This window comes from Serratia ureilytica (genome assembly GCF_013375155.1).
Taxonomy (GTDB): Bacteria; Pseudomonadota; Gammaproteobacteria; order Enterobacterales; family Enterobacteriaceae; genus Serratia; species Serratia ureilytica.
Genome location: NZ_JABXOF010000002.1, coordinates 619962 through 665168 on the forward strand (window position 1 = coordinate 619962; position 45207 = coordinate 665168).

Below are 45207 nucleotides of genomic sequence, written 5' to 3' on the forward strand. Positions count from 1 at the left end.
CTGAAGAAAACCACGGCGGTGAAAAAAGGCCAGGTGGTTTACCTGCCGGCGGCCGAGGTCTATCTGTCCGGCGGCATCGTCACCGCCCAGCACGTCGTCGAACGCGTGAGCGAAGCACTGAACCGCGCTGCGCGATAAAAAAAGCCCGGCGATGCCGTAATGCGTGTCAGTTAGCGTTTTTTTGAAGTACTCGTGACGCTTTCGGTCGATAAATGAGAGGTGCATCATGAGACTCCCGCACCTCGACCGAGCCAGGGGCCGAAGGCGCGGCCCCTGGCAACCCGCGCCTTTGCCCTGTCAGACGGTTGGCTTTGCCAACTTCCCTCCCTCCGCCATAGCGCATTGAGGCCGGTTGCGACAGGCGTCCCTGCCTGTCTCACCTGAAACCGCCGTCCATGGCGGTTTCGCCTAATGCGCTATGCCTGCGTTCGGCGTCTTCAAGGGCGCCCAACACCGCGCTCATCTCCAACTTCTCTACCACAACCTCATCAGCGGCAGATTTCCCAGTAGCTGCCAGCTCAGGTGTTGACCTTGAGCGCGCATCACTGGCTGCCGAGCAAGACGGCGTTGTCAGGGGCAACCGGCCAGGGAAGGCCGGTTGAGGCGAGACTAACAGGGACGTTTGTCGCAGCCGACCCGCCCGACAACGCAGACACGGCGAGGGTATCCGCGTAGCGGACAGACGGTGTTAAGCGAAGGCGCAGGTGGAGGGGCCGCGCCTTCGGCCCCTCCAATTGCCGTTCGCTACGGCATCAGAGAAATGAGAGATTTTTACGGCAATTCAGGCTGCACGAAACACACAAAGATGGGATAAAAAAATGCCAGTCAGGCTTAACTGACCGGCATTACCGGCGATGCCGGGCTTTTTCCTGGATTATATCGTCGGCTGGTTCACCAGACCGTCTATCAGCACCTGCGGCGTGCCCTGCGAGCAACGCTCGATGCGCCCGCGCACGCCATAGACCCGCGCCAGGCTCTGCGGCGTAATCACCTGATCCGGCGCGCCGTCGGCGATCAGATCGCCATCCTGCAGCATCAGCACGTGGTCGCCGTGACGCAGCGCAATGTTGATGTCATGCACCACCACCACCGTCACGATATCGCGCTTGCGGGTTTCGCGGCGCACCAAATCCATCACGTGGAACTGGTAGTTGAGATCGAGCGCGCTCAGCGGCTCATCCAGCAGCAGCAGCGACGGCTGACGGATCAGCGACTGCGCCAACCCCACCAGCTGTTTCTGGCCGCCGGACAGCTGATCGAGATAACTCAGCGCCAGGTGGGCGATGCCCAGCTGTTCCAGCAAAGCCATCACTTCCGCTTCGCTGCCGGCGTTGCTGCGGCCGCCCGAGGCGCGCTGCGCCACGATGATCGACTCCAGCACGTGCAGATGCACCCCGGCGGGCAGCGACTGCGGCAGGTACACCACTTTCTCCGCCCGACGGGCGAACGGCATCTGCATCAAATCGCCGTCGTCCAGCCACAGCTTGCCCTGCGCCGGGTTCAGCCCGGCCAGCGAGCGCAGCAATGTCGATTTGCCGCTGCCGTTCGGCCCCAGCAACACGGTGATTTGCCCGCGCGGCAGCATCGGCACCGAGAGATTGTCGATCACCTGGCGTTTCGGGTAACCCGCCGAGAAGTTTTCTATCCGTAAACCCTGGCTCATACGTTCCCCCGGTGGCGCAGAATAATGCTCAGGAAGAACGGCACCCCGACCAACGACGTCACGATCCCCACCGGGATGATTACCCCAGGCACCAGGTTTTTCGACGCCACCGAGGCCATCGACAGCACCAGCGCGCCAATCAGCGCACTGGCCGGCAGGTAGAAACGGTGATCTTCGCCGAAGATCATGCGGGCGATGTGCGGCGCCACCAGACCGATAAAGCCGATCGGCCCGACGAAAGCCACCGCCAGCGCCGAGAGCATGCTGATGCGCAGCAGCGTGGTCAAACGCAGCCGACGCACGTCGATGCCGAAGCTCACCGCCCGGTCTTCACCCAGACGCAGCGCGGTCAGTTTCCACGAGCTCATCATCGACAGCGGCAGCAGCACGGCGAACACCCCGAACAGAATGCCCAGTTTGTCCCACGAGGCGCGCGCCAGGCTGCCCATGGTCCAGAACACCAGCCCCTGCAGCGTATCCTCGCTGGCGATGAACTGCATCATCGAGACCAGCGCGTTGAAGGTAAACACCAGCGCGATGCCGAACAGCACCACGCCGGAGGTGGCGACCCGCGTCCAGCGCGTGATGCCGTCAAGCATCAGCGCGGCGAACAGCGCGAAGATAAAGGCGTTGGCGGAGATGAACCACTGATCGGGGATCCCCGGAATGCCGATGCCGAGCACGATCGCCAGCGCGGCGCCAAAGGCCGCGGCGGAAGACACCCCGAGGGTGAAGGGGCTGGCCAGCGGGTTATTCAGGATGGTCTGCATTTCCGCCCCGGCCAGGCCGAGCGCAAAGCCCACCACCACCGCCATCAACGCATAGGGCAAGCGGATGTCCCAGACGATCACCCGCGTGCCGGCATCGGCCGCGGCGGGATCAAGCAGCGTTTGCCATAAGGATGACAACGACAGGCCGGACGGCCCCATGGTGAAATCCAGCAGCAGCGAGCCCAGGATCGCCAATGCCAATACGCCCATCATCAACAGGCGATGGCGAAGAATATGCTGATAACGCCCCATCACGCCGGCGTCGGGCTGCCCCTTGGCTTCAGTCATGGGATCGGTGGATACGCTCATTAGTTAAGATACCTGTTGCAACCATCATGACAGCGGCGCGAAAGCGGCCGCCGTGAACCGAAAAGTGTGCGGCAGCAGCCTGCGCACAGCCGTTAACAATAAAACAAACGATAATACTTATCAATCATATCAATAGGTGAAAACGGCGTTGTCGAAATGTAATAATTTGTTTTTTATCGCCATTTTTCAAACCGCCACGCTTTCCCCCGCCAACGGCCAGTAGGTTAATTATTCTGAAAATTCTTCCTGATCCGACCAGACTCTGACAAATAACGGCAAAACCACATAGAATCCAAAATCACAGCACCGCGCGTGCAAAAAAACTTCAGGCCGCCGCAAGAGCGGCCTTATTGATTGACGAGGCTGTAATGAGAAGTCCATCTCCGGCGGTAACGCCCAAACGCCCGGCGCTGCTGAACTGGCTGTTATACAGCCCGCTGCACGCCGATGACGAGCCGTTTCAACGCCAGCTGCGTCTCACGCTGACGCCCTCTCCTCTCACGCCCTGGCTGAATGCCGCAGGGCCGGCCGCGCTGCTGGCGGGGTACGCCTGGCTGGTCCAGCGGCCGCTCGGCATCGGTTTGTTGCTGCTGCTGCTGTTGTTGACCGCCGGGCGAGCCTGGCTGGCGCGCCGGCGTCAACCGGCCTGGCCGAACGCCATGCTGGTGACGGTGCTGCTGTGGGCGCTGCTGGTCGGCGCCAGCGCCGCTCTGGCGATGCTCTCGGGCCGCTTCGTCTTAATGCTGTTCGCCGGCCTGACGATCACCGCCCTGGCCTGCTGGCTGATGCAACGCCACGCCGCCGTCCCGCGCTTCGCGCTGCTTGAGGTGATCGCGCTGACGCTGCCTTACCTGCTGGCGGCGCCGCTGTCGCGCGTGCAAAACCTGTTTGTCCTGGCGGACCTCGCGCCGCTGTGGCTGGTGCTGGCCCACGGCATGATCGCGCGCTACCACCGCCAGCTGGTGCAGCACGTCACGCTGGCGTGGGAGAAGCAGCAGGCGTCGCACCGCGATCGCCTGACCGGCTTTCTCAACCGCGCAGGCGGCGAGACGGTGATGCGCAGCATCTGCCGTCCCGGAACGGCGCAGCCGATCTCCCACCTGTTCATTCTTGAATTCGGCCCGCTGGCGGCGCTCTACCAAAGCCACGGCGTCCAGATCGGCGACGACGTGCTGCGCACCGTCGGCGAGCGCCTCAAGACGCTGATCCGCCCCAGCGACTATATCTGCCGCTATACCGGCGGCCAGTTTCTGATTCTGGTGCACGATCTGCCCTACGGCGCGGAAAGCGAGTTTCTGGCGCGCATTGTGCCGCCGCTGGAGGCGCCCTACGATTTTGGCGCGTTCGGCGAGGTGAACATGCAGCTTAACGCCGGCATTGTGGCGCTGACGCAGGATTACGCGACGGTAGAGAGTTTGATGAGCTCGGCGCAGCAGGCGCTGGCGGAAGCCAAAGGCGGGAAAAAGTAAAACAAAACGCGGCGGGAGCCCCCGCCGCGTGTCACTCACCGAAAATTACTTCACGTCCATCTTCGGGAATTCCATCTCGCTGTACTTCACGACACGGGTGCCTTGCGACAGCTTGTAACCAAACCAAATCAGCAGGAACAGCGGAATACCGATGTAGGTCGCGGTCACGCCGTACCAGTCGATCTTGTCTTGCAGGAAGGCCTGGTAGTTCTGCCCCAGGGTGATGATCAGACACAGCACGAAGGCGAAGATCGGCCCCAGCGGGAAGAAACCGGAACGGTACGGCAAATCGTTCAGATCGCGCCCCTGCAGCATGTAGCCGCGACGGAAACGGTAGTGGCTGATGGCGATGCCCAACCAGGCGATGAAACCGGTCATGCCCGAAGTGTTCAGCAGCCACAGGTAAACCGACTGGTTACCGAACATCGACGTCAGGAAGCACAGGCCGGCTACCACGCAGGTCGCGTACAGCGCGTTGCGCGGCACGCCGCCTTTCGACAGCTTGGCGAAGATGCGCGGCGCCTTGCCTTCCGAAGCCAGGGTGTACAGCATGCGGGTCGACGCATACATGCCCGAGTTACCGGCCGACAGCACCGCCGTCAGGATCACCGCGTTCATCACCGCCGCCGCCGACAGCAGGCCGGCATGTTGGAACACCAGCGTGAACGGGCTGACGCTGATGTCTTTCACGTCGTTGCGCAGCAGGCTCGGATCGGTGTACGGAATGATCAGGCTGATGATCAGAATGGCGAAGATATAGAACAGCAGGATACGCCAAAACACCTGACGCACCGCGCGCGGGATGTTTTTACCCGGGTTTTCCGATTCGCCGGCTGCGATGCCGATAAGTTCGGTGCCCTGGAACGAGAAGCCGACGATCATGGCCACGCCGATCATTGCCGAGAAGCCACCGGCAAACGGCGCGTCTCCTATTGTCCAGTTCTGCCAGCCGGCATGCTCGCCGCCCTTCAGAATGCCGACGATCATCATCACGCCGACGGCGATGAAGATAATCACGGTGCTGACCTTGATCAGCGCGAACCAGTATTCCGCCTCGCCGAACCCTTTCACCGAAATGTAGTTCAGCAGGAACATCAGGCCGAGGAACAGCGCGCTCCAGATCCAACCCGGGGTGTCCGGGAACCAGTAGCTCATCACCAACTGCGAGGCCACCAGGTCAACGGCGATGGTCACCGCCCAGTTGTACCAGTAGTTCCAGCCCAGCGCGAAGCCGAAGCCTTCTTCTACGTATTTGGCGCCGTAGGTGGAGAATGAACCGGAGACCGGCATAAAGGCCGCCAGTTCGCCCAGGCTGGTCATCAGGAAGTACACCATCAAACCGATCAGAGCGTAAGACAGCAGCGCCCCGCCGGGGCCTGCCTGAGAAACCGTGGCGCCCGAGGCGACGAAGAGGCCGGTGCCGATGGAGCCGCCGATGGCGATCATGGTCAAATGCCGGGCTTTCAATTCACGGCGCAATCCGGGTGCTTGCTGCCCCGATGTTTTTATATCCTGCTGAGCCATTCGTTCCCTATCTATCTGCTCTTCGAAAAATGAGGGCGGATTGTAACAAATACCCGCCGGTGAACTAGCAACATTGCACCGATATAAGATAGCTTCATAATTCAGAGGCAATTATTAGCTGCGGCCCTTATAGCCTTACTTACTCTCATTAATGTGAGCGCGCGCAGGTTTTTATGCTTTTTCCGGCCTGCGCGGCAGCAGAGGGCTTGACGTGCCGCCGGTTACAGCACGCAATAGCTGAGAAAACGTTGCAACGCGTTGGAGACGTGCTTTTGCCGATGGCGGATCAGGTACAGGGTGCGGCGCAGCGGCGGCAACGGCACCGGCAGTTCCACCAGCGCGCCGCTGGCCAGCTGTTCCGCCACCACCCGCCGCGACAGGCAGCTGATGCCGATGCCGTGCCGCACCGCATGCTTGATCGCCTCCGAGTTGCCCAGCTCCATCACCAGCTGGAAGTGCGGCAGATGCGCCAACAGCAGATGGTCCAACACCTCACGGGTGCCGGAACCGCGCTCGCGCAGGATCCACGGCGCATTGGCCAGCGCCTCCAGCGTCGGCGGTTGACGGGTCAGCGGGTTATCCGGCGCGGCGAACACCACCAGCTCGTCCTCCAGCCACGGCTGCGTCACCAGCTCCGGCATATGGCAAGGCCCTTCGATCAGCCCCAGATCGACGCGAAAATCCGCCACCGCCACGATTACGTCCTGGCTATTGCCGACGTTCAGCTCCAGCGGCGTGGCGGGAAAATCCCGGCGGTAGCGGGCGATCATCTCCGGCAGCATGTAGTTGCCGATGGTGCTGCTGGCGGCGATGCGCAACGCCCCGCCGTCATGGCGAAACAGCTGCTCTATCTCCCCCGCCTGTTCCAACAGCGCCAGCGCCTTGGGATACAGCAACCGGCCGTGCTCGTTGATCACCAGCCGTTTGCCGACGCGATCGAACAGCTGCACGCCCAGCTGCCCCTCCAGATCCGCCAGCGCCGCGCTGACCGCCGACTGCGACAGCGCCAGCACCACCGAGGCCTGCGTGGTCGAACCGCTTTTCAGCACTTCGGTAAAGACTTCCAGTTGACGCAACGTGATATGCATAGCTGTCCCGGTATTGAAAGAAGGTTCTGCCAGAGAACCCCAATATGGTGTGGTGGGCAGCCCGGCCAGGCTACCCTGTTTGCGGCCAGATCGGCGCGCTATTTGCCCAACGCGACCAGCTGCGCCGCCGCGGCCAGCACCGGCTCTCGCGGCGTGCCGGTTTCGTCCCGCAGTATCAATTGCAGCATCGCCGCGAGATGGTCGCGGTCGATCGCCTTGTTTTCTTCAATCAACCGCCGCACCGCGCGGCCCACTTCCTGATCTACCTGCTCTCTGCGTTGATCGTCGGTATCCATCACCTGCTCCTGTTAGTTGGAAAATTGACGGCGGCTCGCCGCTCCTCCACACCCTAGCCGCAATGCGGCGTTATGCCAATGGCTGACCCCATACCACTTATTCAGATAGGTTATAAATATATAATCAATTTCTCTTTTATTCAGCCCAAACGTACTCTTGACCGCAAGAAACAGACTGAAGGACTGACTTTATATGGCGACTGATACCACTCACACTTACCCCGAGCGACGCTTCCCGCTGTTCGGCCTGCCGCGGCTGGTGCCGGGGCTGGCGCTGACCGGCGCGCTCACCGCGCTGGCCGTCTGGGCCGGCGACATTCCCTGGGTGGCGGAGCTGGGGCTGGGGGCGCTGACGCTGGCGATCCTGCTCGGCATTCTGGTGGGCAACACGCTGTACCCCCGCTGGCAAACCGTTTGTCACAGCGGCGTACAGCTGGCCAAACAGCGCCTGCTGCGTCTGGGCATTATCCTTTACGGCTTCCGGCTGACCTTTCAGCAGATCGCCGACGTGGGCGCCAGCGGCATCATCATCGATGCGCTGACCCTGATCACCACTTTCCTGCTGGCCTGCTGGCTCGGCAAGAAAGTGTTCGGCATCGACAGCCAAACCGCGATACTGATCGGCGCCGGCAGCAGCATTTGCGGCGCGGCGGCGGTGATGGCCACCGAGCCGGTGCTGAAGGCCGACTCCAGCAAAGTGGCGGTCGCGGTCTCGACCGTGGTGGTGTTCGGCACCCTGGCGATCTTCGCCTATCCGTGGCTGTATCAGTTGAATGAACACTTCCAGTGGCTGCCGTTCAGCCAGGAAACCTTCGGCATCTACGCCGGCTCCACCATCCACGAAGTGGCTCAGGTGGTCGCCGCCGGGCACGCCATCGGGCCTGACGCCGAAAATGCGGCGGTGATCGCCAAGATGATCCGCGTGATGATGCTGGCGCCGTTCCTGCTGCTGCTGTCGGGCTACATCAGCCGAGGCAGCGCAGGCAAGGCGGAAAAATCCGCCATCACCATTCCGTGGTTCGCCGTGCTGTTTATCGCCGTCGCCGGGCTGAACTCCTTCAACCTGCTGCCGGCCACGCTGGTGCGGCACCTGATCACCGCCGACACCTGGATGCTGGCGATGGCGATGGCGGCGCTGGGGCTGACTACCCACATCAGCGCCGTGCGCCAGGCCGGGATGAAACCGATTCTGCTGGCAACGCTGCTGTTCGTCTGGCTGCTGGTCGGCGGCGGCGCGATAAACCAACTGGTGCAACACCTGCTGTAATCTCCCTCGGCGGCCCGCTTCGGCGGGCCGCCGCTTTTCGCCATTCAATCCGCCCGCCATCAATGCCATAATGTCACCGATAACACAGGAGAATGAAGATGAAGTTTGTCGGTGCACATGTCAGCGCGTCAGGCGGCGTGGATCAGGCGGTTATCCGCGCGCACGAATTGGAGGCGACCGCGTTCGCCCTGTTCACCAAAAATCAGCGTCAATGGAAGGCCGCCCCGCTGGCCGCCGACGTGATCGATAAGTTCAAGAGCGCCTGCGCCCAGTACGGTTACGGGCCGGGGCAAATCCTGCCGCACGACAGCTACCTGATCAATCTGGGGCACCCGGTAGCCGACGCGTTGGAAAAATCGCGCGAGGCGTTTATCGACGAGCTGCAGCGCTGCGAACAGCTGGGGCTGACGCTGCTGAACTTCCACCCCGGCAGCCACCTGCTGCAAATCGACGAAGATAAGTGCCTGGCGCGCATCGCCGAATCGATCAACATCGCGCTGGATAAAACCGCCGGCGTGACGGCCGTGATCGAGAACACCGCCGGCCAGGGCAGCAACCTGGGTTTCAAATTCGAGCACCTGGCGGCGATCATCGACGGCGTCGAAGACAAAAGCCGCGTCGGCGTTTGCATCGACACCTGCCACGCCTTCGCCGCCGGGTACGATCTGCGCACCGAAGAAGAGTGCGAGCGCACCTTCAAGCAGTTGGGCGACATCGTCGGTTTCAACTACCTGCGCGGCATGCACCTGAACGACGCCAAGAGCGAGTTCAACAGCCGCGTCGACCGCCATCACAGCCTGGGGGAAGGCAACATCGGCAAAACGGTGTTCAGCTACATCATGCGCGATCCGCGTTTCGACAACATCCCGCTGATTCTGGAAACGGTAAACCCGGATATCTGGGCCGAAGAGATCGCCTGGCTGAAGGCGCAGCAGTAACCCTCCCCTGGCCGCTCGCTTAAGCGCGAGCGGTTTCCCCCACCGCGTGCTCCGCCGCCAGCATGGCGCCGAACTGACGCAGCGTTTCTTCATCCAGGCCCGCAGCCCTGAACACCGCGGTGGTAAAACTGACCGGCGCCGATCCCGGTGACGTAATGACGCGGTCATCCACAACGGCGACGGCGCTCGCAACGTAATGGCGCTGCCCGCTGTAGCCCGCAACGTTGCGCGTCAAGAACTCGGCATCGTTGGAGGTATGCGCCCTGCCGTTCAACAGGCCGGCCCGCGCCAACGCCAACGTCCCGCCGCAAATGCCCGCCAGGGTCGCGCCGCGTTGATGCTGCTCGTTGAGCAACGCGCGGATATCCGGCGCCCGTTCGGTTTCCCACAGGGTGCCGCCGACCACCACCAGCACCTCGGGGCGCCAGTCCGCCAATTCGGCCACGCCGTGAGCAACGTCCACCGTCAACCCGCCCTGTGAACGAAGCGTTCCGGCCTGCGGCGCAAAAAACGCCACATCCAGCCCATAAAACGGGCCGCCAACGCCGGCAATCAGCGCGTATTCCCAATCGGCGAAACCGGATGTCAGTACGATCGCCACTTTTTTAGCCACTGATGAATCTCCTTGAATCATTCCTTGTTCGCAGGAACAAGGTCGCGCTATCAGCTTAGAAAGCCTTGTGGTTTCTGACCAGGGGTAAATCGTGCTAACTGCCTAAGACACAAATAAAAACGCGCAGCTCTGGGCTGCGCGTTTTGCGGTATCGGCGAGGCTTACGCCGCGGCGGCGACTGGCGTTTCAGCACGTTTCAGCAGGGCATAAGCCACCCCGGCCAACAGCGTGCCGGCGGCGATCGCCACCAGGTACAGCAACACCGGCGAAATCGCGCCCGGGATCAGCAGCACGAACAAGCCGCCGTGCGGCGCCATCAGCTTGGCGCCGAAGGCCATCGACAGCGCGCCGGTCAGCGCCCCGCCGGCGATGCAGCACGGCAACACGCGCATCGGATCGCGGGCGGCGAACGGAATCGCCCCTTCGGTGATGAAGCACAGCCCCAGCACCAACGCCGCCTTGCCGCCTTCCTGTTCGGATTTCGGGAACTTGCGGCGCGCCAGCAGCGTCGCCAGGCCCATCGCCAGCGGTGGCACCATGCCCGCCGCCATGATGGCCGCCATCGGCGCATACACCGAGGAGCTGAGCAGCGCCACGCCGAACGCGTAGGCCGCTTTGTTCACCGGGCCGCCCATGTCGGTGCACATCATGCCGCCCAGGATCGCCCCCAGCAGCACAGCGTTGGCGGTGCCCAGAGACTGCAGCCAATGGGTCAGGCCTTCCATGATTTTCGCCACCGGCGTGCCAACCACGTAAATCATGATGAGGCCGGTGATCAGGCTGGCCACCAGCGGAATGATCAAGATGGGCTTCAGCGCTTCCATACTTTGCGGCAGGCGCAGCTTGCTGCTGATCGCCCTGGCGACATAACCCGCCAGGAAACCGGCGATGATGCCGCCAAGGAACCCGGCGCCGGTGCTCACCGCCAGCATACCGCCGATCAGGCCCGGCGTCAGGCCCGGACGATCCGCGATGGAGAAGGCGATGAAACCGGCCAACACCGGCACCATCAGCGCGAAGGCGGAGCCGCCGCCGATCTGCATCAGCGCCGCCGCCAGGGTGCCCTTGACCTCAAAGGCCTTGATGCCGAACACGAACGACAGCGCGATGCACAAACCGCCCGCCACCACCATCGGCAGCATGTAGGACACGCCGGTCAGCAGGTGACGATACGGGCCGTTGCCCTCTTTCTTCTTCGCCGTCGGCGCCGCGCCGCTGCGCTGCTGCGGCTGGAACACTTCGGCTTCGGCCAGCGCCTTGTCCAGTTCCTGCGCGGTTTTCTTCAGCGCCAGACCGGTGGAAGTACGATACATCGGCTTACCGGCAAACTTGTCCAGATCCACTTCGATGTCCGCCGCGACGATCACCAGATCCGCCGCCGCCACTTCTTCCGGGGTGATGGCGTTGCCGGCGCCGACGGAGCCGCGCGTTTCCACCTTCACCCACCAGCCGCGTTTCTTGGCTTCACTTTCAATGGCTTCGGCCGCCATAAAGGTGTGCGCCACGCCGGTCGGGCAAGCGGTGATCGCCACGATGCGTTTTTGTCCATCGGCTTTCACCGCAGCCGCCTGCGGCGCCTGATAGGTTTCAGCTTCGGCCTGGGCGCGCGCCAGAAACGCGTCCGGTTCACGCACCGCCTGTTCTACCTCGCCCACATAGATCAATTTGCCGTTCAGCGCGGCGTCAGCAGGAGCAGCCTGCCCCGCCACCGCCACCAGTTCGGCGTCCTGCAGCGACTCGACCAGCGTCAGGCCGGCTTTGGCCGCGGCGGCCTCCAGCATGCGTTTCGCCAGGTGGCCACGGGCCTGTCCCTGCGAACTGTCTACCATCAGCAGCGTTTTCATTCTGCCTCCTGCTATTGATTGAAAGGTTTCAGATCGACGCGCGCCATCATCGCGGCCAACTGGGGACGATCGGTCACGCCGACGTTGCTCTGGCTGACCGCCAGCGCCGCTACCGCCGTGGCCAGACGCAGGGTGTGTTCGCTGGATTCGCGCATCAGCAGGCCGTAAATCAGGCCCCCGACCATCGAATCGCCGGCGCCCACGGTGCTGACCACCTCACAGGACGGCGGTTTGGCGATCCAGGCGCCGGACGCGTTAACCCACAGCGCGCCTTCCGCGCCAAGGGAGATGACCACGTGGGCGATGCCCTGTTCGCGCAGCGCATGCGCGGCGTCGACCACGTCCGCCAACGTCGGCAGCGGGCGGCCGGCCCAGATTTCCAGCTCGCGGCGGTTCGGCTTCACCAGCCACGGCGAGGCCTTCAGCCCGGCGACCAGCGCTTCGCGGCTGCTGTCGAAAATGATGCACGGGCACTTGGCGCGCAGCTGGGTCATCCAGTCGGTAAAGGCATCGGGATCGACGCCGGCCGGCAGGCTGCCGCTCACCGCCACCATGTCGAACTGGCCCAGCCAGCTCAGCGAGTCGCTGACGAAGCGATCCCAGTCCTGCGGCGTCACTTCGAAACCGGAGAAGTTGAAATCGGTCACTTCGCCGTCTTTTTCCGTCAGCTTGACGTTGATGCGGGTGCGGCCCGGTACCACCTGGAAGCGGTTGGCGATCCCCAGATCGCTGAACAGCAGCTGGAAACCGTCCTGATTGTCTTTGCCCAGGAAGCCGCCGACGGTGACGTCGATGCCTAAATCTTTCAACACCTTGGCGACGTTGATACCCTTACCGGCGGCGTGCAGGCCGGCGGTTTTTACCCGGTTGACTTCCCCGCGTTCAATCTGCGGGCAGAAACCCACCAGATCGTACGCCGGGTTCAGGGTGATTGTTGCTACTCTTCTGCTCATGCTGCGCCCTCGCCCAGTCCTTCATTAATCGCTTCGCCAATCGCCTTCAGCGCGGCTTCAGCATCTTCTCCATTGGCGGTAAAGCGCAGGTGATGCCCTTTCTTCACGCCCAACGCCACCACCTTCATCAGGCTGCGCCCGTTGGCCGGCTTGCCGCTGCCGTCCAGGTTGGTGACGGTGATGTCACTGTTGAAACTTTTGATCACGTTGACCAGCGCCGTGCCCGGCCGCGCGTGCAGACCGTGCTCGTTGCGGATCACGAACTCGGCGCTCAGCACGCTGCTCTCTTCCGCCACGTCGCTGGTCAGCAGCGCCAGCACGCCGGCGGCATCCGCCTTCAGCAAGCGTTCAGCTTTGTTGGCCAGCAGCAGATCGCTGAGGTAGTTGAGCACCGCCAGCGGCTGCGCGTCGGCGACCGACACCGTCAGCAGCAGCGCCACCGGCTCGCCGTCTTCCACGAAAGCCTGCGCCGGGCGGCTGACGGTGGCCGCGCTGGTCAGGTTGCCTTCAACGCTGTCGCTCAGCCAAATGCCCTGCCCCAGATTCAGCGGCTTGCGGGTGATGGCATCGCTGACGAACTGCGCGTTGACCGCCCCGATTTTTTGCAGACGGCCGGCGTTCAGCGCCTGTAGCGTCATCAGGCTGTCGGCGGCGACGTCGAGCGCAATCAGCGAAACGTCGAACTGGAATTCGGCGCTCTGCCGTTCGCCCATCAACAGGCTGCGCAGCTCTTCCGCGGAGGTGGTTTTCGCCAGCCGCTCCGCCACGCTGTCATCGCTCAGCACGTGGGTGAGCTGACGCAGCAGCGCCAAATGCTCGTCGGAACGGGCGGCGATGCCGATCGCCACATAGGCGGTCTGGCCCTCCCCCCACGCGATGCCCTGCGGGAACTGGAACACCTGCACGCCGGTTTTCAACACCAGATCGCGGGTATCGGTGGTGCCGTGCGGAATGGCGATGCCGTTGCCCAGGTAGGTGGACGTCTGCAGTTCGCGCTGCAGCATGCCGTCCACATAACCGGCGCTGACGCAGCCGGCGTCGGTCAGCGCGGCGGCCACCTGACGGATGGCCTCCTGCTTATCGGCGGCAGCGGCGCCCAGATGAATGTCTTGCGGTGACAACTGGAACATGATTCTCCTCTCCTGCTGAATTGAATCGTTTCAGCTTCATTGAGAAAAAGGAGCGTTACCCGCTGCCCACAAGCGGTCGGATAACGCTGAAACGTTTCAAGGAGTGTGTAAGCAGCGCAAGATGAAAGCAAGTTTTCTCCCTTTCGCCATTGCAGATTTTTGAGCTTACGCACACTTTCATCGGCGCATTGGTCAGCGCCGGGGCAAAATGACATACTGTGCTGAAACTTTGCTGACGGAGAAAAGCATGAATGTAGTGACGGGCGTCGGGGTGATCATCGTGAACCCGCAAGGCGAGATTTTGCTGGGCAAACGCTGCGGCTCCCACGCGCCCTTTTGGTCGATCCCCGGCGGGCATCTGGATGCCGGTGAAACCTTCGAGCAGTGCGCCCAGCGCGAAATTGCCGAAGAAACCGGGTTGATCATCGATCCGCCGCGCTTCGTTGGCGTCAGCAACAATCTGCAAACCTGGCGCGCCGAAGGCAAACACACGGTGTCCATCTGTCTGCAGGTGGCGCATCCCGGCGGCGAAGCCGAGCTGAAAGAACCCGAAAAATGCGCCGAGTGGCGCTGGTGCGCGCCGGACGCCCTGCCGGAACCGCATTTCGAAGCCAGCCTCACCGCCATCCGCCTGTGGTTGAGCGGCCAGGCCTATCTGCCCACGGCCTGACCCATCGCGAGCGCGTGCTGCGCTCGCTTTCCCTGCTGCACCGCCCCACCGCTATATAATTTAGAATATAACGCTATTTTTTGCGATATACGCCATTTTTTTGACTATGGATAACCCTATGGGGTTAACCCTCTTCTATTATTACCCCTGCAATCGACGTGGCATTCTGACCTTCGGTCGGTGGCCTTTTGGCAAGATTTTATTTTAAATTCATAATTATAAGCGGGTTTACCATGAGCAAAAAACTGACTGGCTTTGAAAAAAAGCGCCGGTGGGGATGGCTATGGCTTTTGCTGCTGGGGATTATCCTCGGCGCGGCGCTGTTGGCCGGGACCGCCACCGTATTCCATAAAACCAGCGATACCGCCTTCTGCGTTTCCTGCCACACCATGCAACAACCGCTGGCCGAATATCAGGGCAGCGTCCACTTCCAGAACACCAAAGGCATCCGCGCCGAGTGCGCCGACTGCCACGTCCCCCATCAGCCGATCGATTACCTGTGGACCAAAATCCGCGCGGTGAAAGACATTTACGGCGAAATGGTCGGTACCATCGACACACCGGAAAAATACGAAGCGCACAAGCTGGCGATGGCGCAATCGGTCTGGAAGACGCTGAAAGAGAACGACTCGGCCACCTGCCGCTCCTGCCACAGCTACGACGCCATGGACATCACCGCCCAGCGCCCTGAGGCGCGCCTGCAGCACCCGGTAGCGATCAAACAGGGCGAGACCTGCATCGACTGCCATAAGGGCGTGGCCCACATCCTGCCGGACATGAGCGGCGAAACCCAGGCCGGCGCCGCCGAGCTGGCGAAGGCCGCGGCGTTGACCGCCCCGGACGCCACCACCCTCTACACCATCGCCACCGAGCCGTTCTTCCTCAGCGCGGACGACAGCCATAACGCCGGCAACCTGATGCCATCCACCGAAGTGCAGGTGGTGAAGCAGGAGGGCGACAAGGTGCTGGCCACCGTGAGCGGCTGGCAGCAGGACGGGGTCAGCGAAGTGTTCTACGCCGCGCAGGGTAAACGCATCCTCAGCGTGCTGCTGGGTGAAGACGCGCGCAAACAGCTGAAGACCGCATCCACCCAGACCGATGCGGAAACCGGTCTGGTCTGGCATCAGGTCTCTTTGCAAGTGTGGCTGCCGCGTAAACAGTTGATCGACGACCAGCAAAAAATCTGGCGTTACGCCGCGGACATGATGTCGGCCAACTGTACCGGCTGCCACGGGCTGACCGCGCTCGATCGCTTCAACGCCAACCAATGGATCGGCGTCATCAAAGGCATGGCGCCGCGCACCTCGCTGACGCAGGAACAGCTGCGCGTGCTGACACAATACGTACAAAAACACGCCAGCGACATGCCACCTGCCGCACCGGCCAAGCTTTAAGGGAGAAGCGCAATGAGCAACCAACAACCGTTAACAATGAGCCGCCGCCGCTTCCTGACCGGCGCCGCCGCGCTGGCCACCGCCCCGCTGCTGGCAGGCTTATGGCCCAAAGCGGCGCTGGCGCAGGCCATCAGCGAAGCGCTGCCGCAGTTCATCGTCTTGCGTCAGGCGCAAAAAGGCATCCTGACCGGCGCCCACTGGGGCGCGTTTGAGGCCATCGTGCAGGACGGCAAGATGGTCGGCGTGCAGCCGGTGCAGGACGATCCGTATCCCAATGAGCTGATCACCATGGCGCCTTATCAGGTGCACGCCGAGAACCGCATCAAATACCCGATGGTGCGTAAAAGCTGGCTGGAAGGCGGCCCCGGCAGCCGCACCGAGCTGCGCGGCCGTGACGAGTGGGTGCGCGTCAGCTGGGACAAAGCGACCGAGCTGGTGTGCAATGAGATCACTCGCCTGCAAAAAGATCACGGGCCGCAGTCGATCTACGCCGGTTCCTACGGCTGGAAAAGCGTCGGCATGCTGCACAACAGCCGCACGCTGCTACAACGCCTGATGAACCTGACCGGCGGTTTCCTCGGCTACGCCGGCGACTACTCCACCGGCGCGGCGCAGGTGATCATGTCGCACGTGGTCGGCTCGATGGAGGTCTACGAACAGCAGACCGCCTGGCCGAACGTGATCGAGAACAGCGAACTGGTGCTCCTGTGGGGCTGCAACCCGATGGTCACGCTGAAAAACAGCTGGAACGTGCCGGATCACGTCGGCCAGACCGGCTTCGAGGCGCTGAAGAAGAAAGGCACCCGGGTGATCAGCATCGATCCGGTGCACAGCGACAGCGCCAAGTTCGTCAATGCGCAGTGGATCGCCCCGCGCCCATACACCGACGGCGCCATGCTGATCGGCATCGCCCACACGCTGCTGACCGAGAAGCTGCATAACCCGGACTTCCTGAAAACCTACACCGTCGGCTTCGACAAGTTCCAGGCCTACCTGCTGGGCGAGAGCGACGGCGTGGCGAAAACCGCCGAATGGGCGGCCGACATCAGCGGCGTCGATGCCGACACGCTGCGCGGTCTGGCGCGCGAGATGGCGAAGCATCGCACCATGATCATGGGCGGCTGGGGCATTCAGCGCCAGCACCACGGCGAACAGCAGCACTGGCTGCTGGTGACGGTGGCGGCGATGCTCGGCCAGATCGGCCTGCCGGGCGGCGGCTTCGGCTTCAGCTACCACTATTCCTCCGGCGGCAGCCCGACCGCCAAGGGCGGCATCATCGCCGGCATCTCCGCCGGCAACGCGCCGAAGAACTCCCCGGCGCCGATCCCGGTGGCGCGCATCGCCGAATGCCTGAGCAATCCGGGCAAAACCATCGACTTCAACGGTGCCAAGGTCACCTACCCCGAGGTGAAAATGGTGTATGTGGCGGGTGGCAACACCTTCCACCAGCATCAGGACACCAATAACCTGGTCAAAGCCTGGCAGCGGCCGGACACCATCGTGGTCAACGAGCCTTACTGGACCGCCACCGCCAAGCATGCCGATATCGTCCTGCCGGCCACCACCAGCTACGAGCGCAACGATCTGGAAATGGGCGGCGACTATTCGCAGCTCTACGTGTTCCCGATGCATCAATGCGTGCCGCCGCAGCACGAGTCGCGTAGCGACTTCGACATCTTCTCGGCGATGGCGGCCAAGCTGGGCGTGCAGGAGGCCTTTACCGAGGGCAAGGATGAAACCCAGTGGCTGAAAGGCATGTACGACGACATGAAAAACCAGGCACGCGCCGCGCGGGTGGCGCTGCCGCCGTTCGACATGTTCTGGCAATCCAATAACTACGTGCGTTTCCCGGTGCCGGAGGCCAATAAGCAGTGGGTGCGCTTCGCCGATTACCGCGACAACCCGCTGCTGAACCCGCTGGGCACGCCGTCGGGCAAGATCGAAATCTACTCCGACGCCATCGCCAAAATGCATTATGCGGATTGCCCCGGCATCCCGACCTGGATGCCGCCGCACGAGTGGTATCGCGGACCGGAAGCGGCCAAGTATCCGCTGTCGCTCAATACCGCGCACCCGACCAACCGGCTGCACTCCCAGCTCGACAATACGCCGCTGCGCAAGAAATACGCGGTGGCGGATCGTGAAGCGATCCTGATCCACCCGCAGGACGCGCAGCCGCGCGGCATTACCGGCGGCGATCTGGTGCGGGCGTTTAACGATCGAGGCCAGATCCTGGTGGGGGCGGTGGTCAGCGAAGACGTGCGGCCTGGCGTGGTGCGCATCAGCGAAGGCGCCTGGTTCGATCCGGCCGATCCGGCACAGCCCGGCTCGCTGTGCAAGAACGGCAACGTCAACTGCCTGACCTTCGACATCGGCTCCTCCAGCCTGGCGCAGGGCAACTGCGGGCAGATGGCGCAGCTGCAGATCGAGAAGTATCGGGGGCCGGTATTGAAAAATACCGCGCACGCGGTGCCGCAAGGCGCCTGATCCCGCGATAAACAGAGGGCGCAACGCGCCCTCTGTTTTCCTCGTCGCCGCACGACATATCCGTTTACCCTTCGCCGCAAGGGAGCGGTTTGCGTTTCATTTCAACGGGCGTATGATGCGCGCGACCTTCCTTTTTCGACGAATTATCAACCACCATGCCGACTTCATCCGCAATAACGCGACGCGCGCCCGATCTCACTTCGCTGGCCTTTTTGGCGGTGGCGTTTCTTACCGGCATCGCCGGTGCGTTGCAAACCCCGACGCTGAGCCTGTTTCTGGAAACCGAGGTCAAGGTGCGGCCGGCGCTGGTCGGGCTGTTCTTTACCGGCAGCGCGGTGATCGGCATTCTGGTCAGCCAGTTTCTCGCCGGCCGCTCGGATAAACAAGGCGACCGCAAATCGCTGATCTTCCTCTGCTGCATGCTGGGTGCGCTGGGGTTCACGCTGTTCGCCTGGAGCCGCAACTACTATCTGCTGCTGATCGTCGGCGTGGTGCTTACCAGCTTCGGCTCCACCGCCAACCCGCAGATGTTTGCGCTGGCGCGTGAGCATGCCGACCGTACCGGCCGCGAGGCGGTGATGTTCACCTCCATCATGCGCGCCCAGGTCTCCCTGGCCTGGGTCATTGGCCCGCCGATCGCCTTCGCGCTGGCGCTGAGTTTCGGCTTCAAAACCCTGTATCTGGCGGGCGCGGCGGCCTTTGTCCTGTGCGGCCTGCTGGTGTGGAAACGGCTGCCCTCCATGCCGAAAAGCGCCGTGGCGAGCGCGCCTCTGGCCGCACCGCGCCAGCATCGCCGCGACGCGCTGCTGCTGTTTGGCGCCAGCACCCTGATGTGGACCGCCAACAGCATGTACCTGATCAACATGCCGCTGTATATGGTGCACGAACTGCGGCTGCCGGAGCGGCTGGTCGGCGTGCTGATGGGCACCGCCGCCGGGCTGGAAATCCCGATCATGCTGATCGCCGGCATGGTGGCGAAACGCTGCGGCAAACGGTGTTTGATGCTCGGCGCCGCCGTCGCCGGCGTACTGTTCTACTGCGGCCTGCTGTTTATCACCGGCAATGGGCAACTCATCGCTCTGCAGCTGTTGAATGCGGCGTTTATCGGCGTGCTGGCGGGGATCGGCATGCTCTACTTCCAGGATTTGATGCCCGGTCAGCCCGGCACGGCCACCACGCTGTTCACCAACACCATTCGAGTCGGCTGGGTTATCGCCGGCGCCATCGCCGGCGCGGTGGCGGAAATCTGGAACTACCATGCGGTGTTTTACGCCGCGCTGGCGATGGCCGCAGGCGCGACGCTGTGTCTGTGGCGGTTGAAAGACGCTTAAGGCGCGGTGTCCGCTTCCAGTCTGGCGAGGTAGATCAGCGCCTGATCGCGGTGATCGTGGCACATGTCGCGGCTCGGCTGCAGGCTGCCGCACACCTTCGGCCGCAGCGGCGAATGAAACAGGCCGCAGCGTAGCTGTTCATCCAAATGAATGCAGCGGGTATTGGCGGGCTTGCCGTTCGGCATGCCGGGGATCGGGCTGGATATTGACGGCGCGATACAGCAAGCGCCGCAGTCGCTGCGACAGTCCATCAGCGCTACTCCTGGTGGGCTGGGGAAAAGAAGCGCGACAATAGCAGCCGCGTGCGGCGGCCGCCAGCAGAATCCCTGCGCCTTGGCGATCTTTACACTCGTCCCGCAACCGTCTTGCCCCGCCGGATTCGCCACCTGACGAATAAATGCCCAAAAAGCCGCAATTTAAAGACAAAAACGCGTGAAGCGTGCAATTCCCACGCTTTACATGCGCCATGCACCCATGTACCATTGAGCTAGTACAAAAGAACTTCTTCCCTCAGGAGCACACATGTCTACGGACACCATCCAGAAGCTGGCCCGCCCTTCCGTCCTCGGCGGCGCGATGATCATTGCCGGAACCGCCGTTGGCGCCGGCATGTTTTCCATTCCGATCGTCACTTCCGGTGTCTGGTTCAGCGGCTCCGTCGTGCTGCTGGTGTATACCTGGGCCTGCATGTTGCTTTCCGGCCTGATGATCCTTGAAGCCACGCTGCACTACCCGAGCGGCGCCAGCTTCAACACCATGGTCAAGGATCTGCTGGGCAAAGGCTGGAACGCCGTGAACGGCCTGTCGGTGGCGTTCGTGCTGTACATCCTGACCTACGCCTATATCTCCGCGGGCGGTTCGATCATCGCGCACACGCTGGAGGGCATCGTCGGCGTCGGCCAGACCACCGCCGGCCTGGTGTTCGCGCTGGTCGTGGCGTTTATCGTCTGGCTCTCCACCCGCGCGGTCGACCGCCTGAGCACCATTCTGATCGGCGGCATGGTGATCACCTTCGTGATGTCGGTGGGCGACATGTTCACCCACGTGCAGCCTGCGGTACTGTTCAATACCGGTGATGACCAGGCCAGCTATCTGCCTTACGCCCTGGCGGCGTTGCCTTACCTGCTGACCTCGTTCGGCTACCACGGCAACATTCCCGGGCTGGTGAAGTACTACCACAAGGACAGCGGCTCCGTGGTGCGCAGCCTGGTGTACGGCACCCTGTTGGCATTGGCTATCTACATCCTGTGGCAGTATGTGATTCAGGGCAATATCGCGCGCGACGCCTTTAAGCAGGTGATCGCCGAGGGCGGCAATATAGGCAGCCTGCTCAAGCAAATGGGCAACGTCTCCAGCAGCCAGACCGTCAGCCAACTGCTGAACGCCTTCTCCTATATGGCGCTGGCCAGCTCGTTCCTCGGCGTGTCGCTGGGCCTGTTCGACTACCTGGCGGACTTCTGCAAATTCAAGGACGACGCCGTCGGGCGCAGCAAGACCGCGCTGGTGACCTTTGTGCCGCCGACCCTGGCCGCGCTGCTGTTCCCGAACGGTTTCCTGTACGCCATCGGCTTCGCCGGGCTGGCGGCCACCATCTGGGCGGTGATCGTGCCGGCGCTGATGGCGCGCGCCAGCCGCCGCCGTTATCCGCAGGCCGGTTATCGCGCACCGGGCGGCAACGGCGTGATCCTGTTCGTCATCCTGTTTGGACTGATCAACGCCGCCGCGCATATTCTGTCGCTGTTCGGCCTGCTGCCGGTCTTCCGGTAATCCCCGACGGGAGGGCTGCCGCCCTCCCTTTCCCGCACTGTTTTTGCGCCGGGCTATTGCCTGAAATCGGCGGCGCGAGTACCTTGTCGCAACTTCTCTAATACTCTTCATTGCGGATGAATTGAAATGGCAAGAGCTAACGAAATTAAACGCGGCATGGCGATCAGCTACAACGGCAAGCTGCTGCTGGTAAAAGATATCGACGTGCAGAGCCCGAGCGCCCGCGGCGCCAGCACCCTGTACAAAATGCGCTTCTCCGACGTGCGCACCGGCCTGAAAGTAGAAGAACGCTTCAAGGGCGACGATATCCTGGACACCATTTCCCTGTCGCGCCGCAAGGTGAACTTCTCCTATATCGACGGCGAAGAATACGTGTTTATGGATGACGAAGATTACACGCCGTACATCTTCAAGAAAGACCAGATCGAAGACGAACTGCTGTTCATTCCGGAAGGCGGCCTGCCGGGCATGCAGGTGCTGACGTTGGACGGCCAGGTGCTGGCGCTGGAGCTGCCGCAGACCGTGGATATGGAAATCGTCGAGACCGCGCCGGGCATCAAAGGCGCTTCCGCCAGCGCCCGCAACAAGCCGGCCACCATGGCCACCGGTCTGGTGATCCATGTGCCGGAATACCTCAGCGCCGGCGACAAGATCCGCATTCATATCGCCGAACGCCGCTACATGAGCCGCGCCGACTAGTCGCGCCAGCGGGGCCGATACTCGGCCCCGTTTCATTTTCCGCTACGGCAATTCCGGGAAAAATCGCCGCTTGAGCGCCAGCTCGACGCCGCGCAGCTCCGCCAGCCCTTTCAACCGCCCGATGGCCGAATAGCCCGGATTGGTTTTCTTTTTCAAATCGTCCAGCATCTGATGCCCATGATCGGGGCGCATCGGGATCGGCCGCCGATCGCCCGCCCGCTGCCGACGCAGTTCTTCGGTCAGGATCGCTTCGATCACCGCCACCATGTCCACATCGCCCTGCAGATGCGCCCCCTCGTGGAAGCTTTTCGGGTTTTCCTCGCGGCAGGTGGCGCGTAAGTGGGTAAAGTGAATGCGATCGCCGAAGGTTTCAATCATCCGCACCAGATCGTTGTCGGCGCGCACGCCGTAGGAACCGGTGCATAGGGTGAAGCCGTTATGAATACTGTCGACGGTCTGCTTCAGCCACTGCATGTCTTCGATCGTGGAGACGATGCGCGGCAGGCCGAGGATCGGCCGCGGCGGATCGTCGGGATGCACCGCCAGCCGGATGCCGGCCTCTTCCGCCACCGGCACGATGGCGCGCAGAAAGACCGCCATGTTTTCGCGCAGCTGCGCCTTGTCGATGCCGTCGTATTCCGCCAGGCGGCGGCGGAACTGCTCCAACGTATAGCCTTCTTCCGCCCCCGGCAGCCCGGCGATGATATTGCCCGTCAGCGTGGCTTTCTCCTCCTCGCTCATGGCGGCGAAATAGGCCGCCGCCTGACTGCGCTCTTGCGCCGTATAGTCCGCCTCGGCGCCGGCGCGTTGCAGGATATGCAGCTCGAACGCGGCGAAGGCGATTTGATCGAAACGCAGCGCTTTGGCACCGTCCGGCAGCGAATAGGCCAGATCGGTGCGCGTCCAGTCGAGGATCGGCATGAAGTTGTAGCAGACGGTGTCGATGCCGCAGGCCGCGAGGTTGCGTAGCGTCTGTTGATAGTTGGCGATATGCCGCCGCCAATCGCCGCTGTGGGTTTTGATCTCTTCATGTACCGGCACGCTCTCCACCACCGACCACACCAGCCCTTTTTCCGCCAGCAGCGCCTGCCGCGCGCGGATCTCGTCGATCGGCCAGACCTCGCCGTTCGCAATATGGTGCAGCGCCGTGACCACCCCGGTCGCCCCAGCCTGACGCACGTCATCCAAAGAGACCGGATCGTTCGGGCCATACCAACGCCATGTTTGTTCCATGTTGTGTCCTTATGCCTGTCTCGCATTGCGATGTTGTTATACCAGTTTAACTTAGATGTCAGCTAGATTTAACTTACTCTTTCGCCGCGCGCTGTCAAAATTGAACCGTTCATTGGTTGATCCGCTTCACGATTCTGGCTTATTTTGGCCTGACCAATTCCCTTAACCTGCCGACAACTTTAGACTGGGGGCAGTTTTTTATCGCTGGCGCCCCGCTGTCCATGCGTCGGCAAACTGGTCCGCTAACTTGACGCAAGTGGCCCGCCAGCTGTCTACTCGCTTTGGAGATGAGATGAATACGATCGCCAACACCCCGCTGCCGGGCGCCGTCCGGCAACCGAATTATGATCGCCGGGCCCTGCGCAGCCGCATCGTGCACCTGGGTTTCGGCGCGTTCCACCGTGCGCATCAGGCGCTGCTGACCGATCGGGTGTTGAACGCCCAGGGCGGCGACTGGGGCATTTGCGAGATCAGCCTGTCCGGCGGCGTGCCGCTGTTTCAGGCGCTGCGGCAACAGGATCATTTATACAGCGTGCTGGAGAAAGGCGCGGACGGCCATCAGGCCCTGGTGATCGGCGCAGTGCATGAGAGCGTGCACCGCAAGCTGGAGGGCATCGCCGCGGTGTTGGAGAAGCTGGCCGAGCCGCAGGTGGCGATCGTCTCGATGACCATTACCGAAAAGGGCTACTGCATCGAACCCGGCAGCGGGCGGCTGGATCGGCGGCATCCGGGGATCGTCGCCGATCTGGCGGCGCCGCATCAGCCGCAGACCGCGCCCGGCATTTTGGTGGAGGCGCTGCGGCTGCGGCGTGAACGCGAGCTGCCCGCCTTCACCCTGCTCTCCTGCGACAATATTCCGGAGAACGGCCACGTCCTGCGCCGGGCGGTGCTCGATTTGGCGCAGGCGCGGGATCCGTCGATCGCCGACTGGATCGCCTCCGCCGCCACCTTCCCCTGCACCATGGTCGATCGCATCGTTCCGGCCGCCACGCCGGCCACGCTGGATGAGATCGCCGCCGCGCTGGGCGGCGTGCGTGACGAATGCGCCATCGCCTGCGAGCCCTTCATTCAATGGGTCGTGGAAGACAATTTCGCCGCCGGACGCCCGGCATGGGAGCTGGCCGGCGCCCAGTTGGTCCGCGATGTGCTGCCGTTTGAGCATATGAAGCTGCGCATGCTGAACGGCAGCCACTCGTTCCTGGCATATCTCGGTTACCTGGGCGGCTACCGCTATATCAACGAGTGCATGGCGGACGAGCACTACCGCCGCGCCGCACAGCGGCTGATGCTGTGCGAGCAGGCCCCAACCCTGAGCGTCACCGGCATCAGTCTGCCCGACTACGCCGCGCAGCTTATCGCGCGCTTCAGCAATCCGGCGCTGCAACACCTCACCTGGCAGATCGCCATGGACGGCACGCAAAAGCTGCCGCAGCGCCTGCTGGACGCCGTGCGCTGGCATCTGCGGCACGGCGGCGACTATAGCGGGCTGGCGCTGGGCGTGGCGGGCTGGATGCGGTACGTCGGCGGTGTCGATGACGCCGGCCAGCCCATCGACATTCGCGATCCGCTGGCAGATGTCCTGCAACAGACGATCGCCGCCACTCCGGACGATCGGCGGCGCGTAACGGCGCTCTTGGCGCTGAAATCGGTGTTTGGCGAACAGTTGGCGACGCATGCCGCGTTTACCGAGGCGGTGACGCAAGCCTATTTGTCACTGCGCGATCGCGGTGCGCGTGAAACGGTGAAGGAGTGGGTGAAGCGGTGAAGTGCCTGCAGGCTGAGAATAACCATGCCGGCGTAACGTTACGCCGGCATGGCGGAACGACTTAACGATAAACGACCGTCATAACAGCAAGTTTCTTCTGTTGGTCTACCCACTTCATTTCGGTTGTGCCAAGATTCAGCGGAAGTTCTTTGCGTGTAGTATCAAAACCTGACAACGCTTGCTGGGCCTGATAATGCTGGCCGTTGCGGTAACATTGCGTATTCGCCTTAGAATCTGCAATCTTGACCGTGCAAGGACTTTCAACGATAGAGCCGACGAAGCGAATTACCCCGCCGGCCACTCCTGCCTGACTCACTGCCGTCCATGAAAACAACATTCCTACGATCAAAAATAACCGAAAGGTATTCATGGCAACCTCATTTTTAGTTAAGCCAATTTAACCATAGAGGATCTTGTTCGGAATAATCGCAAGGAAAGGGACGAGATTTGATCGTTAATCGCGTCATTAACAATGTAAAAACAAGCTACTAACAAAAGTTAACCGTATCTAATACAGGGTTTTATCTAAGAATTTTCTTGCCAAAAAAAGTGGATTTTGCCGGTTGAAAAGCGCAGGGTGGCGTGCAAAATTTGCGAGGTAGAGCACAAATTAAATCGCGCTCGCCGCCGCGACCGCGCAGAATCGCTCATTTATTAGGCAGGTTGATTTTTGCACCCAGGAATGATTAATGACTAAAACCAATCTGATTACCGGCTTCCTCGGCAGCGGTAAAACCACCGCCATCCGCCATTTGCTGGCCCATAAGCCCGAGCATGAGCGCTGGGCGGTACTGGTCAACGAATTCGGCGAGATCGGTATCGACGGCGCGCTGCTGGCGGACAGCGGCGCGGTGCTCAAAGAGATCCCCGGCGGCTGCATGTGCTGCGTCAACGGCCTGCCGATGCAGGTGGGTCTGAATATGCTGTTGCAGCAGACCAAACCGGACCGGCTGCTGATCGAGCCGACCGGGCTCGGGCATCCGAAGCAAATCCTGTCGCTGCTGACCCAGGAGAGCTATGCCGGCTGGATCGATCTGCAGGCCACGCTGTGCCTGCTGGATGCCCGTCAACTCAGTCAGCCCCGCTACCGCGACAACGAAAACTTCCGCGATCAGCTGGCCGCGGCCGACGTTATCCTGGCCAGCAAAAGCGATACCTATCGGCCGGAAGACAGACGGGCGCTGGAAGCCTGGACGGCGCAAGATCCGCTGCAGCGGCCCTGCTACGCCATCGCGCAAGGTGAGGCGGATGTCGCGTTGTTGTCGCTTCCTCGCACAAATCGTACAGAATTACCGGACGCACGACATCATCATGGTCAGGCGAAAACGCAGGGACTGGCGGCGTTGCGGCTGCCGGAGAACGCGCGTTGGCGGCGAGCGCTGAACGAAGGGCAAGGCTTCACCAGCTGCGGCTGGATTTTTGACGGCGACACCCGGTTCGACACCGTCGGCTTTATGGAATGGGTGCGGCTGGCGCCGGTCGAACGTGCCAAAGGCGTGGTGCGCATCCCCGAAGGCACGTTGCTGATCAATCGCCAGGGCCAGGATCTCAACATCGAAACCCGCCCGAACGCGCCGCTCGACAGCCGGGTTGAACTGATCCACAGCGAAAATGCCGACTGGAACGCCCTGCAATCCGCCTTGTTTAAGATTCGTTTAAGTTAAACCCCGTACCGTTGCCCCCCGGTTGCCGCAGGGCGGCCGGTTTTGTTTCGTTTTCATTTTTCCAACAGGTTTATGTCATGACACGCCGCAATTTACCCTTCATTCTCTTTTTCAACTTACTGGGCGTTGCGCTGTTTCTGTCCTGGTTCCTGCCGGCCAATCACGGCGGCTGGTTTACCCTGGATTCGGCGATCTTCTTCTTCTTTAACCGCCATCTGGCCACCGACCCGGCATTTTTGCACCTGGTCGCCATCACCAACAACCGCGCGTTCGATGTGATTTCACTGCTCGCCATGGGCCTGCTGTATTTGTACTTCTACCTGAAGCAGGACGCCGCCGGCCGCCGCCGTCTGGTGATCACCGGCGTGGTAATGCTGCTGACCGCCGTGGTGCTGAATCAGCTTGGCCACCTGCTGCCGGTGAAGCATCCGAGCCCCACCCTGACCTTCGACAATATCAATCGCGTCAGCGCATTGACCGGCATCCCCACCAAGGACGCCTCCGGCGACAGCTTCCCCGGCGACCACGGCATGATGCTGATTATTTTTTCCTGCTTTATGCTGCGCTATTTCGGCCGCGGCGCCTTCGCCGTCGCCCTGCTGATTACGCTGATCTTTTCATTGCCACGCGTGATGATTGGCGCCCACTGGTTTACCGATATCGCCGTAGGCTCGCTGTCCGTGGTCTTGGTTGGCACCAGTTGGGTGCTGATGACGCCTTGCAGCGACTGGATTATCGAACGGTTGAATCGCCTGTTGCCCGGCAAGCACCGCCCCGGCCAACCATAACTTACGTCTATGAGTCATTCCGGGAGGCGCCCGCCTCCCGCGTTTTATCCCCTCGCGATGCGCAAAATTTCTCCGCCCCCCGTTAACGCTTTTGCAACCTGATTTCACGCCAGATTCATACATCGGACAATTGGCGTTTTTTATATGAAGATTTACATTATGTTACATCACAAATTCATATAAAAAAGACCGGAAAAAGACTCGCAATCCCCTATTTGTTCCGGTAATCTCAGATGCGTTTGTGCCTGGTTTAAGTCGAATCAGTACGGAATCCGATAAAAATGTGCGTTCCCGCACGTTTTCAACGGTAACTGATTGTCGATGCAACAGGTGCGGACTAGGCTCGTTTCGTTTGGCATTTTTCAGGTAGCGACTTTCGTCGTTAAGGACTTCAAGGGAAAACAACAACAATGGTCAAATCTCAACCGTTTCTGAGATATTTTTTGCGGGTAGTCCCTGCAATTGCCGCTGCGGTTATGCTGTCAGCGTGCAGCTCGACTCACACTTCGAACTTGAGTAACGCACAAACTGAGATGCGTGCAGTTAATGACAAAGACGGTCTTTTACTGCAAGCCTCTCAGGATGAATTCGAAGCGATGGTCCGCAACGTTGACGTCAAGTCAAAGATTATGGATCAGTACGCGGACTGGAAAGGCGTTCGCTACCGTTTAGGCGGTGACACCAAGCGCGGCATCGATTGCTCGGCGTTTGTACAGCGCACCTTCCGCGAACAGTTCGGCATGGATTTACCGCGTTCTACCTACGAACAGGAAGATCTCGGTAAGAAAATCCAGCGCACCAAACTGCGCGCCGGCGATTTGGTGCTGTTCCGCGCCGGTTCTACCGGGCGCCATGTCGGCATCTATTTAGGCAACGATCAGTTCGTTCACGCTTCTACCAGCAGTGGCGTCATGATTTCCAAGCTGACCGATAACTATTGGAATAAACGTTATCGAGAAGCGCGCCGAGTGTTGACCAACGGCTGACGGCGCAACGCCCTGAAGATCCTGAATACCAAACGAGCGATAAACGCCGCCTACGGGCGGCGTTTTTTTTGGCTGTCGAATGAGAGCCCCCGGGGCTGAGCCAGGCCTTATCGTCACCTCACACCATTATTTTGATAAACTGCCGGCCGGAAATCGCGCCGACGAGGAAAAACTCGCCTATTATCGTCAGATGACGGCAACGGCGCGCCCGGCGTTATTTAAAACGTTTCCGCTTAATAGGTGCATTATATTTCTGTCGGCGACGCCTTGTATTTAAACGGCGTCGCCGGTTGGGTACGGGATAAAAGGCAAAAAATGAATAAAAAGCCGTTGGCACAATCCATTAAATGGCTGCGCGACACGCCTGACGCCCCGTTGCAGAGGTCTCGGTTATGGGCTTGAAAAGGGCGTTCTCTCGCAGCGTGTCGCACCGACAGCGCAGTCTGGCCAAAAGCGTTGTCGCCGCCCTGCTATTTTTTACGCTATTCACCGCGGTCACACTTTCTTTGATCAACCACCAGCGCACGCAATATCAACACAAGGTTGAAGCGCGTACGCAAAAATTCGCGCTGGGTTATATCTCGCACCTGACGGATGTCATGCAAAAAATGATGCCGCTGTTGGACAAACCCTGCCTCTCAAGCCAGTCAGACATCACCTATCAGGCGGCCTTTACCAGCGGCGTACGCACCTTCCTGCTGGTGAAAGACGGTTACGCCTACTGCTCCTCCGCCACCGGCGACATGATGCTGCCGATGAAAAACCTGTATCAGGACATCGATATCCACCTGCCTCTGGATCTGAAGCTGCAGCAGGGCACGCCGATCGTGCCGGACAAGCCGGCGGTCGCGGTTTGGCTGCGGCATCCTGGCGCATCGGCGACCGGCATCCTCGCCACGCTGGACATCAATTTGATGCCCTACCTGCTGTTCACTTCGCATGACGAGCAGGCGCCGGGCATCGCCATCGTGATGGGCAACCGCGCGCTGACCACCTTCAGCCCGAACCTGATGCCGATCGCGCAGTTGCCGCAAGACAAGGCGGACACCCTGACGCTGCCCAATCTGCCGCTGAGCATCCTGTTCTACAACGAGAAACTGACGCCCAACGATATTCGCCTGACGCTGCTGGGCAGCCTGGTGCTGTCGCTGATGATCGGCGTGCTCTGCTACTACATGCTGCTGTTGCGGCAAAGCCCGGAGCGCGCGCTGCTGCGCGGCATCAAGCGCAACGAGTTCTTCATCGAATATCAGCCGGTGTTCCATACCGGCAGCAACAGCATCGGCGGGCTGGAAGCGTTGATCCGCTGGCAGCATCCTATCGAGGGCCGCATTCCCCCGGATGTCTTTATCCCGTACGCCGAAAGCAACGGGCTGATCGTGCCGCTCACCCGCCATCTGTTCAGGCTGATTGCCGAAGATGCGCCGCAGCTCGCCAAGGCGCTGCCGCGGGGAGGCAAGGTCGGCCTCAATATTTCCCCCGCCCACCTTAGCGCGCCGTCATTCCATCAGGACGTGTATGAACTGTTGGCGCAGCTGCCGGGCGATTACTTTACGCTGGTGTTTGAAATCACCGAACGCGGCATGGTGGAAGAAGAGAGCGCGCTGGCGGAGTTCGACTGGCTGCATAAACAGGGCATCGAGATCGCGGTGGACGATTTTGGCACCGGCCACAGCGCGTTGATCTATCTTGAGCGTTTCACCATGGATTACCTGAAGATTGATCGCGGCTTCGTCAACACCATCGGCCAGGACACGGTCACCGCGCCGGTGCTGGATGCAGTGATTTCGCTGGCGAAAAAGCTGAAAATGCTGACGGTGGCCGAAGGCGTGGAAACCGCCGAGCAGATGCAGTTCCTGCAAGAACGCGGCGTTAACTTCATGCAGGGCTATTACTTCAGCAAGCCGCTTAGCATCGCTAATTTCGTCGCTTACTGCAATGCTAATCAGGTCTTTGATTATCAGGAAAAAAATAGTTAATCTTTAAGCATCTTTACCCTGCGCCCGCCCGAAGAATGCTATGCTGGGCGCCGGTTGTACTTTATTCCACAGCAGGAGCTTACCGTCTGATGTCCGTGCGCATTTTCGCTGCTCTGGTGCTCTCGGCACTGAGCTTCGCCTCGCAGGCCGAAGCCCTCAACGAAAGCTACGCTTTCGCCCTTCTCGGTGAACCGAAATACGCCGCCGACTTCAGCCATTTCGACTACGTCAATCCGGCGGCGCCCAAGGGCGGCGACGTGCGCCTGGCGGCCATCGGCACCTACGATAACTTCAACCGCTTCGCTACCCGGGGCGTGCCCGGCGAGCGCACGGATCAACTTTACGACACGCTGTTCGCAACGTCCGACGACGAACCCGGCAGCTTTTATCCGCTGATTGCCGAATCGGCGCGCTTCCCGGCCGACATGCGTTGGGTGGAAGTGGATATCAACGCCCGCGCGCGTTTCCACGACGGCAGCCCGATCACCGCCGCCGACGTGGCCTTCACCTTCAGCAAATTCATGGCCGAGGGCGTGCCGCAGTTTCGCTCCTACTACAAAGGCGTCACGGTCAAAGCCATCTCTCGGTTGACGGTGCGCATTGAATTCCCGCAGCCGAACAAAGAAGCGATGCTGTCGTTATTCGGCAGCCTGCCTATTCTCCCGGCCGCCTTTTGGCAAAACCATAAGCTCAACGAGCCGCTCAACACGCCGCCGCTGGCCAGCGGCCCGTATAAAATCGGCGATTATCGCCTCGGCCAGTACATCACCTATCAACGGGTGCGCGACTACTGGGCCGCCAACCTGCCGGTGAACCGCGGCCGCTATAACTTCGACAGCATTCGCTACGATTATTATCTGGACGATAAAGTGGCGCTGGAAGCGTTCAAGGCCGGCGCTTACGATTTCCGCATCGAGCCGTCGCCCAAGAGCTGGGCCACCCAGTATCAGGGCGGCAACTTCGCGCGCAACTACATCATCAAACAGGACGAGACCAACCAGGCGGCGCAAAACACCCGCTGGCTGGCGTTCAACATCCAAAAACCGCTGTTTGCCGACCCGCGCGTGCGCGAGGCGATCACCCTGGCTTTCGACTTTAACTGGATGAACAAGGCGCTGTATTACAACGCCTATCAACGCGCCGACAGCTATTTCCAAAACACCGCCTACGCCGCCCGCGGCTATCCGGACGCCGCCGAACTGGCGCTGCTGGCGCCGCTCAAAGGCCAGGTGCCGCCTGAGGTGTTCACCAGCATCTATCAACCGCCCGCCTCCGACGGCAGCGGCAACGATCGGCAAAATCTGCTGAAGGCGACCCAACTGTTGAAAGAGGCCGGTTGGGTGGTCAAAAATCAAAAGTTGGTCAACGCCAAAACCGGCCAGCCATTCGCCTTTGAGCTGATGCTGCTGAGCGGCAGCAACTTCCAGTACGTGTTGCCGTTCCGCCACAACCTGCAGCGGTTGGGCATCGATATGGCAATCCGCGAGATCGACGCCTCGCAATATACGCGCCGCATGCGCGAACGCGACTTCGATATGATGCCGACGGTGTACATGGCGATGCCGTTCCCCACCGCCAATTTACGCATCATTTGGGATTCGGAGTACATCAACTCCAGCTATAACACCCCCGGCGTCAAGGACCCGGCGGTCGACAGCCTGGTCAGGCAAATCGCTGAGCATCAGGGCGACGAAAAAGCGCTGCTGCCGCTCGGCCGCGCGTTGGATCGGGTGTTGACCTGGAACCGCTACATGCTGCCGATGTGGTACTCCAACCACGACCGCTACGCCTATTGGGACAAGTTCTCCACGCCGCCGATCCGCCCGGCCTACGCCATCGGCTTCGACAACTGGTGGTACGACGTCAACAAGGCGGCGCGCTTGCCGGCTCAACGGCAATAAGGAGTCGGCATGGCAGCCTATCTGATACGCAGACTGTTGCTGGTGATCCCCACGCTGTGGGCGATCATCACCATCAACTTTTTTATCGTGCAAATCGCCCCCGGCGGCCCGGTCGATCAGGCCATCGCCGCCATCGAACTGGGTCAGGGCAGCGGTTTCGGCAGCGGCGGGGTCAATGAAGGCCTGGGGCACGCCAGAGCCGGCGTCCCGGCCGCGACCGAAGGGCAATACCGCGGCTCGCGCGGCCTGGATCCGGAGGTGATCGCCGAGATCACCCAGCGTTATGGCTTCGATAAACCGCTGCACGAACGCTATTTCACCATGCTGTGGAACTACATGCGTTTTGACTTCGGCGACAGCCTGTTTCGCGGCGCTTCGGTGATGCAACTGATCGGCCAAAGCCTGCCGGTCTCCATCACGCTGGGCCTTTGGAGCACGCTGATCATCTATCTGGTGTCGATCCCGCTCGGCATCCGCAAGGCCGTCCACAACGGCAGCGCGTTCGATACCTGGAGCAGCACGCTGATCATTATCGGCTACGCCATTCCGGCGTTCCTGTTCGCCATCCTGCTGATCGTGCTGTTCGCCGGCGGCAGCTATCTCGACTGGTTCCCGCTGCGCGGCCTGGTCTCCAGCAACTTCGATACCCTCTCGTGGCCGGCGAAGATCGCCGACTATCTGTGGCACATCACGCTGCCGGTGCTGGCGACGGTGATCGGCGGTTTCGCCACCCTGACCATGCTGACCAAAAACTCGTTCCTCGACGAGATCCGCAAACAGTACGTCACCACCGCCCGCGCCAAGGGCCTGGACGAGAAAAAGATCCTGTACCGCCACGTGTTCCGCAACGCCATGCTGCTGGTGATCGCCGGTTTTCCGGCCACCTTTATCAGCATGTTTTTCACCGGCTCGCTGCTGATTGAGGTGATGTTCTCGCTCAACGGACTGGGGCTGCTGGGTTACGACGCCACGCTGCAGCGCGACTACCCGGTGATGTTCGGCACGTTGTATATCTTCACCCTGATCGGCCTGCTGTTTAACATCCTCAGCGATATCACCTATACCCTGGTCGATCCGCGCATTGACTTCGAGGCCCGCCAATGAGCCGCCTTAGCCCGATCAATCAGGCGCGCTGGGCGCGTTTTCGCCGCAACCGCCGCGGTTACTGGTCACTGTGGATCTTTCTGGCGCTGTTCACGCTCAGCCTGGCCGCCGATCTTATCGCCAACGACAAACCGCTGTTGGTGCGTTATGAAGGCCGGCTATACCTGCCGTTTATGATCAACTACAGCGAAACCACGTTCGGCGGCGAACTGAACACCGAAGCCGACTATCAGGATCCGTTCGTCCAGCGCCAAATCGACCGACATGGCTGGGCGATCTGGGCGCCGATCCGTTTCAGCTACGACACGATCAACTTCGCCACCGAGGTGCCCTTCCCCTCCCCGCCTTCGCGCCATAACCTGCTGGGCACCGACAGCAACGGCGGCGATGTGCTGGCCCGCGTGCTGTATGGTTTTCGCATTTCGATGCTGTTCGGCCTGGCGCTGACGCTGTTTTCCAGCCTGATCGGCGTGTGCGTCGGCGCGACACAGGGGTATTACGGCGGGCGTTTCGATCTGTGGGGGCAACGCTTTATCGAAGTGTGGTCGGGCATGCCGACGCTGTTTCTGATCATTCTGCTGTCGAGCATCGTCCAGCCCAATTTCTGGTGGCTGCTCGGCATCACTATTCTGTTCGGCTGGATGAGCCTGGTGGGCGTGGTGCGCGCCGAGTTCCTGCGCACCCGCAACTATGACTATATCCGCGCCGCGCGCGCCATGGGCGTGCCGGATCGCGTGATCATGTCCCGCCACATGCTGCCCAACGCCATGGTGGCGACGCTGACCTTCCTGCCGTTTATCCTCTGCGGCTCGATCACCACCCTGACGTCGCTCGATTTTCTCGGCTTCGGTCTGCCGATCGGTTCGCCGTCGCTCGGCGAACTGCTGCTGCAAGGCAAAAACAATCTGCAGGCGCCGTGGCTCGGCATCACCGCCTTCCTGGTGCTGGCAGTGCTGCTGTCGTTATTAATCTTTATCGGCGAAGCGGTACGCGACGCCTTTGACCCCAGCAAGGCGCATTGATATGGCTACACCTCTGCTCGCCATCCAGGATCTCAGCATCGCCTTCCGCCAGGGCGACGCCGTCACGCCGGTGGTCAACGAACTCTCTTTGCAGATAGCCCCGGCGGAAACGCTGGCGCTGGTGGGAGAATCCGGCTCCGGCAAAAGCGTCACCGCCCTGTCGATACTGCGACTGCTGCCCGCGCCGCCGGTGGTTTACCCTGGCGGCGATATTCTGTTCAACGGCAACTCGTTGCTGCATGCGCCGGAGGCTGAACTGCGCAAGGTGCGCGGCAATCAGATCGCGATGATCTTTCAGGAACCGATGGTGTCGCTCAATCCGCTGCACACCATTGAGAAGCAACTGGCGGAAGTGCTGATGCTGCACCGCGGCCTGCGGCGCGAAGCCGCACGCGCAGAGATCGTCGACTGTCTGGAGCGCGTCGGCATCCGCCAGGCCAAAACCCGGTTGCAGGACTATCCGCATCAGCTCTCCGGCGGTGAACGCCAACGCGTGATGATCGCCATGGCGGTGTTAACCCGCCCGAAATTGTTGATTGCCGACGAACCCACCACCGCGCTCGACGTAACTATCCAGGCGCAGATCCTGACGCTGTTGCAAGAATTGAAACAAGAAATGGGCATGGGGTTGCTGTTCATCACCCATAACCTGAATATTGTGCGCCGTCTGGCGGACAACGTGGCGGTGATGCGTCAGGGCCGTTGCGTGGAGCAAAACGGCCGCGCACAGCTGTTCAGCCGGCCGCAGCATCCCTACACACGGCAACTGCTGGCCGCCGAGGACGTCGGCGAACCGCTGCCGCTGCCGGCCGCAGCCAGCGCGCGCCCCGGCGATGAGCGGCCGCTGCTCAAGGTGGAAGATCTGCAGGTGCGATTCCCCATTCGGCGCGGCCTGCTTCGCCGCACGGTGGACTATCACTATGCGTTGAAGTCATTGAGTTTCGAACTGCGCGCCGGAGAAAGCGTGGGGCTGGTGGGGGAATCCGGATCGGGTAAAAGCACCACCGGGCTGGCGCTATTGCGTCTGCTGGCCTCGCAGGGGGCCATCTGGTTCGACGGCGAACCGCTCCACCCGCTGACGATGAAACAAATGCTGCCCTACCGCAGCCGGATGCAAATCGTCTTTCAGGATCCGTATTCCGCCCTCAACCCGCGCCTGAACGTACAGCAGATCATCGCCGAAGGGCTGGAAGTGCACCAGCGGCTGAACGCCGAGCAGCGCGAACAGCGCGTGATCGAGGTGTTGCAGGAGGTCGGCCTGGATCCGCAGCTGCGCCACCGCTACCCCACCGAGTTTTCCGGTGGCCAGCGCCAGCGCATCGCCATCGCGCGTGCGCTGATCCTGCAGCCGCAGTTGCTGATCCTCGACGAGCCGACCTCTTCGCTGGATAAATCGGTGCAGGCGCAGATCCTGACGCTGCTGAAATCGCTGCAGCAACGCCACCGGCTGGCTTATCTGTTCATCAGCCATGACCTGCAGGTGGTGCGTTCGCTGTGCCACCAGGTGATTGTGCTGCGACAGGGAGAAGTGGTTGAGCAGGGAGACTGTCGGGCGATTTTCGCGGCGCCCGCAGCCGACTATACCCGACAACTGTTGCAGTTGGCGGATTAGCGGCGAATTCAGAAGGGGTATTGCGCGCTGAGCGGTTCGGCGATCGCGGCGCCGACGTTTTTCAGGCGGCACATCGTCGCGCTCTCATCGCTGCGCTGCACGAACAGGCAAGGTTCCCCTTCCCATTCGACGATCGCGCAGTCGACCTGAATCTCCTGCAACGACAGATTAAGCTGTTGCATCACCTGCCAGGCCTCGGCCCCTTCATGGCTGAGCAGCTTCAGCCCAATCAGGTTGTTATCCTCGTCTATTCCGTTAAACGGAATCGGTTCGACCTTTACGCCGGTGAAACCGGATAGCCAACGATAACTTTGCGGCAAGCGATGCACTACCGAAAGTTGGATACTCTCCACATGAAATCCCTAGTTTGAAAAGGTGAAACACTTTTACCTGACAGGGTTACTAAGTTATAGCCGTTGACTCCCGACTCTGCCGCGCACAAATGTTATTTAAATGTAAATTTTGCCGCAAGCCATTAACCTGACCCCGTGCTTGCCGATGCCGTGCCATTTTTTGGCGCGCCGTGCGGTGTTATTTCACGGCATTTTGCGACTCAGCTCGCATTTTTGCGTTATATGTAACCCTTTCCCGCAGCGATCTCAACTCTTTTTTCTTGCAATGCGACTACTTTTTCGTCGCCATATTTTTACATTGAGGAAACATTTCACCCGTCGCGTTAGCGCACCTTCCTCCGCTAATACCTTGATTTACATCCCACCTAATGCAAACCGCCCGCACCGACCCGCCGGCAAAACGCCGCGCATACCGGAGGATATCGGGCAGCTCAGCGACGGTATTTTTTAACAAAAAGCACACAGAAGGGTAAATGCCCCATTAATTAGCAGGCATATGTTTGGCAACAAAATTTTCATTGCCGGTTGCACCGCAAACTGGCAAGGCGCAACCCTATGACGGCTCGGGGCAACTTCGCCCCGAACCAGGAGAACGTCAGGCTGCGCGATCGCGCGGCCGGCTGGCGTACAGATAGAACAACACCGCCACAATGCTGCACAGCGCCATCGAAGTGACCATCGGCCAGGCGCTCTTGCCCGGCGCCATCGACAGAACCGCGCCCACCAGCGCGCCGATGCTGAACCGCAACGTGCCGGCCAGGGAAGACGCGGTGCCCGCCATATGCGGAAAATCATCCAGGATCACCGCCATGGCGTTGGAGGAGATCATCGCGATGCACCCCAGATAGACCGCTACGCCGATCACCAGCGCCCAGAAGCCCAGCCCGACGGCGCTCACCGCCAGCAGCCACAGCCCCATCGCCAGCTGCACCAACAGCCCCAGTTTGAACATCTTGACCGCGCCGAACCGCCGCACGTTGCGGCTGTTGATCAGCGTCGTCAGGAACAGGAAGACGATATTCAGCGCAAAGTAGTAACCGAAGTGCTGCGGCGAAACATGGTTCAGTTCGATGTAGACGAACGGCCCGGCGCTGAGGAACGAGAACATGCCGGCGAACGAGAAGGCGCTGGCCAGCATGTAGCTCAGCACCCGCTTGTGGCGGAACAGCGAACCGAAGTTGCCCAGCGTAGTGCGCAGGTGGAACCGCTGTCGACGCTCTTTCGGCAACGTCTCCTTGATGAACAAGGCCACCAGCAGTGAACCGATCAGCGCCGCGGCGCCCATGGTCCAGAAGATGGCATGCCAGTTGAACCACAGCAGCAGCGCCCCGCCGATCATCGGCGCCAGCAGCGGCGCGATGGTCATCACCAGAATGACGAACGACATCATGCGCGAGAACTCGTCCTTGGTGAACATGTCGCGCATCAAGGCGTTGATCACCACGCTGGCGGCGGCGGCGGCCAGTCCGTGCAAGAAACGCAGTCCGATCAGCTGATCGATCGACTGCGCCATGGCGCAGGCGCAACCGGCGATGGCGAAGATCAGCGTTCCCCACAGGATCACCGGTTTGCGGCCGATGCTGTCCGACATCGGCCCATAGAACAGCTGCCCGAAGGCGAAGCCGAGCATATAGGCGCTGAGCGTCATCTGCACGCTGCCGGACTCGACGCTAAACTGGGCGGCGATCACCGGCATGCTGGGCAGGTACATGTCGATGGCCAGCGGCATCAGCATGGACAGCAGGCCCAGAATGAAAATCAAACCGAGATGAGAGGTTCGGTTCTGTTGCACGTTCCACGACTCCTTAATCGGCCGCAATCAATGATCGGTTATCAGTCCTGCAGGTGCGGCGCGCCCACGCTGGCGATCTCTTCTTCGGTCAGTGGGCGATATTCGCCCGGCGCAAGATCGTCATCCAGCACGATGGCGCCGATGCGCTCACGGTGCAATTCGATCACCCGATTGCCGACCGCAGCGAACATCCGCTTCACCTGGTGGTAGCGCCCTTCGCTGATGGTCAGGCGCACCACATGCTCGTCAACCTGCTCCAGCGTCGCCGGCCGCGTCAGATCTTTCTCGTTGTGCAGTTGCACCCCTGCGGCGAAACGCTGCGCGGTGTCTTCCGCCAGCGGGTGCTCCAGCGTCACCAGATAGGTTTTCTCGCAGTGGTGGCGCGGCGAGGTGACGCGGTGCGACCACTGGCCGTCGTCAGTCATCAGCACCAGCCCGGTGGTGTCGATATCCAGCCGCCCGGCGGCGTGCAGTTTGTACGCGACCGGCTCATCGAGGAAGTACAGCACCGTCGGATGATCGGGATCGTCGGTGGAGCAGACGTAACCCTGCGGTTTGTTGAGCATGAAATAGCGCGGGCCGTTCTGCTGCTGCAGCGGATTGCCGTCGAACGCCACCTCTTGTTCCGGGGTCAGTTTGACAGCCCCGCTCTTCACCACCTCACCGTCTACGGTGACGCGTTTAGCCCGAAGTTCGCGCGCGACCAGCGCACGGCTGATGCCTAACTGCTGAGATAAAAACTTGTCCAATCGCATGGGATCTGCTTTGCCTGTCGTTGTTATGATCGCATTGATCGTATTGCCAAAATATGACGCCCGCCGTTGCACCGGGTGCAAATGGCAGGCTCAGGGGGGAAATCGCGTGGGGGCACAGCGATTGCTGTCACACGAGTATAGCGGCACAACGCGCTGCCCGACAGGGGTAATTTTCACGCTTCTCGCACCGCGCGCGCTCAGAAGGCATAATATAGACATTTCTCGGTCGCCCGGGGCGTAAAATGTCAGCGTTTCTGTGGCAACAGCGCTGACAAACCTAACCCCCGCGGCCCATTCCAACCTACGGCGTTCATTTATGGCCTTTACCCTACGCCCCTACCAACTGGAAGCGGTCGAAGCCACCATCAACCATTTCCGGCGGCATCCCGAGCCTGCGCTGATCGTGCTGCCGACCGGCGCCGGCAAAAGCCTGGTGATCGCCGAGCTGGCGAAGCGCGCCCGTGGGCGAGTGCTGGTGTTGGCGCACGTCAAGGAACTGGTGGCGCAAAACCACGCCAAATACTGCGCCTACGGCCTGGAGGCGGACATCTTCGCCGCCGGGCTGCAACAAAAAGAGAGCGCAGGCAAGGTGGTGTTCGGCAGCGTGCAGTCGGTGGCGCGCAACCTGCCGCTGTTCGACGGCGCCTTTTCGCTGCTGATCGTCGATGAATGCCATCGCATCAGCGACGACGACGACAGCCAGTACCAGCAAATCATCCAGCACCTGCAGAAAACCAACCCGCAATTGCGGCTGCTGGGGCTGACCGCCACGCCGTACAGGCTGGGCAAAGGCTGGATTTATCAGTACCACTACCACGGTTTCACCCGCGGCGACGGCGCCAGTCTGTTTCGCGACTGCATCTACGAGCTGCCGCTGCGCTACATGATCAAGAATGGCTTCCTGGTGCCGCCGGAGCGGCTGGATATGCCGATCGTGCAATATGACTTCAGCAGGCTGGAAGCCAGAAGCAACGGCCTGTTCAGCGAAGCGGATCTGAACCGTGAGCTGAAGCGGCAAAACCGCGTCACGCCGCACATCATCAGCCAGATTGTGGAGTACGCCGACGATCGCAAAGGCGTGATGATCTTCGCCGCCACCGTCGAGCACGCCCGTGAGATCCACGGCCTGCTGCCGAACGGCGAAGCCGCGCTGGTCAGCGCCGAAACGCCGCCCGCCGAGCGCGATGCGCTCATCGAGGCGTTCAAACAGCAGCGGCTGCGCTATCTGGTCAACGTAGCGGTATTGACCACCGGTTTCGACGCGCCGCACGTCGATCTGATCGCTATCCTGCGCCCCACCGAGTCCGTCAGCCTGTATCAGCAGATCGTCGGGCGCGGGCTGCGTTTGGCGCCCGACAAAAAGGATTGCCTGATCCTCGACTACGCCGGCAACCCGCACGATCTGTTTACGCCGGAGGTCGGCGTCAGCAAGCCGCACGGCGACAGCCAGCCGGTGCAGGTGTTCTGCCCGGCCTGCGGTTTCGCCAACCTGTTCTGGGGCAAGTGCACCGAAAACGGCGACATCATCGAACACTACGGCCGCCGCTGCCAGGGCTGGCTGGAGGACGACGACGGCCACCGCGAACAGTGCGATTACCGCTTCCGGTTCAAGAGCTGCCCGCACTGCGGCGCGGAGAACGACATCGCCGCACGCCGCTGCCATCAGTGTCAGGAGGTGTTGGTCGATCCCGACGACATGCTGAAGGCGGCGCTGAAGCTGAAAGACGCGCTGGTGCTGCGCTGCGGCGGCATGGAGTTGCAAAGCGGCCGCGACGATAAGGGCGAATGGCTGAAGGCCATCTATTACGACGAGGACGGCACCAGCACCAGCGAGCGCTTCCGCCTGCAGACGCCGGCGCAGCGCAAAGCATTCGAGATGCTGTTCCTGCGCCCGCACCAGCGCGCGCCGGGCGTGCCGTTCGCCTGGCACACCGCCGCCGACGTGCTGGCGCAACAGCAATCGCTGCGCCATCCGGATTTCGTGGTGGCACGCAAGCGCGGGCAGTTTTGGCAGGTGCGTGAGAAAGTGTTCGATTATCAAGGCCGTTTCCGCCGTGCCAATCAGTTGGCCTGAGCGAACGGCCCTCAATCTGGGCAGGTTTTCGTTGCCCTGCGGGCGGCTTTCCGTTAAAATGCCGCGCGCTTTACCTGGGCCTGCCCAGCGTTAAAGCGGAATTCCGAACTTGCTACTTGGGTCGCCTGTAGCAGGGTAAATTTTCTTTTAAGAGAAAAAACAATGTTCACTATCAATGCAGAAGTACGTAAAGACCAGGGTAAAGGTGCGAGCCGCCGCCTGCGTGCAGCAAACAAATTCCCAGCTATCGTTTACGGTGGCAAAGAAGCTGCAGTTTCCATCGAATTGGATCATGATTCTGTCAAGAACATGGAAGCTAAACCAGAATTCTACAGCGAAGCAGTAACTCTGGTTATCGACGGTAAAGAAACCAAAGTTAAGGTTCAGGCTGTACAGCGTCACCCGTTCAAGCCAAAACTGGCTCACATCGACTTCGTTCGCGTTTAATCGCTACGTTTTCGAACCTTTCGGGACGCCGAAATAAAGAACGCCGCAATTGCGGCGTTTTTTATTGTCTGCGATTCGGCAAGCTTACTTGCCGCTGCCGGTCCGGCGTTGCAGCTGATCGCGCAGGTTCGGCGGCGTGCCTCTGATGGTCAGCGTGTCGGTGGCCGCATCCCAGAAAATGCGCTCGCCGAGCAGCATGGCGTCGAAGTTCAGACTGATACCGCCGCCGCTGCCGGCGAATTTGGTCAGCTGACGCAGCGTGCCGCGATCCGCCGGGAAGCTCTCTTCCAGCTCATACCCTTGCTCGCTGGAGAACTGCATGAAGTCTTTCTCGCCGACCGGCGACAACTCCTGCGACAGCGCCTGCAGTTCGATCTCTTCGCCCGCCTGCAGCTGTTCGTTGCAGTAGCTGTACACCTGCTGGCGCACCGACTGGCGCTCATTCTTGTCCAGCTGCGCGTCGGCGCAGTAGTCGTCCACCGCCTGCAGCAGCCCGCGGTTTTGCGCCTTGGTGTCCAACCCTTCGGACGCCGCCAGGAAATCCATGAAGAAGTCGGCGACCTTACGGCCCACGCGCCCGCGCAGGAAGGTCAGATAGCGGGTCGATTCCGGGTTGGTTTCCCACTCGGTCAGATCGATGCGCGCAACGATATCGGCGTTGTTGATGTCCAGATAGTGCGTAGTGTTGATATCCAGCTCTTCGTTGACGCGCATGCTGTTACGGCTGTTCAGCACCGCGATCAGCAGGAACTCGACCGCCAGATAACGGTATTGGCCGAACAGCACCACGCCGCCTTCGGCGAATGGATACTTCGCCAGTTCGTCGCGCAGACGGCCGGTCGCCGCGCGGCTGAAAGCCAGAAAGTCCTTATCGTCCTTGCGGCAAGTGCGTAGCGCTTCCGCCAGCTCGCTGCCCTCGTTGAACAAGCCCAGGGCCTTGCTCTTGGCGCTGTAGACGCGATGCAGTTCCGCCATCATTTCTTCCACCGCCGCGTTGGTGGGAAGCAAGGAATCGCGCAGCACCACGTCCAGCGTTTGCTCGTCGCGTTTCACCAACTGGTGCAGAGCGATCTGGTCGATATCCAGACTCATGGTAAATCCTCCTGTTCTTTAGGCGCGTATTCAAACACTGAAGGCCCCGCCCTGCAATACTAAAAAACCGCGGCAAACCGGAAAGGCGCAGCGGTGAGCGGCCCCGTCGTGGGCGAACCCTTTCCCGAATGACAGGAAGTGATAAAAGAGCGGAAAATCACTGTCCTATACGGTAAGATAGGGCACTTTGCAGATTACTAAGCGCAATTTTATGCCACAATCATCCCGTTACAGTGACGAACACGTTGAACAACTGCTCTCAGAGCTGGTCAATGTTCTGGAAAAACACCATACCCCCACCGATCTTTCCCTGATGGTGCTGGGCAATATGGTCACTAATTTGATCAACACCAGCGTTGCCCCCGCGCAGCGGAAAACCCTGGCGAGATCGTTCGCGGAAGCCCTGCAGGCTTCTGTCCGTGAAGATAAAGCGCATTAATATTTATTTATGGTGACAAACCGTCAGCGTTATCGTGAAAAAGTCTCCCAGATGATCAGCTGGGGGCACTGGTTCGCCTTATTCAACATCCTGCTCGCCCTTGGGCTGGGCAGCCGCTACCTGTTTGTCACCGACTGGCCCGCTTCCCTGCTGGGCCGGGTCTATGCCCTGGTCAGCCTGCTGGGGCATTTCAGCTTTATCGTGTTCGCCGGCTATTTGCTGGTGATCTTCCCGCTCACCTTCGTGGTGATGTCGCAGCGGCTGCTGCGATTTATTTCCGCCGCGCTGGCCACCGCCGGGCTCACGCTGTTGCTGGTCGACAGCGAGGTGTTCTCCCATTTCCACCTGCACCTCAATCCGGTGGTGTGGGATCTGGTGGTCAACCCGGATCAAAGCGAGCTGTCGCGCGACTGGCAGCTGATGTTTATCTGCGTGCCGGTGATCTTCCTGGTGGAGATGCTGTTCGGCACCTGGAGCTGGCAGAAGCTGCGCAGCCTGAACCGCCGCCGTTTCGGCAAGCCGCTGGCGGCGCTGTTCATCAGCGCCTTTTTCGCCTCGCACCTGATTTACATCTGGGCCGACGCCAACTTCTATCGCCCGATCACCATGCAGCGGGCCAACCTGCCGCTCTCGTACCCGATGACAGCGCGCAAGTTCCTCGAAAAACACGGCCTGCTCGATCAGCAAGAATATGAACGCCGCCTGGTGCAACAGGGCAATCCGGAAGCGGTGGCGGTGGAGTACCCGCTCAGCGATCTCAGCTACGGCGATAAAGGCAGCGGCTATAACCTGCTGATGATCGTGGTGGACGGCATTCGCGCCAAAGACGTGGCGCAGGACATGCCGACGCTGACGCGTTTCGCCCAGGAAAACGTGCGCTTCAGCGATCACTACAGCTCGGGCAACCACGCCGACACCGGGCTGTTCGGCCTGTTCTACGGCATTTCCCCGACCTATCTGGACAGCGTGCTCGCCGGCCGCAAGCCGTCGGCGCTGATCAACGCGCTCGGCGAGCAGGGTTACCAACTGGGGCTGTTCTCGTCCGACGGCTTCAACGCCAGCCTGTACCGTCAGGCCCTGTTGACCGACTTCTCGCTGCCGACGCCGGCGCCGCAAAGCGACGCGCAAACCACGCAGCAATGGCAACGCTGGCTGACGGATCAGGGCGACAAAGAGCCGTGGTTCTCCTATATCAACTTCAGCGGCGCCGAGCCGGCCGAAGGCGCTAAAACTCCGGCGCCGGCCGATTTTATCCAACGCTATCGCACCGGCGCTCAGGACGTGGACAGCCAGATAGCCCAGGTGCTGGACACCCTGAAACAGCGCGGCCTGCTGGATAAAACCGTGGTGGTGATCACCGCCGAGCACGGCGTCGAGTTCAACGACAGCGGCAAAGGCCAATGGGGCGCCGGCACCGCCTTCAACCAGGCGCAGCTGCAGGTGCCGCTGGTGATCCACTGGCCGGGCACGCCGGCGCAGACCATCAACAAGCTGACCGGCCATAACGACGTGATGCGTACCTTGATGCAACGGTTGCTGCACGTGAAAACCGCGCCGAAAGACTATTCGCAGGGCGAAGATCTGTTTACCGCCCAGCGCCGCAACAACTGGATCGCAACCGGCGATGGCAACCAGCTGGTGATCACCACGCCGACGCAGACGCTGATGCTGGACAACAGCGGCAACTATCGCGTCTACGATCAGAACGGCGATGAAATAAAAGACGAGAAACCGCAGCTTGCTCTGCTGTTGCAGGTGCTGACCGATGTAAAACGCTTTATCGCCAACTAACTGCTTAAAACTAAAGCAATCAAGTGGTAAGGCGCTTGCATAAACATCGAGAATCGGTAGTATGATTTTTCATAGCGTCGGCATGTAGCGCAGCCTGGTAGCGCACCGTCATGGGGTGTCGGGGGTCGGAGGTTCGAATCCTCTCATGCCGACCAAATTCAAGAAAACCTGCTGTAACAGCAGGTTTTTTTTCGTCTG

Annotated in this window: 39 protein-coding genes and 1 tRNA gene (1 of these 40 cut by a window edge); 24 read left to right on the plus strand and 16 right to left on the minus strand. The window is 60.9% G+C overall.

From position 1 onward, the window contains the following. On the plus strand, positions 1 to 138 hold the 3' end of the coding sequence (locus tag HWW83_RS06370) for a siderophore ABC transporter substrate-binding protein (protein ID WP_033643794.1). The gene continues 810 nt to the left of window position 1, outside the view; the window shows 138 of its 948 coding nt (coding positions 811-948); its start codon lies off the left edge, out of view; it ends in the stop codon at positions 136 to 138. A 736-nt stretch (positions 139 to 874) separates the two neighbouring features. Here HWW83_RS06370 and HWW83_RS06375 read toward each other — a convergent pair. Then, positions 875 to 1663, minus strand: coding sequence for an ABC transporter ATP-binding protein (locus HWW83_RS06375; protein ID WP_033643795.1), 789 nt, complete (start codon positions 1661 to 1663; stop codon positions 875 to 877). Beyond that, positions 1660 to 2742 (minus strand): FecCD family ABC transporter permease, encoded by a 1083-nt coding sequence (locus HWW83_RS06380; RefSeq protein WP_033643796.1) that lies wholly within the window; start codon positions 2740 to 2742, stop codon positions 1660 to 1662. The genes HWW83_RS06375 and HWW83_RS06380 overlap by 4 nt, the downstream gene beginning before the upstream one ends. A 368-nt stretch (positions 2743 to 3110) precedes the next feature. Here HWW83_RS06380 and HWW83_RS06385 point away from each other — a divergent pair, with 368 nt between their 5' ends. After that, positions 3111 to 4211 (plus strand): GGDEF domain-containing protein, encoded by a 1101-nt coding sequence (locus HWW83_RS06385; RefSeq protein ID WP_060660453.1) that lies wholly within the window; start codon positions 3111 to 3113, stop codon positions 4209 to 4211. A 45-nt stretch (positions 4212 to 4256) separates the two neighbouring features. Here the strand turns inward: HWW83_RS06385 and HWW83_RS06390 are convergent, their stop codons facing one another. The 3 genes from HWW83_RS06390 to HWW83_RS06400 all read right to left on the minus strand — a co-directional run bounded on the left by HWW83_RS06390 (position 4257) and on the right by HWW83_RS06400 (position 7119). Then, positions 4257 to 5735 carry an amino acid permease gene (locus tag HWW83_RS06390; RefSeq protein WP_033643798.1) on the minus strand — a complete coding sequence of 493 codons (1479 nt, stop codon included), beginning with the start codon at positions 5733 to 5735 and terminating at the stop codon, positions 4257 to 4259. 221 nt (positions 5736 to 5956) lie between these two features. Next, on the minus strand, positions 5957 to 6823 hold the full coding sequence (yieE, locus tag HWW83_RS06395; RefSeq protein ID WP_021505917.1) for a DNA-binding transcriptional regulator YeiE: 867 nt from the start codon (positions 6821 to 6823) through the stop codon (positions 5957 to 5959). Positions 6824 to 6921: 98 nt separating this feature from the next. Beyond that, positions 6922 to 7119, minus strand: coding sequence for a hypothetical protein (locus HWW83_RS06400; RefSeq protein ID WP_033643799.1), 198 nt, complete (start codon positions 7117 to 7119; stop codon positions 6922 to 6924). A gap of 193 nt (positions 7120 to 7312) precedes the next feature. Between HWW83_RS06400 and HWW83_RS06405 the strand changes: the two genes are divergently transcribed. After that, complete coding sequence (locus HWW83_RS06405) at positions 7313 to 8386, plus strand: YeiH family putative sulfate export transporter (protein WP_033652542.1); 1074 nt, start codon at positions 7313 to 7315, stop codon at positions 8384 to 8386. Between the two features lie 98 nt (positions 8387 to 8484). Beyond that, on the plus strand, positions 8485 to 9324 hold the full coding sequence (gene nfo, locus HWW83_RS06410; RefSeq protein ID WP_033643802.1) for a deoxyribonuclease IV: 840 nt from the start codon (positions 8485 to 8487) through the stop codon (positions 9322 to 9324). A 19-nt stretch (positions 9325 to 9343) separates the two neighbouring features. Here nfo and HWW83_RS06415 read toward each other — a convergent pair whose 3' ends face one another. The 4 genes from HWW83_RS06415 to fruB form a co-directional block, all read right to left on the minus strand. Next, entirely contained in the window at positions 9344 to 9937 is a 594-nt protein-coding gene (locus HWW83_RS06415; RefSeq protein ID WP_080273400.1) for a DJ-1/PfpI family protein, read from the minus strand. Positions 9938 to 10098: 161 nt separating this feature from the next. After that, complete coding sequence (gene fruA / locus HWW83_RS06420; protein WP_047025332.1) at positions 10099 to 11781, minus strand: PTS fructose transporter subunit IIBC; 1683 nt, start codon at positions 11779 to 11781, stop codon at positions 10099 to 10101. A gap of 11 nt (positions 11782 to 11792) precedes the next feature. Beyond that, a complete protein-coding gene (gene fruK / locus HWW83_RS06425; protein WP_141967709.1) occupies positions 11793 to 12734 on the minus strand; it encodes a 1-phosphofructokinase in 942 nt (313 codons plus the stop codon). After that, positions 12731 to 13864 carry a fused PTS fructose transporter subunit IIA/HPr protein gene (gene fruB, locus HWW83_RS06430; protein ID WP_033652540.1) on the minus strand — a complete coding sequence of 378 codons (1134 nt, stop codon included), beginning with the start codon at positions 13862 to 13864 and terminating at the stop codon, positions 12731 to 12733. The genes fruK and fruB overlap by 4 nt, the downstream gene beginning before the upstream one ends. A 247-nt stretch (positions 13865 to 14111) precedes the next feature. On the opposite strand from fruB, the gene HWW83_RS06435 reads away from it, so the two are divergent. The 4 genes from HWW83_RS06435 (at position 14112) to HWW83_RS06450 (ending at position 19746) form a co-directional block, all read left to right on the plus strand. Continuing rightward, positions 14112 to 14534, plus strand: a complete 423-nt coding sequence (locus HWW83_RS06435) for a nucleotide triphosphate diphosphatase NUDT15 (RefSeq protein WP_103100947.1) — start codon at positions 14112 to 14114, stop codon at positions 14532 to 14534. 233 nt (positions 14535 to 14767) lie between these two features. After that, positions 14768 to 15928 carry a NapC/NirT family cytochrome c gene (locus tag HWW83_RS06440; protein WP_033643807.1) on the plus strand — a complete coding sequence of 387 codons (1161 nt, stop codon included), beginning with the start codon at positions 14768 to 14770 and terminating at the stop codon, positions 15926 to 15928. A 12-nt stretch (positions 15929 to 15940) separates the two neighbouring features. Further along, a complete protein-coding gene (torA, locus tag HWW83_RS06445; RefSeq protein WP_176589124.1) occupies positions 15941 to 18415 on the plus strand; it encodes a trimethylamine-N-oxide reductase TorA in 2475 nt (824 codons plus the stop codon). 155 nt (positions 18416 to 18570) lie between these two features. Beyond that, positions 18571 to 19746 (plus strand): sugar efflux transporter, encoded by a 1176-nt coding sequence (locus HWW83_RS06450; RefSeq protein ID WP_096242440.1) that lies wholly within the window; start codon positions 18571 to 18573, stop codon positions 19744 to 19746. Here the strand turns inward: HWW83_RS06450 and HWW83_RS06455 are convergent. Then, positions 19743 to 19997, minus strand: a complete 255-nt coding sequence (locus HWW83_RS06455; protein WP_019453627.1) for a YkgJ family cysteine cluster protein — start codon at positions 19995 to 19997, stop codon at positions 19743 to 19745. The genes HWW83_RS06450 and HWW83_RS06455 overlap by 4 nt on opposite strands. Before the next feature lie 271 nt (positions 19998 to 20268). On the opposite strand from HWW83_RS06455, the gene mtr reads away from it, so the two are divergent. Next, positions 20269 to 21513, plus strand: a complete 1245-nt coding sequence (gene mtr, locus HWW83_RS06460; RefSeq protein ID WP_046687522.1) for a tryptophan permease — start codon at positions 20269 to 20271, stop codon at positions 21511 to 21513. A 126-nt stretch (positions 21514 to 21639) separates the two neighbouring features. Further along, positions 21640 to 22212, plus strand: coding sequence for an elongation factor P-like protein YeiP (gene yeiP / locus HWW83_RS06465; RefSeq protein ID WP_004935725.1), 573 nt, complete (start codon positions 21640 to 21642; stop codon positions 22210 to 22212). A gap of 42 nt (positions 22213 to 22254) precedes the next feature. On the opposite strand, the gene uxuA is transcribed toward yeiP, so the two are convergent. Then, entirely contained in the window at positions 22255 to 23445 is a 1191-nt protein-coding gene (gene uxuA / locus HWW83_RS06470; protein WP_069100289.1) for a mannonate dehydratase, read from the minus strand. A 292-nt stretch (positions 23446 to 23737) separates the two neighbouring features. Between uxuA and HWW83_RS06475 the strand changes: the two genes are divergently transcribed. After that, a complete protein-coding gene (locus tag HWW83_RS06475; protein WP_122004456.1) occupies positions 23738 to 25210 on the plus strand; it encodes a mannitol dehydrogenase family protein in 1473 nt (490 codons plus the stop codon). Between the two features lie 61 nt (positions 25211 to 25271). Here the strand turns inward: HWW83_RS06475 and HWW83_RS06480 are convergent, their stop codons facing one another. Then, positions 25272 to 25580: a YmdA family protein gene (locus HWW83_RS06480; RefSeq protein WP_004935734.1), complete on the minus strand. Its 309-nt coding sequence runs from the start codon at positions 25578 to 25580 to the stop codon at positions 25272 to 25274. 319 nt (positions 25581 to 25899) lie between these two features. Between HWW83_RS06480 and HWW83_RS06485 the strand changes: the two genes are divergently transcribed. The 8 genes from HWW83_RS06485 to yejF all read left to right on the plus strand — a co-directional run bounded on the left by HWW83_RS06485 (position 25900) and on the right by yejF (position 36266). Further along, a complete protein-coding gene (locus HWW83_RS06485; protein ID WP_033652532.1) occupies positions 25900 to 26874 on the plus strand; it encodes a CobW family GTP-binding protein in 975 nt (324 codons plus the stop codon). Between the two features lie 77 nt (positions 26875 to 26951). Then, positions 26952 to 27662 (plus strand): phosphatase PAP2 family protein, encoded by a 711-nt coding sequence (locus HWW83_RS06490; RefSeq protein WP_046687525.1) that lies wholly within the window; start codon positions 26952 to 26954, stop codon positions 27660 to 27662. A 410-nt stretch (positions 27663 to 28072) separates the two neighbouring features. After that, the gene (gene mepS / locus HWW83_RS06495) at positions 28073 to 28648 is read left to right on the plus strand and encodes a bifunctional murein DD-endopeptidase/murein LD-carboxypeptidase (protein ID WP_033643815.1); all 576 of its coding nucleotides are present in this window, start codon (positions 28073 to 28075) and stop codon (positions 28646 to 28648) included. Between the two features lie 392 nt (positions 28649 to 29040). Further along, a complete protein-coding gene (pdeN, locus tag HWW83_RS06500) occupies positions 29041 to 30627 on the plus strand; it encodes a cyclic di-3',5'-guanosine monophosphate phosphodiesterase PdeN (RefSeq protein ID WP_176589125.1) in 1587 nt (528 codons plus the stop codon). An 89-nt stretch (positions 30628 to 30716) separates the two neighbouring features. Continuing rightward, complete coding sequence (locus tag HWW83_RS06505) at positions 30717 to 32528, plus strand: extracellular solute-binding protein (protein ID WP_042785061.1); 1812 nt, start codon at positions 30717 to 30719, stop codon at positions 32526 to 32528. 9 nt (positions 32529 to 32537) lie between these two features. Beyond that, on the plus strand, positions 32538 to 33632 hold the full coding sequence (locus HWW83_RS06510) for a microcin C ABC transporter permease YejB (RefSeq protein WP_176589126.1): 1095 nt from the start codon (positions 32538 to 32540) through the stop codon (positions 33630 to 33632). After that, positions 33629 to 34654 carry an ABC transporter permease gene (locus HWW83_RS06515; RefSeq protein WP_176589127.1) on the plus strand — a complete coding sequence of 342 codons (1026 nt, stop codon included), beginning with the start codon at positions 33629 to 33631 and terminating at the stop codon, positions 34652 to 34654. Before HWW83_RS06510 ends, HWW83_RS06515 begins: the two co-directional genes overlap by 4 nt. A 1-nt stretch (position 34655) precedes the next feature. Next, positions 34656 to 36266, plus strand: coding sequence for a microcin C ABC transporter ATP-binding protein YejF (gene yejF / locus HWW83_RS06520; protein WP_033643820.1), 1611 nt, complete (start codon positions 34656 to 34658; stop codon positions 36264 to 36266). 8 nt (positions 36267 to 36274) lie between these two features. Here yejF and HWW83_RS06525 read toward each other — a convergent pair whose 3' ends face one another. From HWW83_RS06525 to rsuA, 3 genes are all read right to left on the minus strand, one after another. Then, positions 36275 to 36619, minus strand: a complete 345-nt coding sequence (locus HWW83_RS06525; RefSeq protein ID WP_004935763.1) for a YejG family protein — start codon at positions 36617 to 36619, stop codon at positions 36275 to 36277. A 595-nt stretch (positions 36620 to 37214) separates the two neighbouring features. Continuing rightward, on the minus strand, positions 37215 to 38411 hold the full coding sequence (locus HWW83_RS06530) for a Bcr/CflA family multidrug efflux MFS transporter (protein WP_176589128.1): 1197 nt from the start codon (positions 38409 to 38411) through the stop codon (positions 37215 to 37217). 41 nt (positions 38412 to 38452) lie between these two features. Further along, entirely contained in the window at positions 38453 to 39166 is a 714-nt protein-coding gene (gene rsuA / locus HWW83_RS06535) for a 16S rRNA pseudouridine(516) synthase RsuA (protein ID WP_033652527.1), read from the minus strand. Positions 39167 to 39482: 316 nt separating this feature from the next. Between rsuA and radD the strand changes: the two genes are divergently transcribed. Together radD and rplY are read left to right on the plus strand one after the other, a co-directional pair. Then, entirely contained in the window at positions 39483 to 41240 is a 1758-nt protein-coding gene (radD, locus tag HWW83_RS06540; RefSeq protein ID WP_047574306.1) for a DNA repair helicase RadD, read from the plus strand. Between the two features lie 162 nt (positions 41241 to 41402). Further along, positions 41403 to 41687: a 50S ribosomal protein L25 gene (gene rplY, locus HWW83_RS06545; RefSeq protein ID WP_004935776.1), complete on the plus strand. Its 285-nt coding sequence runs from the start codon at positions 41403 to 41405 to the stop codon at positions 41685 to 41687. Positions 41688 to 41771: 84 nt separating this feature from the next. On the opposite strand, the gene yejK is transcribed toward rplY, so the two are convergent. Then, entirely contained in the window at positions 41772 to 42779 is a 1008-nt protein-coding gene (yejK, locus tag HWW83_RS06550; RefSeq protein ID WP_176589129.1) for a nucleoid-associated protein YejK, read from the minus strand. Between the two features lie 211 nt (positions 42780 to 42990). Here yejK and HWW83_RS06555 point away from each other — a divergent pair, with 211 nt between their 5' ends. The 3 genes from HWW83_RS06555 to HWW83_RS06565 all read left to right on the plus strand — a co-directional run bounded on the left by HWW83_RS06555 (position 42991) and on the right by HWW83_RS06565 (position 45164). Then, entirely contained in the window at positions 42991 to 43218 is a 228-nt protein-coding gene (locus HWW83_RS06555) for a YejL family protein (RefSeq protein WP_004935782.1), read from the plus strand. Between the two features lie 9 nt (positions 43219 to 43227). Then, on the plus strand, positions 43228 to 45009 hold the full coding sequence (gene yejM, locus HWW83_RS06560; protein WP_033643825.1) for an LPS biosynthesis-modulating metalloenzyme YejM: 1782 nt from the start codon (positions 43228 to 43230) through the stop codon (positions 45007 to 45009). 78 nt (positions 45010 to 45087) lie between these two features. Next, positions 45088 to 45164: transfer RNA gene (locus HWW83_RS06565), tRNA-Pro, on the plus strand. Positions 45165 to 45207 lie beyond the last annotated feature (43 nt).

What these genes read in the sequence shown, in the direction of transcription:
- HWW83_RS06375 (WP_033643795.1), bottom strand. Translation starts at nt 1,663, where the DNA reads ATGAGCCAGGGTTTACGGATAGAAAACTTCTCGGCGGGTTACCCGAAA.
- HWW83_RS06380 (WP_033643796.1), bottom strand. Translation starts at nt 2,742, where the DNA reads ATGAGCGTATCCACCGATCCCATGACTGAAGCCAAGGGGCAGCCCGAC.
- HWW83_RS06385 (WP_060660453.1), top strand. Translation starts at nt 3,111, where the DNA reads ATGAGAAGTCCATCTCCGGCGGTAACGCCCAAACGCCCGGCGCTGCTG.
- HWW83_RS06390 (WP_033643798.1), bottom strand. Translation starts at nt 5,735, where the DNA reads ATGGCTCAGCAGGATATAAAAACATCGGGGCAGCAAGCACCCGGATTG.
- yieE (WP_021505917.1), bottom strand. Translation starts at nt 6,823, where the DNA reads ATGCATATCACGTTGCGTCAACTGGAAGTCTTTACCGAAGTGCTGAAA.
- HWW83_RS06400 (WP_033643799.1), bottom strand. Translation starts at nt 7,119, where the DNA reads ATGGATACCGACGATCAACGCAGAGAGCAGGTAGATCAGGAAGTGGGC.
- HWW83_RS06405 (WP_033652542.1), top strand. Translation starts at nt 7,313, where the DNA reads ATGGCGACTGATACCACTCACACTTACCCCGAGCGACGCTTCCCGCTG.
- nfo (WP_033643802.1), top strand. Translation starts at nt 8,485, where the DNA reads ATGAAGTTTGTCGGTGCACATGTCAGCGCGTCAGGCGGCGTGGATCAG.
- fruA (WP_047025332.1), bottom strand. Translation starts at nt 11,781, where the DNA reads ATGAAAACGCTGCTGATGGTAGACAGTTCGCAGGGACAGGCCCGTGGC.
- fruK (WP_141967709.1), bottom strand. Translation starts at nt 12,734, where the DNA reads ATGAGCAGAAGAGTAGCAACAATCACCCTGAACCCGGCGTACGATCTG.
- fruB (WP_033652540.1), bottom strand. Translation starts at nt 13,864, where the DNA reads ATGTTCCAGTTGTCACCGCAAGACATTCATCTGGGCGCCGCTGCCGCC.
- HWW83_RS06435 (WP_103100947.1), top strand. Translation starts at nt 14,112, where the DNA reads ATGAATGTAGTGACGGGCGTCGGGGTGATCATCGTGAACCCGCAAGGC.
- HWW83_RS06440 (WP_033643807.1), top strand. Translation starts at nt 14,768, where the DNA reads ATGAGCAAAAAACTGACTGGCTTTGAAAAAAAGCGCCGGTGGGGATGG.
- torA (WP_176589124.1), top strand. Translation starts at nt 15,941, where the DNA reads ATGAGCAACCAACAACCGTTAACAATGAGCCGCCGCCGCTTCCTGACC.
- HWW83_RS06450 (WP_096242440.1), top strand. Translation starts at nt 18,571, where the DNA reads ATGCCGACTTCATCCGCAATAACGCGACGCGCGCCCGATCTCACTTCG.
- HWW83_RS06455 (WP_019453627.1), bottom strand. Translation starts at nt 19,997, where the DNA reads ATGGACTGTCGCAGCGACTGCGGCGCTTGCTGTATCGCGCCGTCAATA.
- mtr (WP_046687522.1), top strand. Translation starts at nt 20,269, where the DNA reads ATGTCTACGGACACCATCCAGAAGCTGGCCCGCCCTTCCGTCCTCGGC.
- yeiP (WP_004935725.1), top strand. Translation starts at nt 21,640, where the DNA reads ATGGCAAGAGCTAACGAAATTAAACGCGGCATGGCGATCAGCTACAAC.
- uxuA (WP_069100289.1), bottom strand. Translation starts at nt 23,445, where the DNA reads ATGGAACAAACATGGCGTTGGTATGGCCCGAACGATCCGGTCTCTTTG.
- HWW83_RS06475 (WP_122004456.1), top strand. Translation starts at nt 23,738, where the DNA reads ATGAATACGATCGCCAACACCCCGCTGCCGGGCGCCGTCCGGCAACCG.
- HWW83_RS06480 (WP_004935734.1), bottom strand. Translation starts at nt 25,580, where the DNA reads ATGAATACCTTTCGGTTATTTTTGATCGTAGGAATGTTGTTTTCATGG.
- HWW83_RS06485 (WP_033652532.1), top strand. Translation starts at nt 25,900, where the DNA reads ATGACTAAAACCAATCTGATTACCGGCTTCCTCGGCAGCGGTAAAACC.
- HWW83_RS06490 (WP_046687525.1), top strand. Translation starts at nt 26,952, where the DNA reads ATGACACGCCGCAATTTACCCTTCATTCTCTTTTTCAACTTACTGGGC.
- mepS (WP_033643815.1), top strand. Translation starts at nt 28,073, where the DNA reads ATGGTCAAATCTCAACCGTTTCTGAGATATTTTTTGCGGGTAGTCCCT.
- pdeN (WP_176589125.1), top strand. Translation starts at nt 29,041, where the DNA reads ATGGGCTTGAAAAGGGCGTTCTCTCGCAGCGTGTCGCACCGACAGCGC.
- HWW83_RS06505 (WP_042785061.1), top strand. Translation starts at nt 30,717, where the DNA reads ATGTCCGTGCGCATTTTCGCTGCTCTGGTGCTCTCGGCACTGAGCTTC.
- HWW83_RS06510 (WP_176589126.1), top strand. Translation starts at nt 32,538, where the DNA reads ATGGCAGCCTATCTGATACGCAGACTGTTGCTGGTGATCCCCACGCTG.
- HWW83_RS06515 (WP_176589127.1), top strand. Translation starts at nt 33,629, where the DNA reads ATGAGCCGCCTTAGCCCGATCAATCAGGCGCGCTGGGCGCGTTTTCGC.
- yejF (WP_033643820.1), top strand. Translation starts at nt 34,656, where the DNA reads ATGGCTACACCTCTGCTCGCCATCCAGGATCTCAGCATCGCCTTCCGC.
- rsuA (WP_033652527.1), bottom strand. Translation starts at nt 39,166, where the DNA reads ATGCGATTGGACAAGTTTTTATCTCAGCAGTTAGGCATCAGCCGTGCG.
- radD (WP_047574306.1), top strand. Translation starts at nt 39,483, where the DNA reads ATGGCCTTTACCCTACGCCCCTACCAACTGGAAGCGGTCGAAGCCACC.
- rplY (WP_004935776.1), top strand. Translation starts at nt 41,403, where the DNA reads ATGTTCACTATCAATGCAGAAGTACGTAAAGACCAGGGTAAAGGTGCG.
- yejK (WP_176589129.1), bottom strand. Translation starts at nt 42,779, where the DNA reads ATGAGTCTGGATATCGACCAGATCGCTCTGCACCAGTTGGTGAAACGC.
- HWW83_RS06555 (WP_004935782.1), top strand. Translation starts at nt 42,991, where the DNA reads ATGCCACAATCATCCCGTTACAGTGACGAACACGTTGAACAACTGCTC.
- yejM (WP_033643825.1), top strand. Translation starts at nt 43,228, where the DNA reads ATGGTGACAAACCGTCAGCGTTATCGTGAAAAAGTCTCCCAGATGATC.